This window comes from Lentzea sp. NPDC055074 (assembly GCF_053608005.1).
Genome location: NZ_JBSGUQ010000003.1, coordinates 617,366 through 673,269 on the forward strand (window position 1 = coordinate 617,366; position 55,904 = coordinate 673,269).

At 69.8% G+C, this 55,904-nt stretch carries 56 protein-coding genes (1 of these 56 cut by a window edge); 24 read left to right on the forward strand and 32 right to left on the reverse strand.

The window, feature by feature from the left end:
* Positions 1 to 98: 98 nt before the first annotated feature.
* Both ACWF7A_RS10040 and ACWF7A_RS10045 read right to left on the reverse strand, forming a co-directional pair.
* Positions 99 to 1,565: a catalase gene (locus tag ACWF7A_RS10040; RefSeq protein ID WP_452250086.1), complete on the reverse strand. Its 1,467-nt coding sequence runs from the start codon at positions 1,563 to 1,565 to the stop codon at positions 99 to 101.
* A 17-nt stretch (positions 1,566 to 1,582) separates the two neighbouring features.
* Positions 1,583 to 1,996 (reverse strand): Fur family transcriptional regulator, encoded by a 414-nt coding sequence (locus ACWF7A_RS10045; RefSeq protein ID WP_452250087.1) that lies wholly within the window; start codon positions 1,994 to 1,996, stop codon positions 1,583 to 1,585.
* Between the two features lie 111 nt (positions 1,997 to 2,107).
* Between ACWF7A_RS10045 and ACWF7A_RS10050 the strand changes: the two genes are divergently transcribed.
* Together ACWF7A_RS10050 and ACWF7A_RS10055 are read left to right on the forward strand one after the other, a co-directional pair.
* Entirely contained in the window at positions 2,108 to 2,779 is a 672-nt protein-coding gene (locus tag ACWF7A_RS10050) for a type 1 glutamine amidotransferase (protein ID WP_452250088.1), read from the forward strand.
* On the forward strand, positions 2,779 to 3,456 hold the full coding sequence (locus ACWF7A_RS10055) for an MOSC domain-containing protein (RefSeq protein ID WP_452250089.1): 678 nt from the start codon (positions 2,779 to 2,781) through the stop codon (positions 3,454 to 3,456). Before ACWF7A_RS10050 ends, ACWF7A_RS10055 begins: the two co-directional genes overlap by 1 nt.
* An 8-nt stretch (positions 3,457 to 3,464) precedes the next feature.
* On the opposite strand, the gene ACWF7A_RS10060 is transcribed toward ACWF7A_RS10055, so the two are convergent.
* Positions 3,465 to 4,106 (reverse strand): MarR family winged helix-turn-helix transcriptional regulator, encoded by a 642-nt coding sequence (locus ACWF7A_RS10060; RefSeq protein WP_452250090.1) that lies wholly within the window; start codon positions 4,104 to 4,106, stop codon positions 3,465 to 3,467.
* Positions 4,107 to 4,270: 164 nt separating this feature from the next.
* Between ACWF7A_RS10060 and ACWF7A_RS10065 the strand changes: the two genes are divergently transcribed.
* The 3 genes from ACWF7A_RS10065 to ACWF7A_RS10075 are packed head-to-tail and all read left to right on the forward strand — an operon-like array spanning position 4,271 to position 5,959.
* Entirely contained in the window at positions 4,271 to 4,861 is a 591-nt protein-coding gene (locus ACWF7A_RS10065; RefSeq protein WP_452250091.1) for a protoglobin domain-containing protein, read from the forward strand.
* Between the two features lie 4 nt (positions 4,862 to 4,865).
* Positions 4,866 to 5,393 (forward strand): hypothetical protein, encoded by a 528-nt coding sequence (locus tag ACWF7A_RS10070; protein WP_452250092.1) that lies wholly within the window; start codon positions 4,866 to 4,868, stop codon positions 5,391 to 5,393.
* 26 nt (positions 5,394 to 5,419) lie between these two features.
* A complete protein-coding gene (locus ACWF7A_RS10075; protein ID WP_452250093.1) occupies positions 5,420 to 5,959 on the forward strand; it encodes a carboxymuconolactone decarboxylase family protein in 540 nt (179 codons plus the stop codon).
* A gap of 47 nt (positions 5,960 to 6,006) precedes the next feature.
* Here the strand turns inward: ACWF7A_RS10075 and ACWF7A_RS10080 are convergent, their stop codons facing one another.
* A complete protein-coding gene (locus tag ACWF7A_RS10080) occupies positions 6,007 to 6,813 on the reverse strand; it encodes a DeoR/GlpR family DNA-binding transcription regulator (protein WP_452250094.1) in 807 nt (268 codons plus the stop codon).
* A gap of 231 nt (positions 6,814 to 7,044) precedes the next feature.
* On the opposite strand from ACWF7A_RS10080, the gene ACWF7A_RS10085 reads away from it, so the two are divergent.
* Genes ACWF7A_RS10085 through ACWF7A_RS10105 form a run of 5 tightly spaced genes read left to right on the forward strand, consistent with a single transcriptional unit; the run spans position 7,045 to position 11,814 of the window.
* Positions 7,045 to 8,175 (forward strand): SIS domain-containing protein, encoded by a 1,131-nt coding sequence (locus ACWF7A_RS10085; protein WP_452250095.1) that lies wholly within the window; start codon positions 7,045 to 7,047, stop codon positions 8,173 to 8,175.
* A 1-nt stretch (position 8,176) separates the two neighbouring features.
* On the forward strand, positions 8,177 to 9,130 hold the full coding sequence (locus ACWF7A_RS10090) for an N-acetylglucosamine kinase (RefSeq protein ID WP_452250096.1): 954 nt from the start codon (positions 8,177 to 8,179) through the stop codon (positions 9,128 to 9,130).
* 10 nt (positions 9,131 to 9,140) lie between these two features.
* On the forward strand, positions 9,141 to 10,076 hold the full coding sequence (locus tag ACWF7A_RS10095) for a DMT family transporter (RefSeq protein ID WP_452250097.1): 936 nt from the start codon (positions 9,141 to 9,143) through the stop codon (positions 10,074 to 10,076).
* Positions 10,073 to 10,987: a 1-phosphofructokinase family hexose kinase gene (locus tag ACWF7A_RS10100; RefSeq protein ID WP_452250098.1), complete on the forward strand. Its 915-nt coding sequence runs from the start codon at positions 10,073 to 10,075 to the stop codon at positions 10,985 to 10,987. The genes ACWF7A_RS10095 and ACWF7A_RS10100 overlap by 4 nt, the downstream gene beginning before the upstream one ends.
* Positions 10,984 to 11,814: a class II fructose-bisphosphate aldolase gene (locus ACWF7A_RS10105; RefSeq protein ID WP_452250099.1), complete on the forward strand. Its 831-nt coding sequence runs from the start codon at positions 10,984 to 10,986 to the stop codon at positions 11,812 to 11,814. The genes ACWF7A_RS10100 and ACWF7A_RS10105 overlap by 4 nt, the downstream gene beginning before the upstream one ends.
* 34 nt (positions 11,815 to 11,848) lie before the next feature.
* Here ACWF7A_RS10105 and ACWF7A_RS10110 read toward each other — a convergent pair whose 3' ends face one another.
* Together ACWF7A_RS10110 and ACWF7A_RS10115 are read right to left on the reverse strand one after the other, a co-directional pair.
* Positions 11,849 to 13,147, reverse strand: coding sequence for an MFS transporter (locus ACWF7A_RS10110; protein WP_452250100.1), 1,299 nt, complete (start codon positions 13,145 to 13,147; stop codon positions 11,849 to 11,851).
* 75 nt (positions 13,148 to 13,222) lie between these two features.
* Complete coding sequence (locus tag ACWF7A_RS10115; RefSeq protein WP_452250101.1) at positions 13,223 to 13,867, reverse strand: TetR/AcrR family transcriptional regulator; 645 nt, start codon at positions 13,865 to 13,867, stop codon at positions 13,223 to 13,225.
* A 107-nt stretch (positions 13,868 to 13,974) separates the two neighbouring features.
* Between ACWF7A_RS10115 and ACWF7A_RS10120 the strand changes: the two genes are divergently transcribed.
* A complete protein-coding gene (locus tag ACWF7A_RS10120) occupies positions 13,975 to 14,823 on the forward strand; it encodes a shikimate dehydrogenase (RefSeq protein ID WP_452250102.1) in 849 nt (282 codons plus the stop codon).
* Complete coding sequence (locus ACWF7A_RS10125; RefSeq protein WP_452250103.1) at positions 14,813 to 16,594, forward strand: TIM barrel protein; 1,782 nt, start codon at positions 14,813 to 14,815, stop codon at positions 16,592 to 16,594. Before ACWF7A_RS10120 ends, ACWF7A_RS10125 begins: the two co-directional genes overlap by 11 nt.
* 73 nt (positions 16,595 to 16,667) lie before the next feature.
* Here ACWF7A_RS10125 and ACWF7A_RS10130 read toward each other — a convergent pair whose 3' ends face one another.
* The 4 genes from ACWF7A_RS10130 to ACWF7A_RS10145 all read right to left on the reverse strand — a co-directional run bounded on the left by ACWF7A_RS10130 (position 16,668) and on the right by ACWF7A_RS10145 (position 20,123).
* Positions 16,668 to 17,030: a hypothetical protein gene (locus tag ACWF7A_RS10130; RefSeq protein ID WP_452250104.1), complete on the reverse strand. Its 363-nt coding sequence runs from the start codon at positions 17,028 to 17,030 to the stop codon at positions 16,668 to 16,670.
* Positions 17,031 to 17,044: 14 nt separating this feature from the next.
* Complete coding sequence (locus tag ACWF7A_RS10135; RefSeq protein WP_452250105.1) at positions 17,045 to 18,691, reverse strand: hypothetical protein; 1,647 nt, start codon at positions 18,689 to 18,691, stop codon at positions 17,045 to 17,047.
* Between the two features lie 10 nt (positions 18,692 to 18,701).
* Positions 18,702 to 19,244, reverse strand: coding sequence for a hypothetical protein (locus ACWF7A_RS10140; RefSeq protein WP_452250106.1), 543 nt, complete (start codon positions 19,242 to 19,244; stop codon positions 18,702 to 18,704).
* A gap of 120 nt (positions 19,245 to 19,364) precedes the next feature.
* The gene (locus ACWF7A_RS10145; protein ID WP_452250107.1) at positions 19,365 to 20,123 is read right to left on the reverse strand and encodes an alpha/beta fold hydrolase; all 759 of its coding nucleotides are present in this window, start codon (positions 20,121 to 20,123) and stop codon (positions 19,365 to 19,367) included.
* 100 nt (positions 20,124 to 20,223) lie between these two features.
* Here ACWF7A_RS10145 and ACWF7A_RS10150 point away from each other — a divergent pair, with 100 nt between their 5' ends.
* Positions 20,224 to 20,556 carry a hypothetical protein gene (locus tag ACWF7A_RS10150; RefSeq protein ID WP_452250108.1) on the forward strand — a complete coding sequence of 111 codons (333 nt, stop codon included), beginning with the start codon at positions 20,224 to 20,226 and terminating at the stop codon, positions 20,554 to 20,556.
* A 36-nt stretch (positions 20,557 to 20,592) separates the two neighbouring features.
* Here the strand turns inward: ACWF7A_RS10150 and ACWF7A_RS10155 are convergent, their stop codons facing one another.
* Together ACWF7A_RS10155 and ACWF7A_RS10160 are read right to left on the reverse strand one after the other, a co-directional pair.
* Positions 20,593 to 21,009, reverse strand: coding sequence for an ATP-binding protein (locus ACWF7A_RS10155; protein ID WP_452250109.1), 417 nt, complete (start codon positions 21,007 to 21,009; stop codon positions 20,593 to 20,595).
* A gap of 69 nt (positions 21,010 to 21,078) precedes the next feature.
* Positions 21,079 to 21,486 (reverse strand): ATP-binding protein, encoded by a 408-nt coding sequence (locus tag ACWF7A_RS10160; protein ID WP_452250110.1) that lies wholly within the window; start codon positions 21,484 to 21,486, stop codon positions 21,079 to 21,081.
* Between the two features lie 206 nt (positions 21,487 to 21,692).
* Between ACWF7A_RS10160 and ACWF7A_RS10165 the strand changes: the two genes are divergently transcribed.
* Positions 21,693 to 22,949 (forward strand): PP2C family protein-serine/threonine phosphatase, encoded by a 1,257-nt coding sequence (locus tag ACWF7A_RS10165; protein WP_452250111.1) that lies wholly within the window; start codon positions 21,693 to 21,695, stop codon positions 22,947 to 22,949.
* Positions 22,950 to 22,955: 6 nt separating this feature from the next.
* On the opposite strand, the gene ACWF7A_RS10170 is transcribed toward ACWF7A_RS10165, so the two are convergent.
* The 12 genes from ACWF7A_RS10170 to ACWF7A_RS10225 all read right to left on the reverse strand — a co-directional run bounded on the left by ACWF7A_RS10170 (position 22,956) and on the right by ACWF7A_RS10225 (position 37,168).
* Entirely contained in the window at positions 22,956 to 24,611 is a 1,656-nt protein-coding gene (locus ACWF7A_RS10170) for a hypothetical protein (protein ID WP_452250112.1), read from the reverse strand.
* A 250-nt stretch (positions 24,612 to 24,861) separates the two neighbouring features.
* Positions 24,862 to 25,743, reverse strand: a complete 882-nt coding sequence (locus ACWF7A_RS10175; protein ID WP_452250113.1) for a CU044_5270 family protein — start codon at positions 25,741 to 25,743, stop codon at positions 24,862 to 24,864.
* A complete protein-coding gene (locus ACWF7A_RS10180) occupies positions 25,736 to 26,305 on the reverse strand; it encodes an RNA polymerase sigma factor (RefSeq protein ID WP_452250114.1) in 570 nt (189 codons plus the stop codon). The genes ACWF7A_RS10175 and ACWF7A_RS10180 overlap by 8 nt, the downstream gene beginning before the upstream one ends.
* A gap of 69 nt (positions 26,306 to 26,374) precedes the next feature.
* A complete protein-coding gene (locus ACWF7A_RS10185) occupies positions 26,375 to 26,587 on the reverse strand; it encodes a hypothetical protein (RefSeq protein ID WP_452250115.1) in 213 nt (70 codons plus the stop codon).
* A 124-nt stretch (positions 26,588 to 26,711) separates the two neighbouring features.
* Positions 26,712 to 27,857, reverse strand: coding sequence for a hypothetical protein (locus ACWF7A_RS10190; RefSeq protein WP_452250116.1), 1,146 nt, complete (start codon positions 27,855 to 27,857; stop codon positions 26,712 to 26,714).
* 65 nt (positions 27,858 to 27,922) lie between these two features.
* Entirely contained in the window at positions 27,923 to 28,726 is an 804-nt protein-coding gene (locus ACWF7A_RS10195) for a rhamnogalacturonan acetylesterase (protein ID WP_452250117.1), read from the reverse strand.
* 19 nt (positions 28,727 to 28,745) lie between these two features.
* A complete protein-coding gene (locus tag ACWF7A_RS10200; protein ID WP_452250118.1) occupies positions 28,746 to 30,197 on the reverse strand; it encodes a family 43 glycosylhydrolase in 1,452 nt (483 codons plus the stop codon).
* Between the two features lie 10 nt (positions 30,198 to 30,207).
* Positions 30,208 to 31,182 carry an arabinan endo-1,5-alpha-L-arabinosidase gene (locus ACWF7A_RS10205; RefSeq protein ID WP_452250119.1) on the reverse strand — a complete coding sequence of 325 codons (975 nt, stop codon included), beginning with the start codon at positions 31,180 to 31,182 and terminating at the stop codon, positions 30,208 to 30,210.
* A gap of 49 nt (positions 31,183 to 31,231) precedes the next feature.
* Positions 31,232 to 32,671 (reverse strand): family 43 glycosylhydrolase, encoded by a 1,440-nt coding sequence (locus tag ACWF7A_RS10210; protein ID WP_452250120.1) that lies wholly within the window; start codon positions 32,669 to 32,671, stop codon positions 31,232 to 31,234.
* 11 nt (positions 32,672 to 32,682) lie between these two features.
* Positions 32,683 to 34,020, reverse strand: coding sequence for a glycoside hydrolase family 43 protein (locus ACWF7A_RS10215; RefSeq protein ID WP_452250121.1), 1,338 nt, complete (start codon positions 34,018 to 34,020; stop codon positions 32,683 to 32,685).
* A gap of 190 nt (positions 34,021 to 34,210) precedes the next feature.
* Positions 34,211 to 35,383: a right-handed parallel beta-helix repeat-containing protein gene (locus ACWF7A_RS10220; RefSeq protein ID WP_452250122.1), complete on the reverse strand. Its 1,173-nt coding sequence runs from the start codon at positions 35,381 to 35,383 to the stop codon at positions 34,211 to 34,213.
* 84 nt (positions 35,384 to 35,467) lie between these two features.
* A complete protein-coding gene (locus ACWF7A_RS10225; protein WP_452250123.1) occupies positions 35,468 to 37,168 on the reverse strand; it encodes an RICIN domain-containing protein in 1,701 nt (566 codons plus the stop codon).
* 495 nt (positions 37,169 to 37,663) lie between these two features.
* Between ACWF7A_RS10225 and ACWF7A_RS10230 the strand changes: the two genes are divergently transcribed.
* Positions 37,664 to 39,190 (forward strand): non-reducing end alpha-L-arabinofuranosidase family hydrolase, encoded by a 1,527-nt coding sequence (locus tag ACWF7A_RS10230; protein WP_452250124.1) that lies wholly within the window; start codon positions 37,664 to 37,666, stop codon positions 39,188 to 39,190.
* 64 nt (positions 39,191 to 39,254) lie between these two features.
* Here ACWF7A_RS10230 and ACWF7A_RS10235 read toward each other — a convergent pair whose 3' ends face one another.
* Positions 39,255 to 40,592, reverse strand: a complete 1,338-nt coding sequence (locus ACWF7A_RS10235; RefSeq protein WP_452250125.1) for an endo-1,4-beta-xylanase — start codon at positions 40,590 to 40,592, stop codon at positions 39,255 to 39,257.
* A gap of 567 nt (positions 40,593 to 41,159) precedes the next feature.
* Here ACWF7A_RS10235 and ACWF7A_RS10240 point away from each other — a divergent pair.
* Positions 41,160 to 42,119, forward strand: a complete 960-nt coding sequence (locus ACWF7A_RS10240) for a S1 family peptidase (protein WP_452250126.1) — start codon at positions 41,160 to 41,162, stop codon at positions 42,117 to 42,119.
* A gap of 163 nt (positions 42,120 to 42,282) precedes the next feature.
* On the forward strand, positions 42,283 to 43,266 hold the full coding sequence (locus ACWF7A_RS10245) for a hypothetical protein (protein WP_452250127.1): 984 nt from the start codon (positions 42,283 to 42,285) through the stop codon (positions 43,264 to 43,266).
* Between the two features lies 1 nt (position 43,267).
* On the opposite strand, the gene ACWF7A_RS10250 is transcribed toward ACWF7A_RS10245, so the two are convergent.
* Entirely contained in the window at positions 43,268 to 43,729 is a 462-nt protein-coding gene (locus tag ACWF7A_RS10250) for a MarR family winged helix-turn-helix transcriptional regulator (RefSeq protein ID WP_452250128.1), read from the reverse strand.
* A 54-nt stretch (positions 43,730 to 43,783) separates the two neighbouring features.
* Between ACWF7A_RS10250 and ACWF7A_RS10255 the strand changes: the two genes are divergently transcribed.
* The 3 genes from ACWF7A_RS10255 (at position 43,784) to ACWF7A_RS10265 (ending at position 48,955) form a co-directional block, all read left to right on the forward strand.
* Positions 43,784 to 45,001: a multidrug effflux MFS transporter gene (locus ACWF7A_RS10255; RefSeq protein WP_452250129.1), complete on the forward strand. Its 1,218-nt coding sequence runs from the start codon at positions 43,784 to 43,786 to the stop codon at positions 44,999 to 45,001.
* Between the two features lie 466 nt (positions 45,002 to 45,467).
* A complete protein-coding gene (locus ACWF7A_RS10260) occupies positions 45,468 to 47,681 on the forward strand; it encodes a glycoside hydrolase domain-containing protein (protein ID WP_452250162.1) in 2,214 nt (737 codons plus the stop codon).
* The gene (locus ACWF7A_RS10265) at positions 47,678 to 48,955 is read left to right on the forward strand and encodes a glycosyltransferase (protein WP_452250130.1); all 1,278 of its coding nucleotides are present in this window, start codon (positions 47,678 to 47,680) and stop codon (positions 48,953 to 48,955) included. Before ACWF7A_RS10260 ends, ACWF7A_RS10265 begins: the two co-directional genes overlap by 4 nt.
* A gap of 307 nt (positions 48,956 to 49,262) precedes the next feature.
* Here ACWF7A_RS10265 and ACWF7A_RS10270 read toward each other — a convergent pair whose 3' ends face one another.
* The 4 genes from ACWF7A_RS10270 to ACWF7A_RS10285 form a co-directional block, all read right to left on the reverse strand.
* Entirely contained in the window at positions 49,263 to 49,415 is a 153-nt protein-coding gene (locus tag ACWF7A_RS10270; protein WP_452250131.1) for a hypothetical protein, read from the reverse strand.
* 20 nt (positions 49,416 to 49,435) lie between these two features.
* Positions 49,436 to 49,753, reverse strand: a complete 318-nt coding sequence (locus ACWF7A_RS10275; RefSeq protein ID WP_452250132.1) for a hypothetical protein — start codon at positions 49,751 to 49,753, stop codon at positions 49,436 to 49,438.
* Positions 49,754 to 50,020: 267 nt separating this feature from the next.
* On the reverse strand, positions 50,021 to 50,269 hold the full coding sequence (locus tag ACWF7A_RS10280) for a hypothetical protein (protein ID WP_452250133.1): 249 nt from the start codon (positions 50,267 to 50,269) through the stop codon (positions 50,021 to 50,023).
* A 14-nt stretch (positions 50,270 to 50,283) separates the two neighbouring features.
* Positions 50,284 to 50,721, reverse strand: a complete 438-nt coding sequence (locus ACWF7A_RS10285) for an Hsp20/alpha crystallin family protein (protein WP_452250134.1) — start codon at positions 50,719 to 50,721, stop codon at positions 50,284 to 50,286.
* A gap of 126 nt (positions 50,722 to 50,847) precedes the next feature.
* On the opposite strand from ACWF7A_RS10285, the gene ACWF7A_RS10290 reads away from it, so the two are divergent.
* A complete protein-coding gene (locus tag ACWF7A_RS10290) occupies positions 50,848 to 51,384 on the forward strand; it encodes an HSP18 transcriptional regulator (protein WP_452250135.1) in 537 nt (178 codons plus the stop codon).
* Between the two features lie 523 nt (positions 51,385 to 51,907).
* Positions 51,908 to 52,924: an aldo/keto reductase gene (locus ACWF7A_RS10295; RefSeq protein ID WP_452250136.1), complete on the forward strand. Its 1,017-nt coding sequence runs from the start codon at positions 51,908 to 51,910 to the stop codon at positions 52,922 to 52,924.
* Between the two features lie 152 nt (positions 52,925 to 53,076).
* On the opposite strand, the gene ACWF7A_RS10300 is transcribed toward ACWF7A_RS10295, so the two are convergent.
* Entirely contained in the window at positions 53,077 to 53,205 is a 129-nt protein-coding gene (locus ACWF7A_RS10300) for a type I-E CRISPR-associated protein Cas6/Cse3/CasE (protein ID WP_452250137.1), read from the reverse strand.
* Between the two features lie 222 nt (positions 53,206 to 53,427).
* Between ACWF7A_RS10300 and ACWF7A_RS10305 the strand changes: the two genes are divergently transcribed.
* On the forward strand, positions 53,428 to 53,916 hold the full coding sequence (locus ACWF7A_RS10305) for an SRPBCC family protein (RefSeq protein ID WP_452250138.1): 489 nt from the start codon (positions 53,428 to 53,430) through the stop codon (positions 53,914 to 53,916).
* 659 nt (positions 53,917 to 54,575) lie between these two features.
* On the opposite strand, the gene ACWF7A_RS10310 is transcribed toward ACWF7A_RS10305, so the two are convergent.
* Positions 54,576 to 55,340 (reverse strand): DinB family protein, encoded by a 765-nt coding sequence (locus ACWF7A_RS10310; RefSeq protein ID WP_452250139.1) that lies wholly within the window; start codon positions 55,338 to 55,340, stop codon positions 54,576 to 54,578.
* Positions 55,341 to 55,525: 185 nt separating this feature from the next.
* Here ACWF7A_RS10310 and ACWF7A_RS10315 point away from each other — a divergent pair, with 185 nt between their 5' ends.
* Positions 55,526 to 55,904, forward strand: partial view of a hypothetical protein gene (locus ACWF7A_RS10315; RefSeq protein WP_452250140.1) — the 5' portion only. It continues 122 nt past the right edge of the window; 379 of the gene's 501 nt are visible here — the first part of the coding sequence; its start codon is at positions 55,526 to 55,528; its stop codon lies beyond the right edge, outside the window.

Here is a 55,904-nt window from a genome sequence, read left to right on the forward strand (position 1 = left end):
GTCGCGCGTGGGGGGCGGGACGTGGCGCCCCGCCGGCGCGGGCGGGCGGGCGGGGCCGCGCGGCCCCCCCCCCCCCCCCCCCACGGCCGGCCGGGCCGTCACAACGCCCCGATGGCCTCACAGGCCTTGCGAACGCCCTCGCCGTAAGCGGGATCTGCCTTGCCGCAGTGGAAGATGTGCCGCTCGACGGTCTCCTTGCGCGCGCCCTTGATCGCTCGCGCGGTGTTGTCGAACAACACCTGCTGCTGCTCGCCCGTCATGAGCCGGAAGAGATCTCCTGGCTGCTCGAAGTAGTTGTCGTCGTCCTCGCGGAAGTCGAACCGGTCGGCGGTGGCGCCGGCGGACACGGCCGGTTCGGCGTAGGCGGGCTGCTCGGCCCAGCGGCCGAAGTTGTTCGGCTGGATCCCGGGGACGCCGCCCTGGTTGCCGTCGACCCTCATCGCGCCGTCGCGGTGGTAGGTGTTCACCAGCCGCGCGCCGTGGGGGTGGTTGACCGGGATCTGGTGGTGGTTGACGCCGAGCCGGTAGCGCGCGGCGTCGCCGTAGGAGAACAGCCTGCCCTGCAGCATCCGGTCCGGGCTCAGCGAGATGCCGGGGACGACGTTGGCCGGCGTGAAGGCGGCCTGCTCGACGTCGGCGAAGTAGTTGCCCGGGTTGCGGTCCAGGCGCATCTCGCCCGCCTCGACCAACGGGTAGTCCTTCTTGCTCCACACCTTCGTGAGGTCGAACGGGTGGAAGCGGTACCCGTCGGCGTCGGCCTCGGGCATGACCTGCACGTAGAGCTTCCAGGTGGGGAAGTCCCCGCGCTCGATGGCGTCGTAGAGGTCGCGCTGGTGCGACTCTCGGTCGCGGCCGATCAGCTGACCGGCCTGCTCGTCGGTCAGGGTCTCGACGCCCTGCTGGGTGCGGAAGTGGAACTTCACCCAGTGCCGGACGCCGTCGGCGTTGATCATGCTGTAGGTGTGCGACCCGAACCCGTGCATGTGCCGGTACGAGCGGGGGATGCCGCGGTCGCTCATCACGATCGTCACCTGGTGCAGCGCCTCGGGCAGGTTCGTCCAGAAGCCCCAGTTGTTCTCGGGGTCGCGCAGGTTCGTCCGCGGGTCGCGCTTCACGGCGCGGGCGAGGTCGGGGAACTTCAGCGGGTCGCGGAAGAAGAAGACCGGCGTGTTGTTGCCGACCACGTCCCAGTTGCCCTCGCTGGTGTAGAAGCGGGTCGCGAAGCCGCGGATGTCCCGTTCGGCGTCCGCGGCGCCGCGCTCGCCGGCCACGGTCGAGAACCGCACGAACATCTCGCACTCGTTGCCGGCCTCGCTGAACAGCGCCGCACTCGTGTAGGCGGTGAGGTCGCCGGTGACGGTGAACCGGCCGAACGCGCCCGAGCCCTTCGCGTGCATCCGCCGCTCCGGGATGACCTCGCGGTCGAAGTGGGCGAGCTTCTCCAGCAGCCACAGGTCCTGCAGCAGCACGGGGCCGCGCCTGCCCGCGGTGAGGCTGTCCTGGTTGTCGGCGACCGGGGCGCCGGCGGCCGTGGTCAGCGGGTCGGTGTTGTCTTCGAACGCCATCTGGTGTGCTTCTCCGTTCAGTGTTCGCCGGGCCGGCAGGCGGGGCACAGCCCCCAGTGCACGACCTCGGACTCTTCGACGCGGAAACCGTGCGTCCGCGGGGACTTCAGGGGTGCCGGGTCGGCGCGCTCGACGTCGGCCACCGCGCCGCAGCCACGGCACACGAGGTGGTCGTGGGCGTGGTCGCGCAGCTCGAACCGTGCCCGCTGGCCGGTCTCGAGCCGCCGCACCAGCCGTGCGTCCGCCAGCGCCGCCAGCACGTCGTAGAGCGCCTGCGTGGACACGGATCCGAGGTCCTCGCGGACGATCCGGCCCAGGTGCTCGACGTCGGCGTGCGGGTGCTGCCGCAACGCCGTCAGCACGGCGATCCGTTGTCTGGTGACTCTCAGCGAGACGCTGCGCAGGGCGGCGACCGGGTCGTCTGCGGGCAAGTCGGTCTCCTCGGCGAGCGACACAGATAGTTAGGACTCCTAGCTAGACTGTGGCATGCTGGGCGCGCTCGGGGCAAGTAGTCCGGACTGGTTCAAGAAACGAGGTCTTCCGTGCGGTCGGTGGTCATCCAGCACGTTCCGTTCGAAGGGCCGGGTCTCATCGCACCGGCGTTGTTCGCCGTGGGGAGCAAGGTCTCCGTGGTCCGCGCCGACCTCGGGGACGCGCTGCCCGCCGCGGCGCAGCTCGACGTGCTCGTCGTGATGGGCGGGCCGATGGGGGCGTTCGACGACCTGGAGCACCCGCACCTGGCAGGGGAACGGGCGCTGATCGCGGAGTGCGTCCGGCTCGGCAAACCGGTCCTCGGCGTCTGCCTCGGCGCGCAGCTGCTCGCCGCGGCACTGGGCGCGTCCGTCCATCGCGGCCCGGTGGAGGAGATCGGGGCCGGAGAGGTCGAGCTGACCTCCGCCGACGACCCGGTGCTGTCCCCGTCCGGGCCCCGGCTGCCGGTCGTGCACTGGCACGGGGACACGTTCGACCTGCCCGAGGGTGCGGAGCTGCTCGCGCGGTCGGACCTGTACGCGCACCAGGCGTTCCGGGTCGGCACGGCCTACGGGTTGCAGTTCCACGTCGAGATCGGGTCCGCGGAGCTGTGGGAGATCACGCCCTACCTGCCGGCGGGACGGAAGATCTCCCTCGCGGAGGTCGACGCGGTGTCCGCGGTGGGGGAGAAGGTGCTCGCGCGCTGGGCCGAGTTCGCCGCCACCGTGGCGGGGAGGGCGTGATGAGCGACGCGCGCGTGGTCGTCGTGTCCACCGGTTCGGTGCGGCGGCTGCCCTGGCGAGGACGTGCCGTGAGCACCGCGATCGCGAAGACGCCCGTGACCGGCCGGGTCGGCGTCGGGTTCCTCGGGCTGGCCGGGGACGAGCAGGGGGACCGGGTCAACCACGGCGGGCCGGACAAGGCGGTCCTGCTCTACCCGGGCGAGCACTACGCGGCGTGGGCGCAGGAGGTCGGAACGCTCGCCGTGCCCGCGTTCGGGGAGAACCTCACCACGTCCGGGCTGCTGGAGGCCGACGTCGTGATCGGATCCGTGTACGCCGTGGGTTCGGCGCTGCTGCAGGTCAGTCAGCCCCGGCGGCCCTGCTTCAAGCTCGCCGCACGGCACGGCGTGGGGGACATGGCGGTGCGGACCCAGCGCACGGGCCGCACCGGTTTCTACTGCCGGGTGCTGAGAGAAGGGCACGTCGGTGCCGGTGACGCACTGGTCCTGAACGACGAGCCGTCGCACGGGATCACCGCGGGCGAGGTGCATCGCGTGATCAACGTGGACCGCGGCGACGTGGCCGCCGCCCGGCGACTGCTGCGGCACGACGGTGTGCTGCCCGAGTCGTGGATGAGGCTGGTGCACAAGCGTTTCGACGGACTGCTCGAAGACCAGGCCGCGCGTCTGCACGGCTGATCCGCGCGTCACCGGGGAGTGGCGCGCTGCTTTCGCTTGGTCGTGGGCGTCTCGACCGGCTCGTGCTCCGGGCAGTCCGTGCGCAGGTCCGTCAGCGGCAGCGGCGTGCGCAGCAGGTGGCAGTGATGGGGCACGGCCGGGTCGGGGTGCTCGTCGCGGCCGAAGAAGCGGCACGTCGTGCACATGTGCGTCACGCTCACGACGCCGCCGCGCTGCAGGTCCCCGATCACCCGCAGCAGCGTGTGCAGGGTGGTCGCCCTGTCCTGCTCGGAGATCCCCGCGAGGGCGGACGTCAGTGGATCGTCCCAGGAGGACAGTCCACGTGCGACCTCCTCGCCGGTGCCGGTCAGCGTCAGCGAGCGCCTGCGGCCGTCCGTGCCCGGTGAGCGCGTCACGATCCCCTTGCGCTCCAACGCGGTCACCGCGTCGGACATCGTCGGCGTGGTGACGTCGAACTCCGCGGCGAGGGCCGCCACCTCGTGACGGTTGTGTGGGTGTCGCGCGAGCGCCAGTACCGCCTGCTGCTGCAACGGCGACAGCCCGTGCTCTCGTGCCGTGCGCTGCGCGAGTGACCGCATGCCGTGCCCGAGCCGCTCCAGCGCGTCGGCCAGCCGCCGGTCGAGCCCGGCCGTGCCGTCGGTGTCAGTCATGCGTTCCGCCTCGCCAGTAGTGCTTTCCGCGTCGATGGTACGTGCCGCTCGCGCTGAGACCTGGATCACCTGGGGAACAAAGTAGGTAGGAGTCCTACTTACTTTGTGGCAGAGTGGCACTCGCCCGCTCCGACAGGCTTCTTCGACTCCGTGAAGGAAGCGACATGACGTTCGCCGAACCCGTACCCGGTTACACCCACGACGACCCGGGTCTCCCGCCGTCCCCGGTCACGGCGGCCGACCTGGAAGGACTGCTCGCGAGCGTCCTCTTCGGACCCGCCGACCAGGAGGCGCTGCGCCTCGCCGGTGACGTCCTCAGTGGACAGATCGAGCAGGTCCTGGACGTCTGGTACGGCTTCGTCGGGGCACATCCGCACCTGGTGGCCTACTTCTCCACCCCGCAGGGCGAACCGATCGGCGACTACCTGGCACGGGTGCGGGCCCGGTTCGGCCGCTGGATCATGGACACCTGTCAGCGCCCGTACGACGAGCGCTGGCTCGCCTACCAGCACGAGATCGCGCTGCGGCACACCGAGCCGAAGAAGAACCAGACCGACCACGCCGACTCCGTGCCGCACATCCCGTTGCGCCACATCATCGCGTTCATCTACCCGATCACCGCGACGATCCGGCCGTTCCTCGCCGCCGGCGGGCACGACGCCGAGCAGGTCGACGCGATGCACCAGGCCTGGTTCAAGGCCGTCACCCTCCAGGTCGCGCTGTGGTCGCAGCCGTACGCGGGCAAGGCGTGGTGACGCCGTGAGCCTGCTCATGTCCCCGTCGAACGGACTCCTGGCGCCCGCGATGCCCTGGGAGACGACCGAGTGGTTCAACAGCGACCCGCTGAACCTGGCCCAGCTGCACGGCCGGGTGGTGGTGCTCGAGGCGTTCCAGATGCTGTGCCCCAGCTGCGTGAGCCACGCCCTCCCGCAGGCAGTCCGGTTGTCGAGGGCCTTCGGTGACGACCTCGCCGTCGTCGGCCTGCACACCGTCTTCGAACACCACCAGGCGATGACGCCGACGAGCCTCGAGGCGTTCCTGCACGAGTACCGCATTCCCTTCCCGGTCGGCGTCGACGCGCTGCGCAGCGCGCACCCCGCACCGGTCACGTTCAGCCGCTACCGCATGCAGGGCACGCCCACCACGGTCCTCATCGACCGCGACGGCATGCTGCGCGGCCAGAAACTCGGCCCGGTCGACGACATGTCGCTGGCCTCCGCCGTCACGCGGCTGCTCGACGGCGCGGTCCCGCCCGCCGTCTGCGCCATCGACGGCACCTGCACCTGATACCCACCACCAGAAGGAGAAAGACCATGTCCCGCATCGAGCTCACCAACCCCGACCAGATCACCGACGAGCGCGCCGAGACGCTGGCGCAGATCAAGGGCGCCTTCGGCGTGGTGCCCAACATGTTCAAGGCCGTCGCGCACTCGCCCGCCGCCCTGAAGAGCATGTGGGCGCAGTTCGGCGCCCTTGGCGGTGGCACGCTCGGCGCCAAGATCGGCGAGATGGTCGCGGTGGCCGTCGCCGACCAGAACCGCTGCGACTACTGCCTTTCCGCGCACACCATGCTCGGCAAGAAGGCCGGCGCCAGCGCCGAGGAGATGGCGAACGCCCAGGGCGGCAGGTCCGACGACCCGCGCACCGCGGCCGTGCTGACCCTCGCCACAGCGCTGGTCCAGCAGCGCGGCCAGATCGCCGACGCCGACGTGCAGGCCGCGCGGGACGCCGGGCTGAGCCAGGAGGAGATCGTCGAGACGGTGGCGCACGTGGCTCTCAACGTGTTCACCAACTACATCAACGTGGCCCTCGACGTGCCCGTCGACTTCACCCGCGTGCCGCTCAGGAAGTGACGAGGTCCTGCGGGGGCGCCGGGATCTCCCGGCGCCCCCGCGACGTCTCAGCTGTTCTTCGGTGACGCGACCTCGACGACCGTGACGCGCACCCCGGCCGCCCGGATCGCCGCCACCGCCGCGGGATCGGCCGACATGTCCGTGACGACCTCGTGGACGTCGTGGATGTCCGCGATGCGCGCCAGCGTGGCCTTGCCGAGCTTGCTGCCGTCCGCCATCACGACGACCCGCGCCGCACGGCTGAGCATCGCGTGGTTGGTGCGCGCCTCGTTCTCGTCGTGCGTGGTGATTCCCGCGACCGCGTCGATGCCGTCCACGCCGATGAACGCCGTGCCGATGCTGATCGACGCCAGCACGTGTTCCGCCCACGGGCCGACGAGCTCGTAGGAACGCGGCCGGGCGACACCGCCGACGACGACGAGCTTGTGCCGGGGGTGCAGGGCCATCTCCATCGCGATGTTCAACGCGTTCGTGACCACGGTCAGGTCGGCACGGCTCGGCAGCTGCTTCGCCAGCTCCGTCGTGGTGGACCCACCGGTCAGCGCGATGACGTGCGACCCCGACGGCAGCGTGCGCACGGCCTGACGCACGATCGCCCGCTTCGCGTCCCGGGAGCGGCCACCCCGGTACCGCACCGGCACCTCGTTCACGCCGCCCTGCGGTCTGGCCCCGCCGTGCGTCCTCGTCAGCAGCCGTTGTTCTTCGAGCTGCGCCAGGTCGCGCCGCAGCGTCGCGGGGGACACGCTCAGCCGCGCGCAGAGGTCGGCGACCTGGAGCGAACCGCTTTCTCTGAGCACCTGAAGTATTTCGGACATCCGTTCGGCGCGCGTGGTCCGCCTTTTCCGCTCGGCCATGTCGCGGAGCCTACGACAACTCTTCGCCGTGAGCGATCGTGCACGCGCTGCGCGGCCCGGCGGACTCCTGATCAGCGCGGACGCGGCAAAACGCTCATTCGAAATGCTCACTTGGGCGCGGAACCTTGCTGCTCGCGCAGCGCCGGACGTACGAATGCACCGCTCAACCGCATTCGGTGGAAATCGACCGAATGCTTCGGGGAAGTGTCCCGGGAATCGGAAGGCGGCACCATGGGTGAACGTGGGCTCGGCGGCAGTGCGACCGCGACCGAGATCGGGCAGCAGCCGGCCACCTGGCCGCGGGTGGCGGACGCGGTGGACCAGGTCCGCGCGCAGGTCGCCACGGTGCTCGGCGGGGCCCTGGCCGATGCCACGACACGAGTCGTGCTGACCGGCGCGGGCACGTCGGCGTTCATCGGTGAGGTCGTCGCACCCGCCCTGGCACGACACCTGGACAGGCCGGTCGAGGCGATCGCGACCACGGAGATCGTCGCCGACCCGCGCGGCGCCGCCGTGGACGGGCGGCCGGTGCTGCTGGTGTCGTTCGCGAGGAGCGGCAACAGCCCGGAGTCCCTTGCGGCGGCGGAACTCCTGCACCGGCTCACCCCCGGCCTGCGGCACCTGGTGATCACGTGCGATCCGCGTGGGCAGCTCGGGCGCAGGTGGGCGGGTGCCGACAACGCTGTCGTCGTCGCGCTCCCAGACGAGACGAACGACCGCGGCTTCGCGATGACGTCGTCGTTCACCGGGATGGCGCTGGCCGCGTTGCTGGCCTTCGGGGTCGAGGTCGACGTCGACGCGCTGGCGCAGGCCGGAACCGCGGTGCTCGGCGAGGCCGCGGAACGGGCGTCGGCGGTCGCCGGGGCCAAGCCCGCACGCCTCGTGTACCTGGGTTCGGGACCGTTGCGGGGGCTGGCGCGGGAGGCCGCGCTCAAGTGCTTGGAACTCACCCGCGGTGAGGTCGTCGGGATCGCCGAGTCGTCGCTGGGCTTCCGGCACGGCCCGAAGTCCGTGCTCGACGACCGCACGATCGCGTTCGTCTTCCTCTCCCCGGACCCGTACTCGCGGTCCTACGACGTCGACATCGCCCGGGAGCTCGTGCGGTCGCTCGGCGCCGACCGCGTGGTCGTGGTGGGGGAGGCCGACTCCGCCGAGTGCGGTGGAGCGCAGGTGTGGCCGGTCGGCGGAGGGATCTCCTCGCCGTCGGTGTGGGCGCTGGTCGCGGTGATCACGGCCCAGGCCACGGCGCTCGCGTGCTCGCTCGCGCTGGACCTCACGCCGGACAACCCGTTCCCGGGCGGCGAGGTCAACCGCGTGGTGCAGGGCGTGGTCATCCACGAGTTCCCAGAGGGAGTGAGCTGAGATGTTCCTCGGAGTCGACGGCGGAGGCACCAAGACGGCGTTCTGCCTGGTGGACCTCGACGGCCACGTGGTCGCGGAGGCCCGCACCGCGAGCGCGTACTACCTCAGCGACGGCATTCGGATCGTCGAACCCCTGCTGCGCCAGGGGATCGACGAGGTCTGCGCCATCGCGGGCATCGCGGTCGCGGACATCACCTACGCGTTCTTCGGACTGCCCGCGTACGGCGAGATCAGCGGCGACGTGCCGCTCCTCGACGCGCTGCCCGCGAAGATCCTCGGTGGCGGCCACTACCGCTGCGGCAACGACATGATCTGCGGCTGGGCCGGTTCGCTCGGCGCGATCGACGGCATCAACGTCGTCGCGGGCACCGGCTCCATCGCCTACGGGGAGCACGACGGCAGGCAGTGGCGCGGCGGCGGCTGGAGCGAGCTGTTCGGCGACGAGGGATCCGGTTACTGGGTCGCGATCCACGGCCTCAACGCGTTCAGCCGCATGGTCGACGGACGGCTGCCGGCCGGGCCGCTCGCCGGCGAGATGCGCACGGCTCTCGGTCTGGCCGCGGACTTCGACGCCATCGACGTCGTGGTGAACCAGTGGCACGGCGACCGCAGCCGGATCGCGAACCTGAGCAAGGTCGTGGTCGCGGCGGCCGACGCCGGGGACGCGGTCGCCGCCGACGTCCTGCACCGGGCAGGTCAGGAACTGGCGCTGCTCGTGAACATCGGACGCGGGGCGCTCGAGTTCCCCGCCTCTCACCAGGTCCCGGTCTCGTACTCCGGCGGCATGTTCGGCTCGGCACACGTGCTGGCGTCGTTCCGCGCGTCGCTCGGCGACGACTTCGACCTGCGCGAACCCCTGCTGGAACCGCACATCGGCGCCGCACTCCACGCGGCACGCCTGCACGGACACCCGTTGCGGGCAGAGCACATCTCACCCGCGACGCTCTCCCTCTGAGGAGCCGAAAATGGCCACATCAGGCGTGTCCACCTCGTTCTTCCGCGCGAACAGCTGGGTTCCGTACGCGGGCCTGCTGGTGTTGTTCTGGGGCGTCTGGGGAGCCTTCTCCGCGCTGCCCACGAAGCTCTACGCGTACCCCGACCCGATGGTGTACGTCGTGTGGTCGCTGACCATGCTCATCCCCGCGTGGGTCTCGTTGCGCGGCAAGAAGTTCGACCGGAGCCGCACGGCCGCCGGATACGGGCTGCTGATCGGGCTCACGGGTGCGGGCGGACAGCTGCTGCTGTTCAAGGCCCTCACGATCGGCCCCGCGTACGTGATCTTCCCGATCGTCGCGCTGTCGCCCGCGATCACCGTGCTGATGGCGTTCGGCCTGCTGCGCGAACGGCTCGGAGCCCTGTCGTGGACGGGCGTGGTGCTCGCACTCGTCGCCGTGGTGCTGTTCTCGGTGTCCACCGGGGACTCGACGGACAGCGGCTGGCTCTACCTGCTGCTCGCGGTCCTCGTCTGCGTGGCGTGGGGTGTGCAGGCGTTCTTCATGCGCAAGGCGGCGGTCGCCGGGGTCGACGACCCGACCACGTTCGGCTGGATGACCATCAGCGGCCTGGCGCTGATCCCGGTGGCGTTGCTGATGATGGGCGGGCTGCCGCTGGACTTCCCGTGGCAGGCACCGGCGCTCACCGCGGGCACCCAGCTGCTCAACGCCGTCGGCGCCCTGTTCCTCGTCATGGCCATGAGCCGCGGCAAGGCCTCGATCGTCGCGCCGGTCACGAACGCGCTGGCCCCCGTGCTGACGATCGTGCTGTCGCTGCTGGTGTTCGGTGCCCAGCCCAGCGTCTTCCAGGTGGCGGGCATCGTGCTGGCCCTCGCCGGCTCCACGTTGATGGTCTACCGCGCGGAGAAGAGCAGCGAGGCGGTCCCCGCCGCCGGGACTCCGACGTGACGGCCCGGATCGTCACCGTCACGCTCAACCCCGCGATCGACGTGACCTACCGCGTGAAAGCCCTGCGCGTGGGGGAGACCGTCCGCGTGCCGGAGGTGCGGTCGCGGGCGGGCGGGAAGGGCGTGAACGTCGCCGCCGTGGTCACCGCCCTCGGCGAGGACAGCCTCGTGCTGGCGCTGACCACGACCGCGGAACCGGACGAGTTCCGCCAAGGCCTGCAGGAGCTGGGAATCGCTCATCGGCTCGTCCCCGCGCTCGCGTCGGTGCGCCGGACCATCGCGGTCGTGGCCGACGACGGCAGCACGACGATGTTGCAGGAGAACGGCTTTGCGGCTCGTGTGGAAGCCGAGACGGAGATCCTCGTCGCACTGCGGGACGAACTCGACGCGGGTGCCGGTGCGGTGGTGATCTCCGGCAGCGTGCCGGCGGACATGAGCCCGGAAGTGCCCGCCAGGCTCGCGCGGTTGTGCGCCGGGTTCGGTGTGCCGGTCATCGCGGACGTGTCCGGCGCGGCACTGCGCGCGGCGGCGTCCAGCGGCGCGGTGCTGATGCCGAACGAGGACGAGCTGGCGGAGCTGGCCACGAGCCCCGCGGACCTGGTGGCCGCAGGAGCGGCGGCGGTGATCGCCACCGCCGGTCCGGACGGCGCGACCGCGGTGACCGCCGGGGGCACGTGGCACGCCCGCCCGGCCGAGGTCGTCTCCGGCAACCCGACCGGCGCGGGGGACGCGGCCGCGGCCGCGCTCGCGCTGCACCTGGCCCGCGCGGGACTGGAGGTCGACTGGCCCGCCGCCCTGGCCGACGTGGTGGCGACCTCCGCGGCGGCCGTGCTGTGCCCGGTGGCCGGCGAGATCGACCGCGCGGCACGAGCCCGCTGGATTCCCCTGACGACCGTGGAGGAGACGCGATGACCGCGGAATGGACGACGTTGCTCGGCGGTCTGCGGACCGAGCACCGCGCGGTGGGCGCGTTCAACGCGATCATGATCGAGCACGCGGAGGCGATCGTCGCCGGTGCCGAGCGCAGCGGCCTCCCGGTGATCCTGCAGATCTCGCAGAACGCCGTGCGCTACCACGGAACGCTCGCGCCGTTCGCCCGCGCGTGCCTCCAGCTCGCCGCGGACGCGACGGTGCCCGTGCTCGTGCACCTCGACCACGTCGAGGACGAGGACCTCGTCCACGAGGGACTCGACCTGGGCATCACGTCGGTCATGTTCGACGCTTCCAAGCTCGGCTACGCCGACAACGTGGCTAGGACTCGCGCGGTCGTGGAACGCTGCCATGCCAACGGATGCCTCGTGGAGGCCGAGCTCGGTGAGGTCGGCGGCAAGGACGGTGCCCACGCGCCCGGCGTGCGCACCGATCCCGGTGAGGCGGCGGAGTTCGTCGCGGCGACCGGCGTCGACTCGCTCGCGGTGGCCGTCGGCTCGTCCCACGCCATGACGGACCGGAGCGCGGTGCTGGACGAGGACCTGATCGCCGCTCTGGCGAGTGCCGTCCCCGTGCCGTTGGTGCTGCACGGCTCGTCCGGGGTGAACGACGACGGACTGCGGGGTGCGGTCGCGGCCGGCATCGTCAAGGTCAACATCGGGACCCGGCTGAACCAGGTGCTGACGGAGGCGGTCCGCGCGGTGCTCGGGGAACGCGAGCAGCTCACCGACCCGCGCCGCTACCTGGCTCCGGGACGGGACGCGGTCCGCGACGAGGTGGCCAGGTTGCTCACCGTGCTGGCGAAGTGAGCCGTGCGCACCACGCGGTGCGCACGGCCACACCTCAGGCCGTTGCGGGAACGGGTGAATCCTGTGCCGTGCGCCCGAGTTCCGCCGTGGGGCGCCTGAACGTCTCACGGCCCGTCGCGATCGCCACGGCACTCACCGCGCACACCGCCGCGGTGAAGACGGCGACGCCGATCCAGTCGTCACGACCGGAGCCGATCGCCGCCACCACGCTGGGGGCGAGACCCGCGATGGCGAACCCGATCTGCGTGCCGATCGCCATGCCGGACAACCTGACCTCGGTGCTGAACATCTCGCCGTACAGCGAGGGCCAGATGCCGTTGATCGCGGAGTACGCCACTCCGAACAGGACGATGCCGAGCGCGAACACCAGCCCGTAGGAACCGATGGAGATCGACCACAGGTAGGGGAAGATCAGGATCGCGCACGCACCGCAGCCCGCGAGGAAGACGGGTTTGCGGCCGATCCGGTCGGACAGGCTCGCCAGCAACGGGATCGCGGCCAGCGCGACGACGTTGGCGAGCACACCGACCCACAGCATGGGCGTGCGCGACAGTCCGATCGTGTTCACCGCGTAGCTCAGCGCGTAGACGGTGAAGATCGTGCTGACCGAGGCGATGGTGGCCGCGACGACGACGCGCAGCACGTCGGCCCAGTGCGTGCGGAACAACGTGGCGACGGGCAGCTTCGCCACCTTGGTGCGCTTGAACTCCGCGGTCTCGTCGATCTTGCTGCGGATGACGAGCCCGACGACCACGACGACCGCGCTGCACCAGAACGGGATGCGCCAGCCCCACGTCAGGAGGTCCTGCTCGGGGAGCGCGGCCACGGGCAGGAAGATCGCCGTGGCGAGGATCTGGCCCGCCTGCGTGCCGCTCAGCGTGAAGCTGGTGAAGTACGCCCGGCGGTGCTCCGGCGCGTGCTCCAGCGACATCGAGTTCGCGCCGGCCTGTTCACCCGACGCCGAGAGTCCCTGCAGCAGACGCAGGACGACGAGCAGGATCGGTGCCAGCACCCCGGCGGTGGCGTAGGTCGGCAGGCAGCCGACGGCGAACGTCGCCACGCCCATGAGCAGCAGCGTGAAGACGAGGACCTTCTTGCGGCCGAAGCGGTCGCCGACGTGTCCGAGGACGAACGCGCCGAGGGGCCTCGCGAGGTAGCCGACGCCGAACGTGGCGAGCGCGAGCAGGGTGCCCGTGGCCGGCGAGGTGGCGGGGAAGAAGACCTTGTTGAACACCAGCGCGGCGGCTGTGCCGTAGATGAAGAAGTCGTAGTACTCGAGGGCGCTGCCGATCCAGGCTGCCAGCGCAGTCTTGCGGGCCATCGATGTGGTCACGGCGTACTCCCATGTACGACCTAGTTAGTTAATACAAGGTCGGATATGTCACCCCCGTGTGTCAAGGGTCAGATTTCAGCTGGTCAGGTAGTCGACCAGCATGTCACCGAGCATGCGTCGGTGGTGCTCGCGCCGGGCCGGGTCGAGCATGTCCCGCCCGAAGATCGCGGCGAACGTGTGCCGGTTCGCGAGCCGGAAGACGCAGAACGAGCTGATCACCATGTGCACGTCGAGCGGGTCGACGTCGTCGCGGAACCGGCCTTCGGCGCGGCCGCGTTCGAGGATCTGCGTCAGGCCGTCGAGCGCCGGGTTCGCGAGGCCCGCGAGCACCTCCGAGCGCGCGATGTGCTCGGCGCGGTGGATGTTCTCGATGCTGACGAGCCGGATGAAGTCGGGGTGCGCCTCGTGGTGGTCGAAGGTCAGCTCCGCGAGCCGGCGGATGGCGTCCTCCGGGGCGAGGTGCTCGACGTCGAGCTCGGCCTCCAGTGCCCGGATCGCCGAGTAGGCGCGTTCGAGGACGGCGATGTAGAGCTGTTCCTTGCCGCCGAAGTAGTAGTAGATCATCCGCTTCGTGGTGCTGGTGCGTTCGGCGATCTCGTCGACGCGCGCGCCTGTGTAGCCCTTGTCGGCGAACTCCCGGGTGGCAACGTCCAGGATGTCGGCGCGGGTGCGGTCCTTGTCCCGCTGGCGCTCGGCATCGGATGACGACGGTGCGGCCACCGGGCCCCCTTCGATCTGCGGATGACCAGCCAACTCTAGAGGTCTTCCGGTCCGCAGGTCGGCCCGCTACAGTGAACTCACTAGTTCGTACATTACTGGGAGGCCGGGTGACCCACTACCTGATCGGGCTCGTCGGCTCCGGAATCGGCCCGTCCCTCAGCCCGGCGCTGCACGAACGCGAGGCCCGCGAGCTCGGCCTGCGCTACACCTACCGCCTGCTGGACCTCGACGAACTGGGGCAGCCGGTGGCCGAGGTGCTCGCCGCGGCCCGCGCGGAGGGGTTCCACGGGCTCAACATCACCCATCCGGGCAAGCAGGCGGTCCTCCCGCACCTGGACGAGCTCGTCCCGGAGGCCGAGGCGCTCGGCGCGGTCAACACCGTGGTCTTCGAGGGCGGCAGGGCGATCGGCCACAACACCGACGCCACCGGCTTCGCGCGCAGCCTGAGCAGAGGTCTTCCGGGCGCACGCCTGGAGGACGTCGTCCTGCTCGGCGCGGGCGGGGCGGGCGTCGCTGTGGGGCACGCCCTGCTGTCGCTCGGCACCGGACGCCTCGGCGTGCATGACGTCGATCCCGAGCGTGCTGAACGGCTGGTGGTGGCGTTGCGGCGCAGGTTCGGCGCTGACCGGGCCGTCACCTGTGGTCCCGACGCCGTGCGAGCCGCCGACGGACTGGTCCACGCGACGCCCACCGGCATGGCGGCGCACCCCGGGCTGCCGATCGACGAGTCGGTGCTGCGCGAGGGGCTCTGGGTCGCGGACATCGTCTACCGGCCGCTGGAGACCGCGTTGCTCGCGGCGGCACGTGCACGCGGCTGCCGCGTGCTGCACGGCGGCGGGATGGTCGTGCTGCAGGCCGCCGAGTCGTTGCGGCTGTTCACCGGCGCCGACCCGGACGCCGCCCGCATGCTCGCGCACTTCGAGGAGCTGGAGGGGGAACCCGCGCATGCGTCCTGACCCGCGTACCGCCGTCGCCACCGTGTGCCTGTCCGGCACGCTGGACGACAAGCTCGCCGCGGCCGCCGAGGCCGGGTTCGACGGCGTCGAGCTGTTCGAGAACGACCTGCTCGCGTCCCGCCGCGGTCCGGCGGAGATCCGGAGGCGCTGCGCCGATCTCGGGCTGAGCATCGACCTCTACCAGCCCTTCCGCGACTTCGAGGCCGTGCCGCCGGACGTGCTCTCGGCCAACCTGCGTCGCGCCGAGCACAAGTTCGACGTGATGGCCGCACTGGGCGTGGACACCGTGCTGGTGTGCTCATCGGTGTCACCCGACGCCATCGACGACGACGATCTCGCGGCGGAGCAGCTGCACCAGCTCGCCACCCGCGCCGGCGAACGCGGCTTGCGCATCGCCTACGAGGCGCTGGCGTGGGGGAAGTTCGTCAACGGCTACGAGCACGCGTGGCGGATCGTGCGCCGTGCCGGCCATCCCGCGCTCGGCGTGTGCCTCGACAGCTTCCACATCCTGTCCAAAGGGGACGATCCCAAGGCGATCCGCGCCATCCCCGGCGAGAAGATCTTCTTCCTGCAGCTGGCCGACGCGCCGACGTTGCCCATGGACGTCCTGCAGTGGAGCCGTCACCACCGGCTCTTCCCCGGGCAGGGCGACTTCGACCTGAAGACGTTCACCGGCAACGTGCTCGACACCGGCTACCGCGGGCCGCTCTCGCTCGAGGTGTTCAACGACGTCTTCCGCCAGTCCGATCCCTACCGGGCCGCGGTCGACGCGATGCGGTCCCTGGTCGCCCTGAAGGACTCGCTGGGACTGCTGGACGTCCCGGCCGCGCCCGTCTCCGGCGGGTACGCCTTCGCCGAGGTCGTGGGTGAGTCGGACCTCGCCGCGCTGGGCTTCACGCGGGCGGGCGTGCACCGGTCGAAACCGGTGGAGCTGTGGACGCAGGGCGCCGCGCGCGTGCTCGTGAACGCGGAAGGCGAGCCCGGCGCGATCGGTGCGCTCGGTCTCTCGGTAGCGGACCCGGCAGCGGCGGCCCAGCGCGCGAAGGCCTTGCTGGCACCACCTCTGTCGCGCACAGCCGGGCCTGGTGAAGCGCCGCTGACCGCGATCGCCACGCCCGACGGCACCCAGATCTTCCTGTGCGCGGACGACGACTGGACCGGGGACTTCGTGCCGACGGGGGAGTCCGCGGCGGGCGCGGGCATCACCGGGATCGACCACGTGGCGCTCACCCAGCCGTTCGACAACTTCGACGAGGCCACGTTGTTCTACCGCTCGGTGCTGGGTCTCGAACCCGGTGCCACCGCGGAGTTCGCGGCCCCGTTCGGCCTGGTGCGCGGTCGCGGTGTCAGCGGTGGAGGGGTGCGGCTCACCCTGGACGCCGCGCTGGTGCGCCGCGGAGGGTGGGCGCCCGCGGTCGAATCGCCCCAGCACATCGCGTTCACCTGTGCCGATGCTGTCGCGTGCGCCCAGGCACTGCGCGAGTCGGGCGCGCGCCTGCTCGACATCCCGGACAACTACTACGACGACCTCGCGGCACGGACGGGCATGGCCGCCGATCGTGTCGGCGCGTTGCGGGAGCACTCGGTGCTGTACGACCGCGACGAGCGCGGCGAGTACCTGCACTTCTACACCGAGCTCGTGGGTGCGAGGGTGTTCTTCGAGGTGGTGCAACGGATCGGTGGCTACAGCGGGTTCGGTGTGGTCAACGCACCTGTCCGGATGGCCGCCCACCACGACGCGAGGAAGGACGCCTTGCTCCTGCCCGACTGAGTGTTCGGCAACGTGGGGGGAGCAGGCGGCGGAGCTGCGGGACCACGTCGCCGGGTTCGCCCGGTTCCCCGGGTCAGCCGCCGAACGCCGAGTCGACCGCCTTCGTCAGCTCACCCACGGTCTCGACCAAGGGCGCCACCGGTTTCACCATGCCGTTGAGCCGCTCGAGGACCCTCGCGATCACACCGCGGTCGGGTTCGGGCGACTCCAGTTCGTCCTGCAGCTCCCCGGCGGCCTCGTCGACCGAGTCGGGAAGCTCCGCGCGGTGTTGTTCGAGCTGGGTCATCAGCTGCGTCATCAGCTCGGTGGTCGCCGGTCCGGCGGTGAACTGGAGGCCGTGGCTGATGGCGCGGGCGTGCTGGCCGATCGCCTGGTTCCCGACGTTGCTCACCCCGCCGAACTGCTGGACGCCTTGGTTGGGTGGGTTGTCCGGCATGGTGTTTCCCTCTGTCACGTCGGTTTTCCTGCGGCGGGTTCGGGTGTCGGGAAGTGCGCCGTGGCGGTGGCCTCGCTGCCGATCGCCTGGTTGCCCACGTGGCTGATGCCGCCGGTCTGGATGACGCCCTGGTTGAGGATCGTCATCTGGCGGTTGCGGAACTCGGTGGTGTCCACGCCGCGTTCGTCGAGGAAGTCGAGGAGCGCGGCCAGCACGTGCCGTTCGATCAGCTTGAGGTGTTTCGCGGCGTCCGTCTTCTGGAAGTAGTTGTGGTAGTTGGTGTCCGTGGCCTCCTCGCGGACGCTGAACCGGGCACCGTAGCTGTAGCCGAGGTCCTGCTCGGCGATCGCGCGCTCCACGGTGCGGTGCCGCTGCCAGCGCCAGTGGAAGGTCGCGTCGCGCAGCACGCGGAAGGGAGCGCGCGGGACGCCGCCTGCCAGGCCGCTCGCCGCTCTGGCCAGGATGCGCCCTATCGCGCCCGCGGTGAGCACCGGGCTGATGCGGTCCACGTCGTGGTACTGCTGCCACAACGGGCCGAGCACCGTCCGGTCGCACTGCAGGTACAGCAGCCTGCCGTCCGTGGAGAAGTGCAGGAACGTGCTGGCGACGACCTCGCCGCCCCACGACGGGACCTGCGCGCACAGGTAGTGCCGCGCCGAACCGTGGGGGCGTGCGGCGAGGCGGGAGAGGTCCTCGACCGGCAGGCTCGGCAGCGGTGGCTGGTCGCGCTCGGGCAGGAGCGCCGGGTGCATGGTGAGCGCGTTGCCGCTGACGAAGGCGCGTTCGGTGAGGAACAGGCCCGGCAGTTCGTCGGGCTCCACCCCGATGCCCGCCAGCCGGTCCCGCACGTGCGCGACGAGATCCACGGCGTCGAGCGCAACGACGCTCTCGGCGCCGGCCTCGGAGTCGGGCCGTAGCGACGGCAGGGCGAACGACCACGTCGACACGAGCGGGCCGTGGCCGATGAACGGGGTGAAACCGTCGTAGACCGTCACGTTGCCGCGTTCGGTCTCGTCGATCGCCGCCAGCCGGTCCGTCAGCCAGGCCTGGCTCGCGGGCAGCGGAGGCGCCGACTCCGGGCGGAACGCGGCGCGGGTGAGCTCGCTCAGCAGCGTCTGGCGGGTCTGCCACTCGCTCCACACCACCAGCGCGTACATGCCGAGGCCGGTCAGCAGGGCGAGCCACGGCAGGCCGACGAGCCAGTCGTCGACCGGGGGCTCCGGGCGTGGACGGGTCCGCGTCGGCGCCGGGGCGGTGCCGAGCGCGGACACGATCGACACGGTCACCAGCAACAGGATCGCGAGCGTGACGAGGGCCAGCACGGCGTCGCGCAACCTGCGGGACTCCGCGGCACGGCGGGCGAGGCCGCCGGCGACGGGGAGGACGATCAGCAACGCCAGGACAGTCCACAGTGGAGAGAGGATGAGCGCCAATGCCGTCGCCGCGAGCAGACCCCAGTCCCGGACCCGGCGTTGCCGCATCCCGGCCAGCGCGTGCAGCAGCACGGGGCGCAACGAGAACCCGACCGACGGCGCCACCGCGTGCAGGTCGTCGGTGACCAGTGCCTTGGTCATCCGTTCGGCGAAGCCCTCGTCGGTCCTGGCGGCGACGCACAGGTAGCGGGTGGTGTCGTCGGGGGAGAATGCGGTCGGGCGGCTCATCGGTTCCCCTTCACCACAACGACTTCGGCGCGTTCGTGCGAGGCTCGCGGGGCACCGGTCTGCGGCGCTGCGCGGCCACGACGGCGCCGAGCACCGACCCGAACAGCACACCGAAGATCGCCGACGTGCCGAGCTGGCTCAGGAAGAACTCCTCGGAGTCGCCGACGTACGTGAGAGTCGTGCGCGCGTCGAACAGCGCGACCGTCACCAGTCCGGAGAAGAGGCCCGCGCTCACCGCGCTGAGCGTCGTCATCCCCACAGTGGTGACGAACAGCCCGGCACTCCCCGCGGTCTCGGCGACCCAGCGCGAGACCCTGGACAGCCCCGGAACGGCCAGCAGCACGAACAACACCGTGCGCAGGTTCTCGAACCAGAACAGGAACGCGCCCGCGCGCTCGACGTCCACGTGCCAGGACGGGTACGACACCAGCACGTTGACCACGCGGAAGACCGGGTCGCCGCCGGACGCCACGAGGGCGATCTCCGGGTTCAGCCAGGGATTGCCGACGAGCAGGACGAAACCCGCCAGCACGGTGACGCCGGGCGCGAACAAGCGCCGTAAATGAGGTTCCCCCTGCCCTGCCACACCAGCAAACCTAGAACTCCCGACGGTTTCACGGCGACGGCCGATCGGCCTATGAGTGAGGAGATCGGTTCGTCGTGACGCGGGGGATCATCCGACGCGTGACGCCATCGCGGCCGTCGGAGTCCAGGCCGCGAGACGGTGCCGCAGAACGCGGTAGACGTCCGGTGCGAGACCCATGCCGATGTGGGTGCTGCTCACCTCGACGCACTCGGCCGACGGGTCCTGGCTCAACCGCCACGGGACGACGGCGTCGGACCGCGAGAACACCGACACCGCCGGCGTGCGCAGCGGTGCGGCCAGCGCGCGGACGCTGTCGTCGTGGCAGGTGCCGATGAAGCACTCGTGGTTCATCAGGCCGGGGACTCCCACGGCGGCCAGCCGGGCGAGCGTGCGGGCCGCGAGCATCACGTGCGGGTTGGCGGCGAGCGGGTCGACGACGGGGCTGCCCAGCATCACGAGTCCGCGGACGAGGTCGGGCCTGCGCACCGCGGCGAGCCGGGCGAGACCGCCGCCACGGCTGTGCCCGATCAGCACGACAGGGCCGCCGGTCGCGTCCGCGTGTTCCCGCAGGCGCACCTCGATCCGGTCGACCAGCTCGGTGGTGCAGCCGAGGTTGAACCCGATGCGGGCACCGGCAGGACGGAAACCGCGCTGGCCGAGCCAGGTGCTGACGAAGCCCAGCGAGACGTCGGCCGCGCCGAAGCCCGGCACGAGCAGCACTCCCAGCCCGCCGCCCTCGTCGGGATCCGCCTCACGCCACACGGGATCGGCGAGCAGCTGGAACCCGAGCTTCGCCGTCACCGCGTGTTCACGGGCGACGGAACGCAACGATCGCAACGCATTCATCCCCGTGCCTCCCTCGCCACTTCAGGTCATCCGAGGGTTGGCCGCGGGGAACTCGGCCAAACGTGACGTTTTGCGGGACGGAGAGGGGGTAGGCAGGCGCATGGCCAAAACTCGCTGTAGCACCGAGCGCGCCGAGGTGACGCTGCGCTCCAAGACGATGCTCCTGGAGTTCACCGGCGAATGCGACGGTGACCCGCTGACCTGGGTCCGGTTGTCCGCCGAGCTTCCCGACGCGGGCGGGCCCGAGGACGGCGGCACCATCGTGCTGGAGCAGGACGGTGCCGTGGTGACGCAACCGGACGGTGAGGTGCGGCTGACCGCACAGGAGCCTGTCCGGTGGGGCCAGGGGCCGGTCGACGCCGACTTCGTGCTGCCGGAGAGTCCGGAAGCGACGGTGCTCGCCGTGCGCGGACTCGTCGTGGAGGTGGGCTGAGCGGACCGGTCGGCCGACGACACCCACACTGGTCCACTACGTGGTGGTCGGCGCGCCGGGGCAGGGAACGAGTGCCCACACGGACTTCCCGATGGCGCGCCGCACGACGCCCCACCGGTGCGCGAGCCCGTCGACGAGGACGAGGCCGCGACCCCGTGCCGAACCGGCCGACCGGGGGCGCAGCACCGGACGCTGCGACGACGCGTCGTCGACCTCGATCTTGACGAAGTGCGGCCGCGCCCACTCGAGCAGGCGCAGCCGTGCCGGGAAGCGGCCGTGGTCGTAGACGTTCGACACCAGTTCGGTGATCACCAGCATCACGTCGACGGCGTCGTCGTCGTGCAGAGCGGACAGCGTTGAGAGCGCCCATCGGCGAATCTCGGCGATGTCGGGGAGACCACTGTCGAGCTCCAGGACGCGCGAGGAGTCCGGTGGGTGTTCGTCGCTTACCAAAATGGGGCACCTTTCGTCGTGGGCGGCGTACCCCGCGACACCACGACAAAACGCGCGGCGACCCCGCGATCAGGGAGCTTCGGCGCAGTGCAGCACGGCCCACACGGTCTTACCCGTTCCGAGCGCGGTCACTCCCCACTGCTTGCTCAGCTGGTCGACCAGCATCAGGCCGCGCCCGCGCGCGGCGTCGGCCGAGAACGGCCGCAGTTCGGGCTGCGCCGCCGAGGCGTCCTGGACCGCGATCCGCACCAGGCAGGGCTGAGACGACCAGCTCAGCTCGATCTGCGCCGGGAACGCCGCGTGGTCGTGCACGTTCGAGACGAGCTCGGTGATGACGAGCAGCACGTCACCGAGGTCGTCCTCGTCCACTGCGGGCAGAGACGAGCGTGCCCAGTGCCGGACCGCCGCGATGTCCGCCACGTCGCGGTCGAGGCCCAGCACGCACGTTCGATCCGGAGGGTCGTCGCCGATGGCCAAGCGAATTTCCTCCTGTCGATGACTGCGCGCGAAGATACCCCGGATCGCGCGGTCCGAAACCTCGAGCAGGCCGAAGGTGTGCCGGGGCCCTTCCAGGGCACTCGGCCGGGGACGGCGGATCGCCCGCCGATGATCTCGTCCACCCCTGCGGCCGGCACTCCGGACAGGCCCGTTCACGCCGGATCTGTCTACAGTGGACTGTCCGGGTGGCGGAACGCGGTAGGGTCGTGGCCACGATCGGGCGGGACGGGGTGCGGATGGGTGCGACCGGCAGTTCGATCCGTCTGCGTGCTCTCGACCTGGTCACGGACCGCACGCTGACGGAGTTCGACCTGGACAAGCTCCTCGACGCCCTGCTCGGCGGTGTGCGGGACCTGCTCTCGGTCGACACGGCGACCGTCCTGCTCGTGGACCGCGACGGCACCCACCTCGTCGCGAGGGCCACCTCCGGCCTCGAAGAGGAGGTCTTCCAGGGAGCGCGCGTGCCGCTGGGCAAGGGCTTCGCGGGCCGGGTGGCCGCGCTGCGGGAGCCGGTCCAGATCGGACGCGTCGACGAGTCCACCGTGGTCAACCCGTTGTTGTGGAAGCACGGCCTGCGGGCTCTGCTCGGCGTGCCGATGGTCGCCGAGGGCGAGCTCACCGGTGTCGTGCACGTCGGCAGCACCGCCTCGCGCCTGTTCACCGACGAGGAGGTCGAGGCGCTGCGCCTCGTCGCCGACAGGCTGGCGGTCGCGGTCTACGTCGACCGCACCCGTGCCGAACGGGCCGCGGCGGCGCTGTTGCAGGAGAGCCTGCTGCCCGGCCGGCTGCCCACGACCGAGGGCTGGGAGTTCGCGACCCGGTACGTCGCGGGGGCGGGCAGCGGTGTCGGTGGCGACTGGTACGACGTGTTCGACCTGCCCGGCGGACGCGTCGGGGTGGTGATCGGCGACGTCGTCGGCAGCGGGCTGACCGCCGCGGTGATCATGGGACGGTTGCGCAGCGCGTTGCGCGCGTACGCCCTGGAGTACCCCGACCCCGCGGTGGTGCTCGGCAAGCTCGACCGCAAGGCCAGCCACTTCGAGCACGACATCATGGCGACGGTCGCCTACGCCGTCATCGACACGGCGACGCACACCATGACCCTCGCCCTCGCCGGGCACCTGCGGCCGGTGTTCGCGGTGGTGGGGGAGGAACCCCGGTTCGTCGAGGGTCCCGTCGACCCGCCGGTCGGCTTCGACCTGCGCGGCACCGGCCGGCGGAGCACCACTTTCGCGGTGCCGCCGGGTGCGCTGATCCTCTTCTACACCGACGGCCTGGTCGAACGCCGGGACCAGGACCTCGACATGGGGCTGGAACGGTTGCGCCAGGCCGTCACGCCCACGAGTCCCGAGTCGGCGTGCATCCGCGTCATGGCGACGATGGTCGGCGACCAGCAGGCGACCGACGACATCGCGGTGATGGCGATGCGCCACCGCCCGTGACGCTCGTCAGCCCTCGTCCAGCCATGCGGCGCGAGGGGCGTCCTCCGGCAGGGCCTCCGCCAGCTCGCGCAGCAGCGGCAAGGGAACCTTGGAGTACTCCGGGAAGCGGTGGTACGGCTTGACCATCGGGTGGAAGCGCCCAGGCAGCCCGCCCGACCGGGCCAGTGCCGCCAGTGCCGTGCCGATGCGCTGGGCGGGAACAGCGAACGCCAGGTCGTATCCGTCCACTTCGGACACCTTCGGCAGCCACTCGTCGAGGAACGCCTCCGCCTGGGGACGGTGGCCGGCGAGCGCGTCGGCGAAGACCGAGCACAGCGCGAGCGTCGCGGCGTCCTCACCGTTGTCGCCGCGGAAGCGGCGCACGGTCAGGGTGATCGACTCGTCCGTGCCGTCCGGCCGCCGGGGAGCGAACACCTCGCCGAGCGCGGCCCAGGCGTCCACTTCGGCCAGAGCGGCGAGCGCGGACTCCGTGTCCTGCCGAGCGAGCAGACCGTCCTCCAGCACGAACCACAGCGGTCCCAGGAGCGTGCGGCGGCTCAGTTCGCCGGTCGCCGTGCCGAGCAACCGCCGCGCAGCGGCCACCGTTCCCGGGACGTCGGCCCACAGGTAGTCGACGTCCGCGCCGGTGATCGTCTCGGGCGAGGAGCGCAGCGCGGTGTCGAGGGTCGTGCGCTGGGCCGCCGTCAGCTCCTCCGGCGCCAGCGGGCGGTAGACGTCGCCGCTGGGCCGGAACTGCCGCGCCATCCGTTCGAGCAACCGGCCGTGCAGGGGCGGCCGGCTGTTCTCGGGCGCCGTGAGCAGCCCGTCGTCGTCCGTGCCGAACGTCCACGCCGAGGCGGCCAGGTCGGCGAGATCCCCCGTCCACACGTCGTGCACCGGGTACTCGCCCTGCGCGAGGTGGTGGAGCAACGCCAGCGAGTGGTCGTCGGCGAATCCTGAGTAGACCAAGCACGCGGCGGCCGCTCCCCGCACGTGCAGCGACGGGCTGCCGGTCATCAGATCCCGTGCCGCGGCAACGTGTTCCACTCTCGCGTCGGCACGTCTCGCACCGCCCGGCGTGACGCCGTTGTCGCGCGCGGCGAGGAAACCGTGGGCCAGGCACAGTCCGGCCGTCGCGTCCGGTGTGAGGGCGGGCAGCTTCTCCGGTTCGCGGTTCAGCAGCACCAGCAGCCGCAACGCCTCGTCGTCGCCCGTGCGGGTCCACATCGCCTCGACGTCCGCGGCGAACTCCGCGACCGCCCCCGCGTACTCGCTCGTGGCCTTGGCGACGTCGTCGGGCCGCGCCACGAAGTGCGTCTCGCCGACGGCGATCCGGGCCAGGAACACCAGCGCCGTCGTGTCGTCCCGCCGCACCAGCTCGGCGAGGAACGGGATCGCGGCCTCGGACGCGGTGTAGACCGAACCCTGGTGCGTGGTGGCCGCGTAGAGGCCGTACACGCCGAAACCGCGGTCGCCCTCGTCGTCGCTCGTCAGCGCCTCGATGAACCACGGCGTCTCGTCCGCCGTGCCGTACGCGTCGTCGAGAGCCGCCCAGTCCACGTCGTGCAGTCCGGCGGGCGGTGAGGTGGTGCCGCGCAACGGCGGTCGCTCCACGTCGTCGTCCGGGTGCGCCTCGTCGAACACGGGGAGCTCGAAGGCCGGTAGGTCGTCAGCGTCGAACACGGTCCGTCCCGCCAGGTCGAGGAGAGTGGCGTCGAGGCTAACAAAAGGCGGGTCCGGTTCCGGGCGGAACCGGATCTGCCTGGAACCGGATCTGCCCGGAACCGGGCGCTGTCCTGCAAGTCTCGTCGGGCGAGAGCGGCGGCCGAGGGCGCCGGAAACGGCACCGCCGCCCGGTACGAGGTCATCGCGGCGACACAGCTTGCGGGACTCTCAGCCGCGTCTCCCACCTGACGAACTCGCAGGACAGCGCCTACACGCGGTCCCCGACCTGGTCGACGAACCCGGCCGCGTCCTGCGGGTTGTTCTTCGTGCCGAGGTACTCGAAGGTGACCTCGTCGAACACCAGGACCACCGGCTGGGCCCACGCCGCGGAGCCCTCCGGCACCGGCCAGCTGATCCCGATGCCGGGACGGCCCGCCGAGACGCCCCGCACCACCGTGAGCCCCGGCACCTTGCTCGCCGCCTCGAACAGCGCGGCCCGCTGCGGTCCCGGCAGGTAGGAGTGAAGGACCAGGCTCATCACGTCCTTGCCATACGTGTTGACCGGCCGGTTCTCCTCCTCACCCTTCAACAGCCGCAGCATGTCGTCGGCCGTGGTGGGCAGGTCGTCGCGGTACGCGCGGTCCGGAGTGCAGGCCTCGACGGCGCCGGTCGGCTGGTCGTACTTGTCGAACACCCTCCTGCTGCCGCCGACGCAGCCGGGGGTGGTGAGCGGCTGGTCGCCCATGCCGGTGGCGATCCGCCCGTCACGGGTGCCGTCGACGGAGAACCAGCCCTCCCAGGCGCCGTTGCGCACGTAGTAGAACTGGTCTGGCCGGGGCACCTCGTCGGGCTTCGAACGGGCTGCCGCGGCGGCGTGGTTCAGCAGCTGCACGGCGGTGTCCACCGCGGGCGCCGTGGACCCGGTGGGCGCTGCGTCGTTCTTCGGCGCGTCCGGCGAGCCGGAGGGCAGGACCATCACCACGGCGGTGACGGTCGCCGCGGCGGCGAGCGCGGCGACGCCGATCACCCCGGTGCGGTTGCGCCCGCGCGGCTTCATGCCCGCGACGAGCCGGGCTCGTGCGGCGGCCAGCTGGTCGGCGGACTTGAGCGGGGTGTCGTCCAGTTCCCGGACGAGCTGGAGGTCATCCATTGTTGAGCAGCTCCTCGACCTCGGTGTGGTTGTCGGTTCCCAGCGCCTCCCGGACCTTGCGGCGGGCGCGGTTCAGCCGGGAACGCACGGTTCCCACCGGGATCGCCAGCGCCTCGGCGACCTCGAGATAGCTGAGCTGCTCCCACGCGACCAGCAGCAGCACGTCCCTGTCCTCGGCGGACAGCACGGCCAGCGAGCCGCGCAGCACCGACCGCATGGCCTGGGCGGTGACGTCGGCCGCCACCCGGTCGGCGTGGTCGCCCACGTGGGACACGGCCGCGGGCACCCGGTGCCGGCGCACCTCCTCCCGCCGGTGCTGGCCGACCAGGTTGGTGGCGATGCCGTACAGCCACGGCCGGGCGTCCGCGCGGGACCGGTCGTAGCGCTGTCGTTTCGAGAACGCCACGAGGAACGCCTCGGCGAGCAGGTCGTCGGCGGCCTGCTGGCCGAGACGCCGGGCGAGGTAGCGCTGGATGTGCGGCGCGTGCCGGTCGAAGATCAGGGCGAACTTCTCCGGCACGTGCAACGACGCCTCGATGAGCTCCGCGTCGGTCGCTGTCATGGTGGCCTTTCGGGCGAAGGGTCTTCGCCCTGTACTCCGCTCGGCGCCCCGATCGGGTTCACGGCCGGGTCAGCGGAGGCCGGACCGGGGTGTGGGCTCCAGCCGGATCCGGACGAAGGCGTCCTCACCGGCCGCGGTGAACGAACCGACCACGGTCATGCCCCTGTGCTGGGTGCAACGGAGCTCCAGGTTCGAGGTCGCGTGGTGAGCGCTGAGACCTTTGACCGGATGGACGAACAGCTCCCGCACCCTGCCCCCGTCCTTCACCGCTGAGGCGTCCACGCCCGGGACGAGGGCAGGGTCGGAAATGGCGATCGCCGTGAGCTCCCTTTCGAACCTAGGCAGGGTTGGAGGCGACGACAAGTGCGTTCTCGGCAACGGTGCGTTCACCCTCGCGCAATCGGCGTCACGAGCACACGGTGGACGTGCTGTTGTTCAACGTGAGGTTGCGGAACGTCGTGTTGGTGCCGCAAGGGCTCTCGCGCACCGCCGAGTTGTTGATCGTCAGGTTCTGGACGGTGATGTCCCGGTTGTTGGGGAACTCCGAGCGCGCCGCCAGCCGGATCTCACCGCCGCCGGTCACCGTGCCGCTCTGCGCCGCGAGGACCACGTTGGTGCAGTTCTCGATGAGCACCGCGTTGTTGCCGGTGTTCGCGAGGTCGAGCCGGTCGATGGTCAGCCCACCGCTCTCCGACACGCAGAACACGCCGCGGCCACCGCCCCGGGCCCGCACCGTGCCGACCCGGACGTTCGTGGGATAGCCGCTGCCGATGCGGCCGTTGCGGTTGGCCGTGCGGAAGGCCGCGTACCCGGTGCCCGCACCGGCGTTCTCCGCGTCGACCGTGCCGACCGAGGCGTTGATCGTGTCGTTGAGCAGCAGCCCGGACTCGCCGACGTTGCGCGCGGTCACCGTGCCGACCGTGAGGCCGTCCACGCCGTACGTCTCGACGGCGTGGCTGCTCGCGCCGGACACGAACGCGTTGTCGATCCGGATGTTGCGGCTGCGCACGCTGGTGTTGCCGCGGTTGTCGATGCGCACGCCCAGGCCGCCGGACAGCCGCATGTCGATCTGCCCCAGCACGACGTTGTCGACGTTGCGCAGGAAGATGCCGTACAACGGGCGGCCGGTGACGCTGAGGTAGCGCACCTCGACGTCACGGGTGCCCCTGGAGTAGATCGGGGCCTGGTCGCCGGAGCCCGTGCCGGTGACGTTGACCGTGCCGCAGACGTCGATTCCGGTGTAGCTGGGCAACGAGATCCGCGAGCCCGCGCTGATCGACCCGCTGCCGCGCACCAGCACCCACTGCTTCGACGTGCGGCCCGCGGTGAGGCTGTCGAGGGCGGCCTGGACGGCGGCCCGCATGTCGCCGCCCGTGTACACGGTCCGGCTGCCGTTGCGCGAGGTCCACGTGCTGCCGCTCAGCACCGCCTCGGCGTTGAACGACCGGTCGCCGCACGCCAGGACGTGCGGCTCCGCGGTCGCGGGTGTCATACCGCCGAGCACAGTCGCCGCCGTCACGGCCGCGCCGACGCGCCACCTTGTCGAGAACATGGGAGATCTCCTCTTCGGTGTGTTCGGCGGCGGGCCGTCTCACCTGGGGTTCGACAGCGGACGAGTCAGTCCCGGGGCCAGACGATCGCGCTCGCCGGCACCGGGGCGGTGAGCCGCCGGAACGAGCCAGGCGGCAGGACGCGCTGGTCGCGCAGGGCGGTCGCGACGAGCCTGGCCACCTCGATCGCCCCGGCGGCCTGGAAGTGCGTGTCGTCCTCGATCCCGTCGGGGTAGTTGGGGCGGGAGCCGGCCGGCAGGTGCAGGAAGTACTTCTTCGTCCCCTCGACGCCCGCGCTGTTCCAGAGCTCGAGGCTGGACGCGGTCAGGTCGACGAGCGGCACGCCCTTGGCCGCGGCGAGCTCGCGCATCGCGGCCGGGTACGCGCCGTGGGAGGGTGCGGCGGTTCCCGCGCCGGTGAAGCGGCGCCGTTCGACGGACGTGACGAGCACGGGCTTCGCTCCTTTGGCCCGGCTCCGGTCGATGTACTGGGAGAGGTAGGACTTGTACGTCGTCGACGGCTCGGTGTAGCGGGCCGGGTCCTCCTTCTTCTGGTCGTTGTGCCCGAAGGAGATGAGCAGGTGGTCGCCCCGTTCGATCCGGGACAGGACGGGGTCGAGGCGGCCCAGGTCGGAGAAGCTCTTCGAACTGGCCCCGGACAGCGCCTCGTTCGCCGTGACCACGCCGCCGGAGAGGAACACCGGGAGCGCCTGGCCCCACCCGGCGCGGGGAGCCAGCGCCGAGGTGTAGGTGGAGGCTGTGGAGTCGCCCACGACGTAGATGGTGACCGGGGGTGACGCCGCGACGGGTCCCGCCGCGGACAGGAGGGACAGGGCCGCGGCGATCACGACGGGGGTGCGCTTGAGGAGCATGGACTTCCCTTCGGATGCGTCACTCGCCCGACGGCGCGGGGAGCTGGACGCCGAGCGGGACAGGGGTGCCGAAGTTCGGGGTGCCGTCGGCGTTCCAGGTGAACTTCTGCGCGCGGGTGGACCGCTCCATCCCGCACCCGCCCGAGGCGCTGGTGTTGCCGTGGTAGACGATCCAGTCCTCGGTGCCGTCGGGTGACTTGAAGAACCCGTTGTGCGCGGGCCCGAAGACCCCGTGCTCGTCGTTGCGCTGGAACACCGGGTCGGGCGACTTCGTCCAGTGCGCGCGGTTGAGCGGGTCGGACCCGGTGAGGGTGAGCAGGCCGAGCTTGTAGTCGGGACCCCAGCAGGCGCTGGCCGAGTACACGATCATGGTGCGGCCGTTGCGGTACAACGGCTCCGCGCCCTCGTTGACCGGCGCGGTCTGCCGTTCCCAGGCCAGGGTGGGCTGCGAGATGGTGCGTCGCGCGCCGCTGATCGTGTACGGGTTGGACAGCGGGGTGATGGTGAGGCTCTGGGTGCCGTCCATCGCGCTGCCCATCAGGTACAGCTTCCCGTTGTGCTGCAGGATGCTCGGGTCGAGCTCCCAGGTGCTCCCGAGGTCCGCCTTGAACGTGTACGGGCCCATCGGGTCGGAGCCGGAGCTCTCCAGCACGTGCAGGCGCTGGGTGGGGTTGTAGTCCTGCACGTTCTGCCCGGCCACGTAGTACAGGTACCAGCGGCCGTGGAGAAGGTGGAACTCCGGCGCCCACATGTTGCAGCACCCGTTGGGGCGGCCGGACAGGCTGAACACGACGGTGTCCGAAGCGCTCGACAGGCCCGCCAGGGTGCGTGAACGGCGCATGGTGATCGTGGAGTTCCACGTCGTGGTGGCCAGGTAGTAGTAGCCGTTGTGGAACTGCAGCCACGGGTCGGGGCCGTTGCGCTTGATCGGGTTGGTGAAGTTGCCGGCGGCGCCGATCCTCACCAGCTGCCACTGCTGGTTGGCGCCACCGGTGTCGGGCCACTGGATCACCTGCGCGCCGTTGGCCGCGGAGAAGTCGAGGACGTCGACCGCCTTGCCGCTCGCCCGGCTCACCAGCCGCACGTGCCCGTCCGGCGAGTCGGCCAGCCGGAACTGCTGACCGGTGCGGCCCGCGTCCGTCGTCTGCACGAGCCCGGCCCGGTCCGCGGTCGACGCGAAGTCCAGGACCTTGCCGCTGTGCCGCGACTTCACCCGGTAGTAGCCGCCGCCGGAGTCGACGAACTGCCACTGCTGCCAGGCGCCGTCGTTGCGGGCGTACTGCGAGATGCGGGCGCCGTCGGCGGTGGACAGGTCGTAGACGTCCAACGCCTTGCCGCTGTTGCGGTTGACCAACGCGTACGACGCGCTGGTGTCCACGACGGCGGCGGACGCCACGGGAACGGTGATGCCGCTCAGCAGGACGACGGTGGCGGCCAGGGCGGTGCCGCGCCGGCGGGTGATCGAGGTCAAGGTCTTCTCCCTAGCGCAGGACCGGCCAGCCCGCCGAGTCGTAGCCCAGCAGGTTGATGCCGAGCCGCGACGCGCCGGTGTCGGTGTAGTAGTGGTAGACGAGGAGGTCGCCGTCGACGTCGGAGAGGACGTCCTGGTGCCCGGGCCCGTGGACGCTGCCCTGACCGGCCAGCACCTCCGTGCCGCCGCCGGACGTCAGGACGGTGCCGTCGCGGGCGACGTACGGGCCGGTGACGCTGGTGGAACGGCCGGCCATCACCCGGTACGTGCTGGACGCGCCCCGGCAGCAGTAGTCGAACGAGACGAAGAGGTAGTAGTAGGAACCGCGCTTGACGATGTTCGGGGCTTCGATCGGACCGCCGTTGCGGCCCGCGATCGAACGGAGCGTCGAGTCGGCCCGCAGGCCGGTCGCCGGGTTGAGCGCGATCATCTTGATGCCGGACCAGAACGAGCCGAAGCTCAGCCACCAGCGGCCCTGGTCGTCCACGACGAGGTCGGGGTCGATGGCGTTGAAGTCGTCCGAGGTCCGCGACTCGACGACCAGCCCGCGGTGGGTCCACGTCCCGGAGCTCCCGCTGGTGCTGGTGGCGAGGAAGATCGCCGACCTGTTCGAGCCGAACGTCGAGGCCGAGTAGTAGAGCCAGTGACGTCCGTCGCGATAGGACAGGTCCGGCGCCCAGAGAGTGCTGCCGCCGCCGGTGTACGGGGAGGCCCACGACGCGCCGCCGGGGAACGCCGGCCCCGCGTCGCGGAACGCGATCCGGTCGGTCGAGGTCTTGAGCGCGATGTTCGTGCCGGTGTGCGCCACCAGGTAGCTCCCGTCGGCACGCCGGACCGCGCTCGGGTCGTGCACGCTGACGTCACCGGTGACGCGGCCCGGCAGGGGATGGGCCGACGCGGGCGGTGCCGTCGTGACGGCGGTCGCGAGGACCACCGCCACGGCCAGTGCTGCTCTTGCCAGTGCTGTCTTCCTCGGAGCGGCCATGAGACACCTCGATCTCTTGGACGGAGTCGTCGCGGCGGCGGAACCCTCGTCACTCCAGGACGAACGTGGCGTCCGCCCGTCCCTGCGCGTCGGTCACGGCCTGCAGGACCACGAGCCCGTTGGCGACCCGGACGTGGAGGCCGGGGTAGTTCACCGACTCGAACGACACCGCCGAGCTCGCCGCGAGGCCCGCCCGCTGGGCGAAGCTCGCGTCGCCGCGGAACAGGGCGCTGCCGTCGTTGCGCTCGACCCACAGCTCGTTGTTGCGATGCCGCAGGTAGTAGCCGGGGAAGTTCGTCGACTCCAGAGACACCGCGCCGGAACCCGAGAGGCCCGTGACGATCCTGAACTGCGAGTCGGCCAGCGGGGACACGTTCGCCTCCATCCGCGCGCGGTACTCCCAGTGCCGCACGAAGCGGTCGGTCGCCGCGTAGGACCTGAGCCGCACGGGGGTGGCGCCGTCGGGCACGGGGATGCCGAAGTCCGGTGTGCCGTCGGACCTGAAGTACACCTTCTGCACGCGTGTGCGGCGGTTCGGGTCGTTGAGCGGGTCGCCGCTGATGTCGCGGTAGTTGCGGTCGTGGTAGACCATGACGTCGCTGCTGCCGTCCTCGGACACCGTGAACGAGTTGTGGCCGGGGCCGTACTGGCCGGTGGCGGCGTTGGTGGCGAAGACGGGGTTGGCGCTCTTGGCCCACGACGCCGGGTCGAGCAGGTCCGCGGTCGCCGGCGCGGTCAGCAGGCCGAGGCAGTAGTTCGCGTCGGTGGCGCTGGCCGAGTACGTCAGGAAGACCTTCCCGTTGCGCTGCAGCACGGCCGGTCCCTCCGCCACCTTGAACCCCCGGGTCTCCCAGGCGAGCGTCGGCACCGTCAACCTGGTCACCGCGCCGGTGATCGTCCACGGGTTCGTGCCCATGCGGGCGAGGTAGACGTTGGAGTTCGTGGAGATGCCCGGTTCCTGCTGCGCCCACGTCAGGTAGCGCACGCCGTTGTGCACGAACGTCGAGGCGTCCAGCGAGAAGGTGTCCCACGGGGTGCTGATGCGGCCGCGTTCGGTCCACGACCCGGTGAGGGGGTTGGCGCTGGAGCTCTCCAGCACGTACATCCGGATGCGCCAGATGTCGTCGGTGCGGCCCGCGGCGAAGTAGACGTACCACTTCCCGTTGATGAAGTGGATCTCCGGTGCCCAGATGTGGGCGCCCATCTCCCCGCTGGAGTGCTTGCGCCAGATCACCGTCTCCGCCGCTGAGGCCAGCCCCTGGATCGTGGTCGCGCGGCGCAGGACGATCCGGTCGTACTCCGGCACGGTCGCGGTGAAGTAGTAGAAGCCGTCGGTGTGCTTGAAGATGTGCGGGTCGGCACGCCGTTCCGCGATCGGGTTGGTGTACCGCACCGCGGGCGTCGCACCGGCCCGCGGCACGGGCGTCCCGGCCACGCAGGTCGCGACGGCGAGCACGAGTGCGGCCAGGCGGAGGAGAACCGTCTTCATCGACTGTCCTTTCAGGCCAGTGGCGTGGTGACGGTGAAGGACGCGTCACCGGCGAACGCCGAGTCCGAGGTGCGCCAGTCGACGCGCAGTTCGTGGTTCTGGTGACGCAGGTACCGTCCGGGGTGGGAGTACGACTCGAACGACGTACTGCCGCCGCCCGCGAGGCCCGCCCGCCCGCAGAACGTGGCGTCGCGGACGAAGGTCGCGTCACCCGTGCCGGTGTCCAGCCGCACGCGGAAGCCGTAGTGCCGCAGGTAGCGGTCCGGGAAGTTCACCGAGCGCAACGAGTAGCAGCTCGCGTTCGCCAGCCCGGCCACGACGGTGAACGTCGCGTCCTGGCGCGCGGAGACCGTGCTGGAGGAGCTCACCGGCTCGACGTAGCCGAGGTTGTCGCGGTGCCGGACGTACCGCTCGGGGAGGTTGACCGACCGCAGCGACCTGCTGCCCGTCGCCACCGCCGTGCCGTCACCGGAGTCCTCGCGCAGCACGGTGAAGTGCCGTGCGGTGCCCGACAGCCCGGTCAGTTCCGCCTTGGCGCCGAAGCTCGTGAGGTTCGCGCTGTCGGCGTAGAAGTACCGCCGCTGGCCGTACTGGTCGAAGTAGATCCGCCAGCGGCCGTCGGGCAGGCGCACGAGCGCGGGCCCTTCGAGCCCGGAACCCCAGCCCGCCCAGTTGCCCGTGCCGACGAACGTCCACGGCCCGTTCAACGACGTCGCGGTCGCGTGCTCGATGTACTTCGTGGTCTCGTTCTTGAGGAAGTTGTGGTAGGTGCCACCGACCTTGACCAGGAAGCTGTCGATGAAGTTCGCCGGGATGCCGAGCGCCACCGGGCTGCTCCACGCCGACAGGTCCGCGTTCGTCGCGGTGATCCGGTAGGGGCGGAACTGCCCCGCGGTTCCCGTCGTGGACGCGGAGAAGACCACGTGCACGCTGCCGTCGGAGTCCTTGAACCACTCCGGTGCCCACGTGCTGCCGGTCGACCCGTTCAGTCCTACCCGGACGGTGCGCAGGAACGTCCAGTTCACGTAGTCCGCGCTGCGGGCGAAGCCGATGGTGTCGCCCGTCCAGTTCGTCGTGTGGACGATGTAGTAGTAGCCGTCGGTGTGCCGGATGACGCTGGGATCGCGGATCAAGCCCGACGGGGGCGTGTAGGCGTTGGCCCGGACCTGGGTGAAGCCGGTCGCGTTCGCCGAGTCGTAGACGTACATGTTCGACTCGCTGCTGTTCGTGAACGCGGTCATCACGTAGTGCGGCACGGGACCGGCGGCCGTCGCGACGGGACCGGTGGCGACGGCTGCTCCGACGGCGAACGCGCCGGCCAGCAGTGCACGAGGCAGGGAGAAACGCATGGACCGGCTCCTAGCAACGTTGGGAGGCTCCGGGACGTTAGCGCTAACACTATGTGGCCAAGTGGATATTCATGGCAATAGTGCTTCTTGCGAGAGAGATCAAGTTAGCGATAACAAGCCGCTCGGCCGTGCGCTGACCATTGTCGAACGCCATTCGATGAAGCGTTCGACGGGCGGTGTCGAACGTCCGCTACGGGAAGCGCACACCCAGATCGGCGCCGTTGGCGGGACGCAGGAACGCGGACGACCGGATCGCCCCGTCCGCGCCGCGCGCACCGGTGACGATGCCCGGATCGGTGCTCTGCAGCGGCCAGGAACCGCCCGCGTTCCACGAGTTGCCGCTGCCGGTGGAACCGGAGCCGAGTGAGACGGCGGTGCCGTTGGCCACCGAGAGGTTCTTCGTCAGCGTGCTGGACGACCGGCTGAGGTTGAAGCCCGTGCCGGGGTTGTCCCACGCCGTGCAGCGGTCGATCACGTGCTGCCCGGGGTTGTTGTTGTCGACGAACCCGCCGACCGCGTTGTCCCACGCCGCGCTGTTGCGCACGGTGTGCCCGGCAGCCACGCCGTTGCCGCCCAGCTTGAAGCCGTTGCCGTCGCCGGTGAAGTCGGGGAGGTTCCAGCGGTTGAAGCCGTTGCCCCACGTCACGCTGTTCTCCACCAGGACCGGCGAGGAGAACATCCAGAAGTCCAGGCCGTCGTCGGAGTTGTTCCACAACCGGGCGCCCCGCACCACGTTGCCTGTACCGGATCCCTCCTTGATCGCCAGGCCGTCCGCGCTCTCACCGTTCTTGCGCGGGTCGCGGTTGCCGTGGCTGTCGAGGTTCAGAATCTGGTTGTTGCTCGACGCCAGCACGATGTGCAGGCCGGAGTCGTAGTTGTCCCGCGTGGTGATCCGGTCGAAGACCGTGTTGTTCACGTCCAGGCCGAAGATGCCGTACGGACCGTGGATGATCTCCAGGCCGACGAGCCGCCACCAGTCGCCCTCGATGTGAATCGCGCCGCGCTCGGCCCTGGGGATGAAGGACCCGACCGGACCGGGGGTGTGCGGCATGTTCTCGCCGTCGATGACCACGTGTTCGGAGTTGTGGGCGCGCAACGTGATCGGTGCGCTCCGCGTGCCGTTCTCGAGTATCTGGATGGTGGTCGCCGGGGCGTAGGTGCCGCCGCGGACGTGGATGGTGCCGCCGGCCGAGACGAGGTCCACCGCCTTCTGGATGGTCTTCAGCGGCGCTGTCACCGTGCCGGGGTTGCCGTCGTCACCGGTGGTCGCCACGTACAGGGCGGACGCCGCGGTGGCCGGCAGTGGCACGAGCACGGCACCGGCGGACAGGGCCGCCGCGGCGACGAGAGAACCGAGCTTCATCTTCTGCTCCCGGGCAGGGGTTGCCGCGAGCCGGGCCAGCGCGGCTGACGCACTGACCCGGCCCGGGATGGGTGGCGACGGTGGTCAGAATGCGACGGTCCTGCCGCCGAGGGTGACGACGAGCCTGCCGTCGGAGGCGAACGACCAGCCGAGGGCCCCGCTGTAGCCGGAGCACCGGGAACCGTTGGTGCCGGACCAGAACTGGTTGGTGGAGTCCGAGTTCCCGACGACCTTGTCGTTGCTCCCGCTGCTGCTGCGGCAGGACGTGTTGGTGCGGAACACCGAACTGCCCGCGTCGAAGGAGAAGTTGCGTTCGTCGTTGTCGATGCTGAGGTTGCTCGACACGCTCATGGAGCCGGGGTTGCGGTTGTAGGTGAAGCCGTGTTTGCCGTTGTCGTACGCGATGGTGCGGGTGATCGTGTGGTTGACGCCGATGTCCTCGCCGCCGAGCTTGAACCCGTTGCGGTCGCCGTTGCCCGCCTGCCCGCCGTTGCTCAGGGTGCCGTTCTTGTAGGCCAGCGAGTCCTCGATGGTGACGGCACCGATCGCGCCGGTGTCCGACTTCGTGTAGAGGTCCCAGCCGTCGTCGATGTTGTTGTGCGCGACGGAGTAGCGGAACACGTTGCCGGGGCCGGAAGTGAGCTTCGCGGCGAACCCGTCGGCGTCCTCCCCGTCGGAGTCGGCGTTGTCGTGCGACTCCGCGCTGAGGATGAGGTTGTTCGCCGGCCACTCGTTCTTGGGCGTGCTGGACAGCTTCCGCGAGAGCTGCAGGCCGGTGTCGCGGTTGAACCGGGTGATCGTGCGCTCGAAGACGTTGTTGCTGCCGCCGACGAAGATGCCGTTGTCCCCGGCGCGTTCGACGACGACGCCCTGCACGTGCCAGTACGAGCCGTTCACGGCCAGGCCGCGGTTGGCCGGGTCCTCGCTCTGCGCCGAGAAGTTCAGCACCGGCGTCTCGCCCTGGTAGGCCGCGAGCTTCTTGCGGGCACCGGACGTCCCGTTGTTGGTGTCCGGGATCGTCACCGTCTGGGAGAAGCTGTACGTGCCGCCGCGCAGGAAGATCGTGCCGCCCGCGGCGACGCGGGGGAGGGCCGCGGTCAGCGTGGTCGGGTCGGAGATCGTGCCGGAGGCGCTGTCACGACCGGTCGGCGACACGTAGAGCGCGTTGGCGGGAGGGTTCCCCGTCGTCGTGGTCGTCGTCGGGCCGGTGGTCGTCGTGGTCGTGGTGGTGGTCGTCGTGCTCGTCGGTCCGCCGGCCGGTGCGAGCGCCCACTGCTTCGTGGCAGCGCTGTCGCACGAGTTCGTCTGCACCAACGCACCTGACGTCGTGGCGTTGTCCTTGATGTTCATGCACTTGCCGCCGTTGGCGTTGACCAGGCGCTGGCTGTCGCCGTTCGGCGTCAGCGCCCAGACCTGGCTCGCCGCGCCGGTGCACGTCTCGAGCTGGATCGGCTTGCCCGCGCTGGTCGACGCGTCGCGCACACCGACGCACAGGCCTCCCGCGGTGATCCTGACCCCGCCGCTGACGTCGGTCAGCACCCACTGCTGGCCGACGCACGCCTGTTGCCGCAGCTGCGTCCCGCTCGACGGGCTCGTCCCCGCGTCGAGGCACAGACCGCTGCCGGTGTTCTTCAGCTCGTAGGTGCCCGCGGCGTTCGCGGTGGCGGCGAGGCCAGGCCACGCCGCGAGCGCGGTGACCAGTGCGACGACCGCGCCACCCGACGCCAGTCCGGCGCGGACCCGGCGTTGGCGCGCCCGGTGCGCGGACTGTTCCGAAATGCCCATGGGGACTCCACTTCTCGACGCTGAGGAGAAAGGGTTTTTCTTCGGATGCGTGGCGGGGTTCCCGTCGGATGCTAAGAGCGTTCTTCCGGTGGGGTCAACGCCGGAATGATTCACGCCGGAGTCGATGCTCGAAGTCGAATTCGTCGAAGGTCCAGGTCGTCGTGTGTCGAATGGATCTACCGGGCCCAGCTGAAAATTCCTGCTGGTCACACTCGTGAACAACCGTGGCGCTGGGCTGGTCATATCCGTGAACAAACGCCCTTTGACGGAGGGGCGATGTGGGAGGGCCGGTGGTCGGTATTTGTTCCGAAAGAACCTGCGTGGATTCTCGGGTCCTCAGTGGATTCGTTTCGCCGCGCGGGCTTCCTTTCGAACGCGTTCGACACGCCTTGACCGCGACCGAGACCATCCTCCAGAGTGCGAAGCGCGCGTTCAGCCGCTCGGCGCAAGTGGTCTCCGGGTTCCGTGTCTCTGCTACGAATGAGGAGAGTGCTCATGGCCGAAACAGGCCATCACCCGCCCACCTCCGCTGCCCGCGCCCGCCGCCGCCGAGCGGTCGGCATCACCGCCGCCGTGGCCACCCTGCTCGGCGGCCTGGTCGCGGCCTTCAGCGCGGCGCCCGTGTCGGCGGCGACCGTCGACACCAGCGCTTGGTACGTCCTGGTGAACCGCAACAGCGGCAAGGCTCTGGACGTCTACAACCTCGCCACGAACGACGGCGCCCGCATCACCCAGTGGGCCCGCAACGACGGAAACCAGCAGCAGTGGCAGTTCGTCGACAGCGGCGGCGGCTACTACCGCCTGAAGTCACGTCTGTCGGGCAAGGTCCTCGACGTCTACAACTTCTCCACCGCGGACGGCGGCAACATCGTCCAGTGGGCCGACGGCAACGGCACGAACCAGCAGTTCCGCCTGGCCGACTCCGACGGGGGTCACGTCCGGCTGGTCAACCGCAACAGCAACAAGGCCGTCGAGGTCCAGGGCGGCTCGACGGCCGACGGGGCCAACGTCGTGCAGTACAGCGACTGGGGCGGCACCAACCAGCAGTGGCAGCTCGTCCGCGTCGGCGGGGGCACGGGCCCCACGACGACCACCACCACGACGCCGGGCGGCTCGTGCCAGCTGCCGTCCAGCTACCGCTGGTCCTCGACCGGGCCGCTGGCACAGCCGAGGCAGGGATGGGTGTCGCTCAAGGACTTCACCCACGTCATGTACAACGGCAAACACCTGGTCTACGCGACGACGCACGACACGGGGACGACCTGGGGCTCGATGAACTTCGGGACCTTCACGAACTGGTCGGACATGGGCTCGGCCAGTCAGAACGCGATGAGCACCGGCGCGGTCGCCCCGACGCTGTTCTACTTCGCGCCGAAGAACATCTGGGTGCTCACCTACCAGTGGGGCCCGACCACCTTCAGCTACCGCACCTCGAACGACCCCACGAACGCGAACGGGTGGTCGTCGCCGCAGACGCTGTTCACCGGGCGCATTCCCGACTCCGGCACCGGCGCCATCGACCAGACGCTCATCGGCGACGACACGAACATGTACCTGTTCTTCGCCGGTGACAACGGGAAGATCTACCGGGCGAGCATGCCCATCGGCAACTTCCCCGGCAGCTTCGGCTCGTCCTGGACGCAGATCATGAGCGACACGCAGGCGAACCTGTTCGAGGCCGTCGAGGTCTACAAGGTCCAGGGCCAGAACCAGTACCTCATGATCGTCGAGGCGATGGGCAGCGGCGGGCGGTTCTTCCGCTCGTTCACGTCCAGCAGCCTCAACGGTTCTTGGACTCCGCAGGCCGCCACCGAGAGCAACCCGTTCGCCGGCAGGGCGAACAGCGGGGCCACCTGGACCAACGACATCAGCCACGGAGACCTGATCCGCAGCAACCCCGACCAGACCAAGACCATCGACCCCTGCAACCTGCAGCTCCTGTACCAGGGACGCGACCCGAGCTCCGGTGGCGACTACGGCCGGCTGCCGTACCGCCCGGGTCTGCTGACGCTGCAACGCTGATCCGACGTGAAACGGCCGTGCCGCAGACCCGCTCGGGTCTGCGGCACGGCCTTCTTTCGCGGGATCAGCCGACGCGGCAGGAGACGCTGGGCCAGTTCCAGTTACCGCCGTGCTGGATGGTGAAGCCGAAGGTGTTGCCGTTGCCGTTGGGGCGAGCGGTCATCACGTTGGCGGAGTCCCAGCTGGCGCTGGTGTTCCAGGTGGCGATGATCCGCTGCGGCGAGCTGACGGTGACCGTGACGATCCAGTTGTCCGTGCCGGACACGGTGACGTTGCCGTTGAAGCGGTCGCTCCACTTCTCGCCCTCGGAGTACGTGGCCGTGCAGCCCCCGCCGCCGGGGTTGGACGTCGTCGTGGTGGTGGTCGGCGGGGTGGTGCCCGTGCCGTTGTTCAGGACGCTCAGCACCGAGTTGTAGGCGGCCTTCTTGTTGCCGCTGCCGTCGAACAGCAACGGCGTTCCGGACGCGCGCCACGAGTCGCTGTCGCGGATGCCCCACACGGTGATGCCGGTGCAGCGCGCGACCGAGAGGCAGGCCTGCGTGACCCCTTGGTACTGCTGGGCCTGCGAGCTGCCGGAGCCCTCGATGTCGAGCTCGGTGATCTGGACGTCCACGCCGAGAGCGGCGAAGTTCTGCAACGTCGTGTGGTAGTTGGACGGCACCGGGTTGCCGCTGTTGAAGTGGGCCTGGAAGCCGACGCAGTCGATCGGGACGCCGCGGGACTTGAAGTCCTGCACCATCCGGTACACGCCCTGGGTCTTGGCATGTGACCAGTTGTCGGTGTTGTAGTCGTTGTAGCAGAGCTTGGCGCCGGGGTCGGCTGCACGGGCCGCGCGGAAGGCGGCCTCGATCCAGTCGTTGCCGGTGCGCTGGAGGTTGGAGTCACGCCGGCCGCCGCTGCTGCCGTCCGCGAACGCCTCGTTCACCACGTCCCACGCGTAGATCTTGCCGCGGTAGTAGCTCGCGACCTGGGTGACGTGGTTGAGCATCGCGTTGCGCAGCGAGGAACCGGACATGTTCTGCATCCAGCCCGGCTGCTGCGAGTGCCACGCCAACGCGTGCCCGCGCACCCGCTTGCCCTGGTTGCGGGCCTGGTTCACGATCCTGTCCGCGTTGCCGTAGCTGAACTGGCCCTGGTTCGGCTCAGTCGCGTCCATCTTCATCTCGTTCTCGGCCGTGACCATGTCGAACTCGCGGTTCAGGATGCCCACGTAGGTCGAGTCGCCGAGCTTGTTCGCGGCGACGGCGGTGCCGAAGTAGCGGCCGCTTTGCTGGGCGGCGGCACCGAGGGTGGAGGCGGCGCCGCTGGCGGGTGCCGCGGCGAGCACCGCGGCACCGGCCGCGGCGACGACGAGAGCGGACACGAGTGAGACCCGTGCGACTGACTTCGGTGTCAGTGTCATGTAGGCGCTTTCTGGGAGAACCCGTGAGGACACGGGTGGGAATGGAACCGGTCGTTCGAACGGAGTGGATTGCGCCAAATCCACCCCGTTCGACTGGAAACACCGAGCAGTATCAGCAGAACCGGCCCGGCCGATCAACCCCTCGTTTCCGCGGCGGTCTCGCATCGGCGTTCACCTGCGTGAACGCCGATGATCGGATGTCAGGTCGTCGAACGTCCGTCGAATGCACAGGTGGGCGGCGTGGTCGCCAGCACCTGTTTCGAGGCGGTTTCGACGGCGGTGAAGCGGGTGCGCGGGTCCTAATTTGTGAAAGTTTCGAAACTCGACGTACCGACGAACGTGTGGACGTTCGAGATCTGTTCGTCAAGTCGCGAACCTCGCGAAGGTCGTCCGGAAACAAATAATATTAGGCATCTGGACGCATTTCGGGGAATCGAGCACTCTGTCTTTCCGTACGCACGGCGAGCCGCCCGCCTTCATTCGTGGGACAATCGAGGAGAATCGATGAGTCGTTGTGCTGTCACCATCAGGTTGGCGTCGACTGCAATTCTTGCCTCCGCTCTCGTCGTGAGCGCGCCCGTTGCGCTGGCCGCGCCCGACGCCGCCGCTCTCACCGCTCGGCTCGGCGCGGCGACCGCGGGCTCCTACCTCGACGAGTCCGGGCGACTCGTCGTCACCGTGACCGACGAGGCCGCGGCCGTGGCCGCGCGTGCGGCCGGCGCACGGGTTCAGGTGGTCGAGCGCAGTGCCGCCGTGCTCGAGGCCGGCGTCGCGGTGCTGGAACGCACGGCGAAGATCCCCGGCACGGCCTGGGGCACGGACCCCGTCACGAACCAGGTGGTGGTGTCCGCCGACGCCACGGTGACCGGTGCGGCGCTCGACCAGGTGAGGTCCGTGGTGGCGGGTCTCGGTTCCACCGCACGGCTGGAGCAGGTCGCGGGCTCGTTCCGCACCACCATCGCGGGCGGTGACGCGATCCTCGGCGGCGGCGTGCGCTGCTCGCTCGGCTTCAACGTGAAGACGCCCGGCACCAGCACCGCGTACCTGCTGACGGCCGGTCACTGCGGCAACGCCACGTCCACCTGGAGCACCTCGGCCGGCCAGGTCATCGCGTCCAGGACGGGAACCAGCTTCCCGGGCAACGACTACGCGTTGTTCCGCTACACCAGCGGCATCAGCAGGCCCGGCGAGGTCAACCTCTACAACGGCACCCGTCGCGGCATCGACAACGCGGGTGACCCCGTCGTCGGGCAGACGGTCGGCCGCAGCGGCAGCACCACCGGGTTCCACCGGGGCAAGGTCACGGGCCTGAACGTCACGGTGAACTACGTGGACGGCACGACCGTCACCGGCATGATCGCGACGACCGTGTGCGTGCAGGGCGGGGACAGCGGAGGGCCGTTGTTCGCCGACAACACCGCGCTGGGCCTCACGTCCGGCGGAAGCGGCGACTGCACCAGCGGCGGGCGGTCGTTCTACCAGCCGGTGACCGAGGCGCTCCGGGCCTACGGGGTGACCGTCTACTGATCGTCTTCTACGTCCACAAGGGAGAGTGGGGTGCCCGCAGCCGTCGAACGGCGTGGGCACCCCGTCTCGCTTGGCTCTGATAATTCGTATTACAGCCTTGTTTCATCGCATGTCGGCCTCTACGGTCCGAAATCGCGGAGTCCTCAACGCGAAGGAGCGTCCCATGGCACCGAATCGTCGTCAGCTGCTGATCGGCACCGCGAGCGCGGCCCTGCTGGCGGCGAGTGCCGGAGGAACCGCCGGCGCGGCGCCCGCCGGGTTCCCGGACTACCGGTACCGCAGGCTCGCGCTGGTGAAGAGCAAGCTCCGCTACAACCCCACCAACGAACTGATCTTCCCGACCATCCGGGGCACGAAGAACCGCATCTCCGGCGCGCTGGCCGCGTACTACCTCTACTACGCGCCGCACGACGCCCCCGGCGGGATCTGCCTGGCGTACGCGAACTCGCTGGAGGAGGAGTTCACCGAGTACGCCGGAAACCCGATCATCACGAGGAACTGGCCCGGTGAGTACAGCGTGTCGCACGTGTCCTCGCCGCACGCCATGTGGAACGACGACGCCAAGCGCATGTACCTGTACTTCCACGGCGAGAACACCGTGACCCGCCTGGCCAGCTCCGCCGACGGCATCCACTTCTCCTACGAGAAGGAGGTCCTGTCCACCCGCCTGCTGCCCGCGGGGACGACCGAGACCTCCTACGCCAGGGTGTTCCGGCACGACCTGCCGTCGCGAGGCGCCCGGTACGTGATGGTGTTCATGATCAACAACGCGAGCAACCGGCGGGACATCGGCTGGGGCTGGTCGGCCAACGCCCGCGACTGGTCGTTCGCGCAGACCCCGCTCGTGCGGCACCAGGACGTCGGCGCGGTCAACGTCGGCGGGCCGCACCTGTTGTTCCGCAACAACAGCGTCTACGTCGTCTACAACACCGACATCGGCAGCGGCGGCAACATCCTCATCACCGAGGTGGGCCTCGACTTCAGCAAGCGCAACCACCTCGGCGTCTTCCACGACTCGCTGGCGGGCTCGCCGGACAACGGCAGGGCCGCCGCGCCGTCGTTCGGCACCTACCAGGGCCGCGAGTACATGATCTACGAGGCGGGGGACCGGCTGGCCGGCAACATCGCCATCGCACGGGCGGTCTGACCTACCGGTCGCCGCGCGCCGCCCGCGCCAGTGCCTTCTCGGCGAGCCTCGTCTCGATGTGCCGCAACGTGGTGATCATGCCGTCGATCTCGTCCTCGTCGGACACGACGCCGTCGAGCAGGTCGCTCCAGATGCCGTGCAGCCGCTGGAGGTTCGCCTGCGCGCGGGCGGTGGGGTAGAGGCGGACGCGGCGGGCGTCCTCCTGGTCCGCCTCGCGGTGGACCAGGCCCTTGCTCTCGAGGCCTCGCAGGGCGCGGCTGAAGTTGCTGGAGATCTGCTGGGTGGCGTCGGCGGCGGCGCGGGCCGAGGTGCCGGGGTTGCGGTCGATGTAGCGCATCACGGCGATGTCCAGCGCTGACCACCGGTCCTCGGTCAGGCCCTCCTTGGCGGCGTGGATCTGGCGGCCGACCGCTGCGATGAGGTCGGCGAGCTCGAACAACCGGGTCTTTTGGTCCTCGTCCACGCGACCATGTTACTTTTCCTGTCGATTGATAGCTATCAGTTGATAGGAGATGTGGTGAACGCGCCGTCCCGCAGCGCCATCCCCGTGCCGCTCCTGCTCGTGCTCGCCCTGCTGGCGAGCGTCGCGCCGTTCGGCATCGACCTCTACCTGCCCGCGTTCCCGCGCATGGCCGCCGAGCTCGAGACGAGCGACACGGCCGTACAGCTCACGCTCACGATGTTCCTGCTCGGCCTCGCCGCGGGGCAGCTGGTCTTCGGCCCGATCTCGGACCGGTGGGGTAGGCGCGGGCCGTTGCTCGCGGGTTCGGCGGTGGTCGTGGCGGCCAGCGTGCTCGCGGCCGTCGCGCCCACCATCGAGGTCCTGCTCGCCGCCCGTCTCGTCCAGGGGCTGACCGCGGCGGCCGGCATGGTCATCGGCCGCGCGGTCATCGCGGACCTCGCCACCGGACGTGGCGCCGCGCGGGCGTTCAGCCTCATGATGATCGTGACCGGGGTGGCTCCGGTGGTGGCGCCGCTGCTGGGCAGCCTGATGGTCGACGGGATCGGGTGGCGGGGCGTGCTGTTCGTCCTCGCGGGTCTCGCCGTGGCCATGCTCGCCGGTTCGGCCGTGGTCGTGCGGGAGACCCACCCGCGGCATCTGCGCGGCACCGCGAAGACGGGTGGGTTCCGGGCACTCGGCCGGCGCGCCTACCTCACCGCCACGGCGACGTTCGTCTTCTCGTTCGCCGTCCTGATGGCGTACATCTCGGCCTCGCCGTTCCTGTACCAGGTCGTCATCGGGATGGGCCCGGTCAGCTACGGCGTGCTGTTCGCGCTCAACGCGCTCGGGCTGATCACGAGCAGCGCGACCGCGTCACGGCTGCTGCGCCGCAGCCACCCGCGCCGGGTCCTCGCCATCGGCACGAGCTGGCTGCTCGGCGCCGCCGTGGTCCTGCTGGTCCTCGCGCTCCTGCCGATCAGCGCCGCCTGGCTGATGGTGCCGATCTTCTTCGCGGTGGCGTCGCTCGGCTTCGTCCTGGGCCCGGCCACCGCACTCGCGCTCGACGCGGTACCGGGCGCCGCGGGCACGGGCTCGGCGGTGCTGGGCGCGGCGCAGTTCGGGCTCGGCGCGGCGGTCTCGCCGCTCGTGAGCATCGGCAGCGCCCACTCCGCGCTGCCGATGGCGATCCTCATCGCAGTACTCGCCGCCATCGCGGTCTGCGCCTCCCGTCTGCTCGCCGTGCCGGACGTTCCCGCCGCGGAACCCGTCGACGCGCTCGCGGGTGCGAACTGAAGGAGAGCGCGACGCTGATCGGAATCGAAGAGCACCGGGTCCTGCCGGAACTGGCGGCCGCGGTGGCAGCTCGGTGAGGAGCGACCGAATGTCAGCCTGTGGTGTTCGCTTTCCGTCGGTGAAGCACCGGGCTTGGGTGATCACCGCGCCGTCGAGCAGGCCACGTCGCGCGAAGAGTTCGACAACGCGGTGCGTGCTCTCATCGCACAGCGCCAACAGCAACACGACGCGGTCGACTGGTTCCCCACCGAGTGCGGCAGGGACGGCTCGTGCGGCGGCGGTGACCGGTGCGGACGTGGTCGTCGGCGACGACGTCGAGGTGCCGCAAGGAGGCGGCGCGATCCCGCGCCACCGCCCTTGGCCGTGCCCGCTCATTCCGGTCGGTGAACGAGTTCACGTCGCTGAAACCAACGCGACGCAACTGCTGACCTAGTGTCGGGTCATCCTCGACGAGATTGATCCATTCATCGGAACGGCTGCCACCTCACTGCCTGCGGCGCAGGGACTGGCGGCCACCTGGTGGTGGCCGAAAGCGCAGGTCGGCAACACCCACCCCGGCGCGACGTCGCCGCTGGGCATGGTGTCCGCCTGCGCCTACTCCGGTGCCTATCCGACCGGGTACGGCCTCTACGCGAAGAACACCGAGGGTCAGCCGGAGGACCTGTTCGAGCGGTTGCAGGCGTCCGGTTTCACGCACTTCCAGCAGTCCGGCACCGGTGCGATCCGCAAGTACTACAACTACGTGCGGGTGACCCCGATGGTGCAGCCGTTGGACGTCCTCGGTGAGGCATGGCCGCTGCACGACGAGACCGCTGAGGCCGGGTACTACGCGGCCACACTCGACACGGGCATTCGGTGCGAGGTCACCGTCGGTGCCAAGGTCGCCGTCCACCGGTACGCCTTCCCCGAACATCGCAGCGCACGGGTCGTCGTCGACCTGTCGTGCGGAGGCTTGGCCATCGACCTCGGTCGCACAGTGCCGTTGCGGGCGCACGTGGAAAGCCTCGGCAACGGCCGCGCCCAGGGAACCGTGGTGGTGGAGGGCGTGCCGCTGTCGGTGTACATCAGGGTCGACAGCCCGGGCTGGCGGCAGATGCTCTGGCACGACCGCCGGCTGATCGAAGGCGGCACACGGCTCGACTTCGACCGCATCAGGCAGACCACGTCGCGCCCGTTCGGGATGCTCTACATGGGTCCCACCACCGCCGGGCAGAGCGTCGAGATCCAGATCGGGTTCTCCCTGCGCGGCTGTGACCAGGCCAGGGAGAACCTGCACCGCGAATGCGGTGAGGGAGCGCCGGCCTTCGACGTGGTCAGGGCGCACACCAGGCAACGGTGGCACGACCACGTGGGTCGGGTGGAGGTCGAGGGCGGGTCGCCCGCCCGGCGGCAGGTGTTCGCGACGGCCCTGTACCACTCGCTGATCAAGCCGTGCTTCGCCGACGACGAGAGCCCGTTCTGGCCGTCCTCCGGACCCTTCGCGTTCGACATCTGCACGATGTGGGACATCTACAAGACCCAGCTGCCGCTGCTCATGGCCCTCTGCCCGGACCGGGCGGTCGATCTTCTGGAGTCGCTGATCCGGGTGTGCGAGGAGGAAGGCAACTTCCCCGTCGGCTACCGGATGGCGCGTGGCGCGGACCGGTTCTTCCGGCAGGCGAGCGCGTTGGTCCACACCGCGCTGGCCGACGTGCACGCCCTCGATCTCGGCGACCTGGACTGGACCTGGGCACTGGTGCACATGCACGACGACCTGCGCCGGATGTACGGCGAGGACTTCTACGAGCACGGCGTGGTACACCCGATCTCGCACACGCTCGACCTCGCCTACGCCTGCCACTGCACCGCCGGTGTCGCCCGGTCCTTGAACGACGTCCAGCTCGCCGACGACCTCGACGAGCGAAGCCGCCTGTGGTCCAACGCGTTCGACCCGGACACCGGTCTGCTGCTCGACTCGTCGTTCTACGAAGGCGGCAAGTGGAACTACTCGTTCCGGCTGCTGCACGACATGGCCGCGAGAATCGCGATGGTCGGTGGGAACGAAGCCTTCGTCAGCACACTCGACGCGTTCTTCGGCTACGGCGCCCCGCGTGTGACGCAGCCCGGCAGGCGGCCCGACCCGGCGGAGATGGCGGCCGGGTACCTGCTGAACCGGTTCGAGGGGCTGAACAACGAGCCGGACATGGAAGCGCCGTGGTCCTACCACTACGCGGCTCGGCCGGACCGCACGGCCGAGATCGTGCACGCGGCGCTGACCTGGCAGTTCGGCACCGGCCGGGGCGGCCTGCCGGGCAACGACGACTCGGGCGGGCTGAGCTCCTGGTACGTGTGGGCCTCGCTCGGCCTGTTCCCGGTCGCCGGGCAGAACCTGTTCCTCGTCAACGCGCCCGCCTTCAGCCGCGCCACCCTGCACCTCGGGGACCGCGACTTCGTCATCGAGACCCGCGGACACCGCGAGACGTCCATCAGTTCCGACGGGTTGGAGGAGCACCCTCCGCCGCAGTACGTGCAGTCCGCACGACTGGACGGCAAACCACTGGATGCCGCACACCTGCGCGCGTCCGACATCCACGCCGGTGGCCGACTGCTCCTCGAACTCGGGCCTCAACCCTCGGAGTGGGGACGCAAGATCCTGCCGCCATCCGTGTCAGACCCGTTCGGAAAGGGGGCTCGAACGTGAGCACGCCACGCCGCCGTCTCGTCATCGTGGTCCGGGCCGACCCGGTCATCTGCGGTCACTCCGGAGAAGCCCGCAACCTGGCCGAGGTCGCCCTCACCCGCGGCTTCGACGACGTCCGGCTGCTGACGTGGCCGATCCCCGTGCTGCAGGCCGCGGGTCTGCCGCTCAAGCCGCTGGACCGGATCCTGCCCTACAGCGAGGGCATCACCGTGGAGCGGCCCGAGCCGGTCGGCGACTACCGGGTACCCGACGGCCGCCATCTCGCCGGGCTGACAGGACGCCTGGTCGAACTGCTCGCCGAACCGGTCCCCACCACCTGCGTGTCGATGTACCTCGCTCCCCACGACGCCGTGGTCCGCGACGCCGTCGACGCGGCCCGCGCGGCCGGCTACGCCCCTGACGTCCACACCATCGCAAAGGCGGTCGGCTCGGACGTCACCAACGTGATCCGCTCGTGCCTGCGCGAGGAGCGGTTCGGGGCGGCCGTGGTCCTGTTCACCCGGTTCCTCGCCAACGACCAGGTGATCGCGGTGTCGGACTACACCAGGCGAGAGATCATTGCCTGTGCGGAGGCCGTCGACGCGCACTGCGGGACCCGGTTCGCCCGGCAGTGCGATCGGCGGATATCGGTCAGCTACCCGCCGATCGACACCTCGGCCTACCTCGACCTGGATCCGGCGCGCGTGGACGCGGCCCTGGTGCGACGCGGCCTGGAACGTGACGGGTACGTGCTGTTCCTCTCCCGGTTGACACGGGCCAAAGGCATCTACGACCTGGTGGACGCGTTCGCCCAGAGCCAGGCACGGTCGCGGCTGAAACTCGTGATCGCCGGCAACGGCCCCGAACTGGAGCACCTCCAGACGATCACCCGGCGCGACGACCGGATCCTCTTCCTCACCGACGTCGAGGACGAGGAGAAGCCGCTGCTGATGAACGGCTGCGCCGTGTACGTCCTGCCGACCAAGCCCGAACCGGACTTCGTCGAGACCTTCGGCATCGCGCTGACCGAGAAGATGCTCGCCGGTGGCGGGCCGGTGATCACGACCACCACCGGCGGCGTCGGCGAAGCGGTGGGCGAGACGGCCATCCTCGTCGAGGCGGGGAACACCGCCCACATCGCCGCCGCGCTCGATTGGGTGGTGCTGGACATGACAGCCGAGGAACGGGAGCTCATGGCGGACCGAGCACGCGAACACGCCCTGTCCTTCGACCGTGTCCGAGTGTTCGACAACCTCTTCACCACATCCGACACAGGTGTCGCACTGACGGCCTGACCCGAGCGTCCCCAGCAGGCCCGACGACGTACGCCGCGAGTGGCGTCGACGAGCGCAGGCTCGCCGAGGTCGTCCGGCTGTCGAGCCTGGCCGACGGCACGCCCGAAGGCCGCAGCATCATCGAGCTCTGCGCGCAGAAGTACGGCCTGTCGGCGGCGCCCCTTCGATGCCCCTCGGGCTCCGATCCACCGCTCTGCGGATCAGTTCGCAACGGAATACGCGGTTCCGCCTCCCGCAGGCGAAGCTGACTCGCTAGAACGCGATCGGGGCGAACCGCGCACAGCGGCTCGCCCCGACGTTCGTGCGGTTATGAGGGATCCATGCCGCCGTCCCCGCCCCGGCCTGCGGGTTCGGACTCGTCGGGGCCCCGATGCGGGCCTCCGGTGTTCTCGTCGGCGACGGTGGGACGCGTGTGCTCACCGCCTATGTCCGCGTCCTCCAGCTCGCTCTCCGCAGTCACGCGGTCAGGTTCGGGCGTCGTCATCGCCATTCCTCCTGCCACCCGTGGTGGGTGTTGAACGCACCGGCGAGCAGACGCAACGTGGCCTCGTCGGTCGTTTGCTCGACCTCGGTCCGCAGCAGCGCGACCTTCTCCGGGAACGGCACCAGTTCCCGTTCCCGCGGTGCCTGGATCGGACCGGGCAGCAGGAGCAGTCCTGCGCCGTCGTCCGAGCGCGTGATGCGCAGCTCGCCCCGGCCTTCCGCCTCGTCGAGCAAGGGCAACTTCTCGTCAGCAAGACGTCTTTCGTCCTCGTCGAGCCGGTCGAGGACGAACTTCCGCAGTTCCTCGGTCTTCATGACCCACGGGTATCCGCTCCGTCCGCGGCTATGCCTCGGCAGCCGTTCTCCAGGAAGGACTCTTCGATGCGGAGTCGGGTCCGGGACCGGTTCGGTCCAGGCAGCAGCCTGATGGCCCCGCACCGCGTCGCGATGCGGGGCCATCAGGTCGAGATGTCCGTGCGGCTCACAGGTCGTGCGTTGTCCGCGTGGTCCCAGGAAATTGGATTCCACTGCATTCGCCGGAAAGGGTGAGCGGTCGGCCGGACGTTCTCGTGTCGAACGTGTTCACACATCACCTGCCTTCCGGTGCGGAGGAGAACGTTGCCGCGCCAGTACGCCGCCCGGGAAGTAGTCGGTGGCGTGCGGACGTGGCACGGTGCTGTGCCGCGCCGGCGGTACCGATCGGCGCGGCGATGGGGAGGGCAGCGGCTCTCCCCAGTTCGCTTCGATGATCGCGTCGAACTCCGCGCTGAGCAGGTCCGCGTCTGCGCAGACCAGTGCGAGGAACTCGTCGTCCACAGTGCGCGTGGCCACGATCGCCCCGCTGGCTAGGCGTCGATCTGCTTGACGTCCTGCTCGGTGCCCGCGATGGCGATCCTGCGTGGCTTTGCCTTCTCCAGCACCGGGATGCGCAGGGTCAGCACACCCGCGTCGTACGCGGCCTGGATGCGTTCGGTGTCGAGGGTCTCGCCCAGGAACAGCTGGCGGGAGAACACGCCCAGCGGTCGTTCAGCGACTTGCATCTCGACGTCGTCGCTGGTGATGTTCGGCCGTCGTTCCGCCTTCACGGTCAGCACGTTGCGCTCGACGTCGAGCTCGATCGCGTCCGCCGTCACGCCAGGCAGGTCGAACGACACCACGAACTCGTCACCCGTGCGGTAGGCGTCCATCGGCATCGCCGTCGGCCGTGACCACGTTCCCGGCCCGTTGAACACCTGCTGCGCCAACCGGTCCAGCTCCCGGAACGGATCAGTGCGCATCAACATCCGCCACCTCCTCGAAGTTCTGTCCTGCTGTCAACGCGCTCCTCTGTTGTAGCATGTCGTCGGAACGATGACAAGTCCAAAAGTCGTCGGAAGGATGACATTGTGTCGGCGGATGATCATCAGGCGTTGCGCGCGGCTGCGAACGGCGTGGAGAACCTGGACGCGGACCAGGTGCTGGCCGCCCTGATGCTCCTGCGCCGCCTGCGCTCCGAGCTGGCGGACTGGGAACCCCAGCTGATCGCCGCCGCTCGTGAACTGGGCACCAGCTGGGCCGACCTCGCTCCGGCACTGGGAGTGGCGAGCCGTCAGGCCGCTGAACGCCGCTATCTGCGCCTGCGTCCGTCCGACCTGGTCGGCGCGACCGGTGAACAACGCGTGCAGGCGGAACGCGACCGCCGAGCAGGCGACCGCGCCGTCTCGTCGTGGGCTCAGGACAACGTCATCACGCTTCGCACCCTGGCCGGCTCGGTCGGAGAAGTGGACGACACGGTCCGGGCGGCACTGTCCGATGACGACGCGGCGGGACTGCTGGGTCCACTCACTGACGCGCAGGACAGGATCCGCTCCAAGCATCCCGCGCTGGCCGACCGCATCGCCGCCGTCAACGACCAGATCGACCAGGTACGCCGTGACACCCAGAGTCGCCGCGACGAGGTCAACTAGCGCGACCCGTGATCACCAGGCCAAGCCGTGAATCGGCGACCGCAACGGAGCACGAGCAGGCCGTGGCAGGGCTTGCCGCTGACGTCCTCGATCACTGAGGCGGTGATGGCGTCCAGCGTGCGCTCTGGGGCGGGCTGTGCGGTAGGGCGCAGCGTGAACGACTGCGAGCGCGGCTTCGACTAGGGCTGACCGCAGCACATCACACCGCGCGGCTGAACCATTCGTGCTCGAGCGGGATGGGCAGTCATGGCACGGGAGTGCGTCGCGGATTTCGGTGATGCGCCAGTCCTTGCGCGCTGAAGACCTTGGTGGACTGTCCCGCAGTCCGATACGGAACGAACGCCCGGAAGCTGTCGCCGGGGACGGATCACTGTGACCGCATCACTCGGAAGTAGAGGACGTTCCCAGTCCGGTACTGCTGACATCGTGGTTGTCGTCGCTGGCTTTCCAGTCAAACAACCAGTACCCGAAGAGTGCCGTCGGAACAGGCCGCACTCTTCCGAAGGCCGCCAGGAGGAACCTCGTGCACACCCGCCCGCTCGGCCGGACCGGAATCCAGGTCAGCCATTTCGCTCTGGGCACCATGATGTTCGGTCCGTACGGCAACCCCGATGCCGACGATTGCGCGCGCATCGTCCACCGCGCCCTCGACGGCGGCATCAACGTCATCGACACCGCTGATGTCTACGGCGGTGGCGAGTCGGAGAAGATCCTCGGCAAGGCCCTGCGGGGCCGCCGCGATGACGTCGTCCTGGCCACGAAGTTCAACGGCCCGATGGGGGCTGATCCCAATCAGCGCGGCAGTTCGCGTCGGTGGATCGTGTCGGCGGTCGAGGGGTCTCTGCGTCGCCTGGGGGTCGACCACATCGACCTCTATCAAGCGCACCATCCCGAACCCGGTACCGATGTCGAGGAAACCCTTGGCGCCTTGACCGATCTGCTGCGCGCGGGCAAGGTGCGCGCGATCGGCCACTCGAACATGCCGGCGTCGGACATCGTCGCAGCGCAGTGGGTTGCGGAACGGCAAGGACTGGCCCGGTACCGGACCGAACAGCCGCACTACTCGATTCTCAACCGCGGAATCGAACGCGAGGTCCTGCCGGTCTGCGAGCGATACGGGCTGGGCGTGCTGGTGTGGAGCCCGTTGGCGATGGGGCTACTGGCAGGGCGCCTTCGCAGGGGCAGTGCGGAAACGGTGTCGAGCGGCCGCCTGCACTGGGCGGGCAGGCACATGACCGACGAACGCAAGCTCGACGCCGTCGAAGCGCTCGCGGAACTCGCCGACCAGGCCGGTGTGCCGTTGCCCCACCTCGCGCTGGCCTTCGTGACCACCCACCCGTCGGTCTCGTCGGCGATCATCGGTCCGCGCACGTCTGCTCAACTCGACGACCTGCTCGCCGGTGCCGGCACGATCCTCGACGACGACCTCCTCGACAGCATCGACGAAGTAGTCACGCCGGGAACCGATGTCGGGCCGATCGACGTGGCCTACACCCCACCCGCGCTCACGCAGCCGGAACTTCGACGACGCACCACCTGACCCTCGCGACCGCACCACCCCTGCGGCGGTGTCACGAATTTGTGCAGGGCAGAGGGAAGCAACCCCCTGATAACCCGTCTTGTCCGGTAGTGCCCCGGACATCACCTAAAAGGACAGAGCCGTGTTCGGAGACCAGTCTGACCCTGCGAAAGTCAGGCACGTCTCACCAGCGCGAGGGTGATCAGTCCGAAGCCTTGTCCCTTCGGTGGGCCGAGTCCGTGGGTGAGGCTGTGCCGCAACTGGTCCGGGCCGGCGATGTGGAGGAGGAGGCCTTCGAACACGGGTCGAGCTCCTCGAGCGCCGTAGCCGTGAGGGCGTCCAGCACATCAGACCTGTCGCACGACAGTGCTTCGGTCCGTGGTGTGGCCCGCGTCCCAGGGGCGGATCTTCATTCGGATCGTTTCTGAGTCGATTTCGCCGGGTACTGCTGTTCCAGAGCGGCCGCGCGTCTTCGATGCGCCCGCCCCATCTGAATACGTCTCAACGCAGGGGAGAGCTCAGGCATGAGCACGATCACCAAGTCCGTGGACGTCGAGTCCGACGTCACCAGCGTCTACAACCAGTGGACCCAGTTCGCCGAGTTCCCGCGGTTCATGGAAGGCGTGGAGCGGATCGTGCAGCTGGACGACACCCACACCCACTGGACCGTCAGCATCGCCGGCGTGACCCGTGAGTTCGAAGCCACCATCACCGAACAGCATCCCGACGAGCGCGTGGCTTGGCGCTCCGACAGCGGGCCGGAACACGCCGGGGTCGTGACGGTGCATCGCCTGAACGACCACGAGACCCGCGTGACAGTGCAGATGGACGTCGACCCGGAAGGATTCGTGGAGAACGTCGCCGACAAGCTCGGCATCCTCGACCGCCGGGTCCAGGGCGACCTCGATCGCTTCAAGACATTCATCGAGAACCGCAACGGCGCCGAGACCGGCGCGTGGCGGGAGGACGTGAGTCGTCCCGGTCAGAGCGGTTCGGGCTCTGACGCGCTGTGACCTGCCGGATGTGGCCGATCCAGGAGTGAAGTTCGGTTGCAGGCGGCCGAAAAGGTCAAGGACGCCTTCAGGGTGACCCGCAGAACCAGAGGAGATGCGTGCGTCGTTCGATGCGCGCATCTCCCTACGTGCGGCAAGTCAGCAGAGGACTGGGCCTGCGCGGCGACAGCTTCTCAATCGATTCGCTGCCCCAGTTCAGTGCTTGTCTGGCAATCGAGGGCCGTTGGGACGTGGCGCTTCTCTGGAGACCGTGTGGTTGTGCCGATCGGTCGCCTGGGACGGCGGTGATCGGGCAGTGCGGGCCAGAGCGCGTTCTTTGAGCTCGAGGTCGTCGTGGACGTGGATCTGCTTGGTGACAACACTTTCGTGGCCGAGTCAGAGGACGATGACAGTGATGTCGACGCCTGCGTGGGGGAGTCGCATGGCGGTCGAGTGCCGCAGCACGTGCGGAGTGATCTTCTTGCCCACCATCGAGTGGGCTCGAGGCCGGTCGCAGGGCGAGTCGAACTTCCTGGCGTTGGTTGTGCTGCTGCCGTGGTTCCGAAACCTGCGACCAGCCGCAATCGCGCGAGAGACCCATAGTGGCCTCGAATCCGCCGCCCGGCACGGACGCAAGCGGCTGCTTCCGCGTCGCCACTTGGCCGGGAATCGCTCGGCGACTACTGCGGTTCGGACACACCTTCGAGCACTGCGAGGTCGCGCACCGCGTAACGGTGGTGCTCGGCTTCTTCCTTCAGCACTACCTTGAGGCAGCGGCGCACGACGTACTCCTGGTCGGGATACATGTCCGCCGGCTTGCGACCGCACGCCCGGTCGAGCTCGGTCGCAGTGAGCCCGTCGACGACACGCCGCATCGCGGCCATGCGGGCGAGCCGCGGCGCGAGCACCTCGTCGAGCGTCGGGACGGCGTCCAGGGTGAGGCCGAGCCTCGCCGCAGCGTCGGGTGGTGTCCCCCCGGCGGGCAAGCCCAACGGATGGTAGGGCGCTTCCTCCTCGAGCACGGCATTGCCGAGCCAGGCATCGCAGGCGAACAGCAGATGCCGTTGTGTCTCGACCAGCGACCACTCGCCGTCGACCTGCTCGTGCAATGTGGCCTCGGGCAACAGCCTCGCCCGGTCGAGCGTCGCGTTCCACAGGGTCTCGATGGCGTCCCAAGCGGCCCGGTAGTCCTCCGGGGACACCGCATTCCGCGCCAGCGTCCGCGCGGGGTGCCGGCGGTCGAGCTCAGCCTCGACGTAGGCGGTCACGTCGACGTCGTTGACGACGAGGCGCTCGAAGAAGCCACCGAGGTAGACGTCGCTGCCGTAGCTGTCGACGATCTTCAGATTGTCCACCTCGCAATCGCGGATCTCCAGGCCCGCGAGATTGGACAGGTGGATACGAGCACCGCGGAATTGGTCGCTCTGAACGTATTCGGAAACCATCGACGCAGTCTGGCTCATCCGTCCTGTCCGCGCCACGTTCGGCAACGGCCCTTAGCGTCGACTCGATGCGCGGCGCAGGACGGCACATCGAGACGAGGTCCTGAACCACATCTCCTCGGTGCACAGCAAGAAAGTCAACTCCCGTGTCCCGGCGGTGCCCGGTCAACGGCGAACAGGCTGCCCGATTGGACCGAGACGCCGATGACCATGGCTCTGCGGCCGTGCACTGGTTTCTCCGCCTGGGTCAACGCCAGATCCAGACAGGAGAAAAGTTCATGACGTGGTCTCGTGCGCGGTTGGAGATCTCTGGGCCGCTGGCGCCGTACGCGGCGGGTTTCACCGAGTGGTTGGGGCACAACGGTTATGCGCCGACGACAGTGCGGACACACCAGCGTCGCATGATCCGCCTGAACCGGCGGATGCAGACAGCAGGAACCGACTCCGCCGAGTTCGGCCCGGCAACCGTGGCGGCGTTCATCTCGGCTCAGGGTGCAGTGGGGCGGTTCTTGGACTGGAAGGCCGGATCGTGGGCGGCGCTTCTGCGGTATCCGCGGTCGTTCGGTG

Coding starts and splice junctions, on each gene's coding strand:
- ACWF7A_RS10095 (WP_452250097.1), top strand. CDS start 9,141: ATGGCCACATCAGGCGTGTCCACCTCGTTCTTCCGCGCGAACAGCTGG.
- ACWF7A_RS10210 (WP_452250120.1), bottom strand. CDS start 32,671: ATGAAGACGGTTCTCCTCCGCCTGGCCGCACTCGTGCTCGCCGTCGCG.
- ACWF7A_RS10215 (WP_452250121.1), bottom strand. CDS start 34,020: ATGCGTTTCTCCCTGCCTCGTGCACTGCTGGCCGGCGCGTTCGCCGTC.
- ACWF7A_RS10230 (WP_452250124.1), top strand. CDS start 37,664: ATGGCCGAAACAGGCCATCACCCGCCCACCTCCGCTGCCCGCGCCCGC.
- ACWF7A_RS10055 (WP_452250089.1), top strand. CDS start 2,779: ATGAGCGACGCGCGCGTGGTCGTCGTGTCCACCGGTTCGGTGCGGCGG.
- ACWF7A_RS10195 (WP_452250117.1), bottom strand. CDS start 28,726: ATGCTCCTCAAGCGCACCCCCGTCGTGATCGCCGCGGCCCTGTCCCTC.
- ACWF7A_RS10075 (WP_452250093.1), top strand. CDS start 5,420: ATGTCCCGCATCGAGCTCACCAACCCCGACCAGATCACCGACGAGCGC.
- ACWF7A_RS10180 (WP_452250114.1), bottom strand. CDS start 26,305: ATGACAGCGACCGACGCGGAGCTCATCGAGGCGTCGTTGCACGTGCCG.
- ACWF7A_RS10085 (WP_452250095.1), top strand. CDS start 7,045: ATGGGTGAACGTGGGCTCGGCGGCAGTGCGACCGCGACCGAGATCGGG.
- ACWF7A_RS10275 (WP_452250132.1), bottom strand. CDS start 49,753: ATGAAGACCGAGGAACTGCGGAAGTTCGTCCTCGACCGGCTCGACGAG.
- ACWF7A_RS10135 (WP_452250105.1), bottom strand. CDS start 18,691: ATGAGCCGCCCGACCGCATTCTCCCCCGACGACACCACCCGCTACCTG.
- ACWF7A_RS10125 (WP_452250103.1), top strand. CDS start 14,813: ATGCGTCCTGACCCGCGTACCGCCGTCGCCACCGTGTGCCTGTCCGGC.
- ACWF7A_RS10060 (WP_452250090.1), bottom strand. CDS start 4,106: ATGACTGACACCGACGGCACGGCCGGGCTCGACCGGCGGCTGGCCGAC.
- ACWF7A_RS10245 (WP_452250127.1), top strand. CDS start 42,283: ATGGCACCGAATCGTCGTCAGCTGCTGATCGGCACCGCGAGCGCGGCC.
- ACWF7A_RS10175 (WP_452250113.1), bottom strand. CDS start 25,743: ATGGATGACCTCCAGCTCGTCCGGGAACTGGACGACACCCCGCTCAAG.
- ACWF7A_RS10305 (WP_452250138.1), top strand. CDS start 53,428: ATGAGCACGATCACCAAGTCCGTGGACGTCGAGTCCGACGTCACCAGC.
- ACWF7A_RS10105 (WP_452250099.1), top strand. CDS start 10,984: ATGACCGCGGAATGGACGACGTTGCTCGGCGGTCTGCGGACCGAGCAC.
- ACWF7A_RS10190 (WP_452250116.1), bottom strand. CDS start 27,857: ATGTTCTCGACAAGGTGGCGCGTCGGCGCGGCCGTGACGGCGGCGACT.
- ACWF7A_RS10130 (WP_452250104.1), bottom strand. CDS start 17,030: ATGCCGGACAACCCACCCAACCAAGGCGTCCAGCAGTTCGGCGGGGTG.
- ACWF7A_RS10235 (WP_452250125.1), bottom strand. CDS start 40,592: ATGACACTGACACCGAAGTCAGTCGCACGGGTCTCACTCGTGTCCGCT.
- ACWF7A_RS10145 (WP_452250107.1), bottom strand. CDS start 20,123: ATGAATGCGTTGCGATCGTTGCGTTCCGTCGCCCGTGAACACGCGGTG.
- ACWF7A_RS10150 (WP_452250108.1), top strand. CDS start 20,224: ATGGCCAAAACTCGCTGTAGCACCGAGCGCGCCGAGGTGACGCTGCGC.
- ACWF7A_RS10205 (WP_452250119.1), bottom strand. CDS start 31,182: ATGGCCGCTCCGAGGAAGACAGCACTGGCAAGAGCAGCACTGGCCGTG.
- ACWF7A_RS10040 (WP_452250086.1), bottom strand. CDS start 1,565: ATGGCGTTCGAAGACAACACCGACCCGCTGACCACGGCCGCCGGCGCC.
- ACWF7A_RS10310 (WP_452250139.1), bottom strand. CDS start 55,340: ATGGTTTCCGAATACGTTCAGAGCGACCAATTCCGCGGTGCTCGTATC.
- ACWF7A_RS10090 (WP_452250096.1), top strand. CDS start 8,177: ATGTTCCTCGGAGTCGACGGCGGAGGCACCAAGACGGCGTTCTGCCTG.
- ACWF7A_RS10225 (WP_452250123.1), bottom strand. CDS start 37,168: ATGGGCATTTCGGAACAGTCCGCGCACCGGGCGCGCCAACGCCGGGTC.
- ACWF7A_RS10285 (WP_452250134.1), bottom strand. CDS start 50,721: ATGTTGATGCGCACTGATCCGTTCCGGGAGCTGGACCGGTTGGCGCAG.
- ACWF7A_RS10220 (WP_452250122.1), bottom strand. CDS start 35,383: ATGAAGCTCGGTTCTCTCGTCGCCGCGGCGGCCCTGTCCGCCGGTGCC.
- ACWF7A_RS10065 (WP_452250091.1), top strand. CDS start 4,271: ATGACGTTCGCCGAACCCGTACCCGGTTACACCCACGACGACCCGGGT.
- ACWF7A_RS10080 (WP_452250094.1), bottom strand. CDS start 6,813: ATGGCCGAGCGGAAAAGGCGGACCACGCGCGCCGAACGGATGTCCGAA.